Source organism: Pseudomonas sp. AC242, from assembly GCF_979258655.1.
Genome location: NZ_OZ409873.1, coordinates 2,701,767 through 2,757,862, shown reverse-complemented (window position 1 = coordinate 2,757,862; position 56,096 = coordinate 2,701,767). Strand labels below are relative to the sequence as shown.

Here is a 56,096-nt window from a genome sequence, read left to right as displayed (position 1 = left end):
GGCGTACTTGCCTGGCATTCGTACAGCGTTCCAGGAGTTGCGCTATTCGACGCAGACGTTATTGGAGTCGCGCCACAACAGCGTGTTGACCATCAATACCTTGGTGTCGGTCGCCTCCAAATGGTTGTTGCCGCGATTGCCGTCATTTCAGCAGGCGTTTCCCGCCATCGATGTGCGTATCAGCGCATCCACCGAGCTGGTCGATTTTCGTCGGGGCGGCATCGATGCCGCGATTCGTTACGGGCGTGGCGACTGGAAAGGCTTGCGCGCCGATTTCCTGATGTCCGATGAGATTTTTCCGGTGTGCAGTCCGGCGTTGCTCGACGCGTCGAAAAGCCTGAGCGCACCGGCCGATTTGCTCGAGCACACGTTGTTGCAAGTCAGTGGCATGACCGCCGGCGACTGGAACAACTGGCTCAGCGCCGCCGGTGAGTGTGCGCAACTCGCCGAGCGCCCGCGCCTGACCTTCGATCTGGCAATGATGGCCGTGCAAGCGGCGGTGCACGGGCAGGGTGTGTGCATCGGGCGTTCGACGTATGTCGACGATGACCTGCGTGCAGGCCGGCTGGTCGCGCCCTTTAATCTACGGTTGAAGGATGACTTGGGTTTCTATTTGGTAACACCCCATGAAACCGCCGATACCCGCAAGATTGCGGCGTTCAGGACTTGGCTGTTGGCGCAACGCCCCGGCGACGAGGCCTTTGTATAAGCGTGTATCAATCCCGTGCAAGGACACACGTAAACAACAAATCGAGGATTTGCGACACATCCTTTCTACATGCCGCGCCCACAGTAGAGGTCACCCAACACGACCTTTGAGAGGCACGCCATGCACCGTCCACTGTTTCTGACCACCGCAGTAATCTTCGCTTCGATGATCGGCTTCGCACACGCAGCCGACGCGCAACCCAAGAGCTGGCAGCAAGGGCTGAGCCGCACCGATCTGGTTCGCCAAGATCTCGGCGCGGCCGAGCGCGAAGTGATTCAGGCACGGGTTGATTTCGAACCGGGCGTGACCTCGCCCCGGCATGCCCATCCGGGCGTGGAAGTCGCTTATGTGATCAGCGGCACGTTCGAGTATCAACTGGAGGGCCGGGCGCCGGTCACGTTGAAGGCCGGTGATTCGCTGTTCATTCCGGAAGGCGTGGCGCATATCGCGCGCAATGTCGGTCAGGACAAAGGTTCCGAACTGGCGACTTACATCGTCAAGAAGGGTGAGCCGGTGCTGATTCTCAAACCATAAGGCACAGGTCGGGCCCTGCCGCGCTGGCAGGGCTGACGACTGATGCGGAATTTAATGCAGGGTGACCACCCGGCGGCTCTCGCCAATGCGGATTCTGTCGAGTGCGCGGTTCAAGGCATCAAGCGCATCGAGCAGCGCCTTGGCCTCGGCTTCACGTCCATCCCCCCACAGACGTTCGGCCATTTTGTTCAAGGCCTGAATAGAGCGCTCGATATCAGCTGCGGTGGCGGCCTCTTTATTGACCGGCAGTTTTTTCGGCATTCAGGGCTCCTCTGGTGACGGTTAACGGTTCAGGCCAGTTAACCCGTCAGGTGACTTTTTCGACGCCTATTGCAGCACATCTGCAAACGCTTTACTGCGACGGATGCGCGCCTCCATGACGCACGAATGATCAGTGACCGCTCGCACCTGGTCTAGAGTGGATCGATACAACGACTGAACGAGATCAGGACGATGTTTGGCAAGTATCCCGAGCAGAAGCAGAGCCGACAGGTGATGGGCGCGCTGGGGGCCGCATTCGCGACCTTGGGTGTATTTCTGCTCTTCATCGATGGTACCGGCGGCGTGCTTTTCACGGTGCTGGGCGGCGGTCTGGTGCTGTTGACTCTCTTCGCCAAGCAAAAAACCTATACCAAGGTCATGCGCGTACTGGGCTGGTTCGATGGACTGTCGTGAGTGACGGATCACTGGTTGAGTCAAGAATCGACTCGAGTCGGCGGTTTCGCTCAATCAATCGCCACAGAATCGATGGAGTGTTTGGCCTGGGCGATGCTGAGTTCACTCGGCAAGTTCGCGCCATTCTTGGCCGCAAGAATCTCGGCCATCACACTGACGGCGATTTCCGCAGGCGTCTTGCTGCCGATGTAGACGCCGATCGGTCCGTGCAGACGCTGAAGTGACGCCTCGGTTTCACCGAAATGCTCGATCAGGCGTTCACGGCGCAGTTGGCTGTTGCGCCGCGAGCCGATGGCGCCGATGTAAAACGCCGGGCTGTGGAGGGCTTCGAGCAGGGCCAGATCGTCGAGTTTGGGGTCATGGCTCAAGGCAACGATGCAGGTGCGCAGATCGACCGCGAAGTCGCGCACCACATCATCCGGCATGCCAATGATGCGCTCCACACCATCGACCGCCCAGGTTTCGATGTACTCGGGGCGCGGATCGCACACCGCCACTTTAAAACCGTTGAACAACGCCATGGTGGCCAGATACTCGGCCATTGCGCCGGCCCCGATCATCAGCATCCGATAGCCCGGTCCCAAGGTGTTGAGCATCTGCACGCCATCGAAGCTGAACTGTTCCGGCGTCGCAGTCGGTTCGAGCATGACCTGACCGGACTCCAACGCCAGGCGACGACGAACCAGTTGCCCGGCGTCCAGTTGCACCAGCAACGCGTCGAGTGACTGCCACGACGGATTGAACTCAAGGATCAGTTCCAGCGTGCCGCCACAGGGCAAGCCGAAGCGATGCGCCTCATCGGCACTGACGCCATAGCGCACCCCTTGCGGTGCGCTGTCGCTAAAAGCGCTGCCGCCATGGGCCGTGGTGTAGCGATGGATCAGATCGTCTTCGATGCAGCCGCCGGACACGCTGCCCACCACGCGACCATCGTCACGCAACGCCATCATCGACCCGGTCGGACGCGGTGAAGAACCCCAAGTGCGCGCCACCGTGGCGAGCAATACACGCTCGCCAGCGGCAAGCCAGTCCCGCGCCGTGCGCAGGACCAGCAAGTCGATGCTTTCCATCAGTATCTCCTCTTAGCGCATCTGCAGGATGATCGGGCTGCTGCTCGCCGGATCGGTGTGCTCACGCAGTTTGCCCACGGTCTGCGCATCGACAGCGCTGGCCTGATTGCCCCAGGTGCTGCGCATGAATGTCAGCACTTCGGCGATCTGCTGATCCGACAGCTGTTCACGGAAGGCCGGCATGCGATAGGCGTCCGGTACGCCAGCCGCGACCACACGCTGCGAACCATTCAGGGTGATGTTGATCGCCGAGGCGCTTTCCTTGGCCAGTGCCGAGGTGGCGCCCGCCAGCGGCGGCATCCATTCAGGTTGCCCCTTGCCGTCCAGGCCATGGCAGGAAGCACAGCGCGTCACGTAGGTATGCGCACCGGGCGAGTCCAGACGTTGCGCTGCCGAAACCGCTTGATACTGCCACGGCGCGCCGTCCCGTTCGCGATCCCCGGGAAGCGACTTCAGGTAGTGGGCAATCGCGCTCAGATCGTCATCGCTCATGAACTGCGTGGAGTTGTTGAACGCCTCGGTCATTGAGCCGTAGACCACTGCGTGTTGGTTGCGACCGGTCTTGAGGAACTGCGCGATCTCCACTTCGCTCCAGCGACCCAGTCCGGTGTTGTGATCATCGCGCAGGCTCGGCGCGTACCAGCCATCAAGCAAGGCACCAGCGAGGTACGGTTTACCGGCCTCATCCAATGCCTTCTCGTTGAACGCCAGGCCGCGCGGCGTGTGGCAACTGCCGCAATGCCCGGCGCCCTGAACGAGGTAAGCGCCACGGTTCCACTGTTCATCCTGCGAAGGTTTGGCCACGTACGGTTCGGCGTCGACAAACACACCGTTCCACAGTGCAATCGGCCAGCGCAGGTTCAGCGGAAACGGAATCGCACTCGGGATATTCGCCTGTTTGACCGGCGCCACGCCTTTCATGAAAAACGCATACAGCGCACGCACATCATCGTCATTGAGTTTGGCGTAGGACGGGTAGGGCATCGCCGGATACAGACGGCGACTGTCGGGCGCCACGCCGTGGCGCACCGCTCGGTCAAAATCCGCCAGGCTGTAGTGGCCGATGCCGGTTTCCGTGTCCGGGGTGATATTGGTCGCATGGATTGAGCCCAGCGGTGTGGCCATTTCCAGGCCGCCGGCGAACGGCGCACCGCCCGGCACGCTGTGGCAGGCCACGCAATCGCTGAGCCTGGCGACGTATTCGCCACGGGCGACCAGTGCCGGGTCGATATCGGCCACGGCGATCTGATGGGTTTCCAGGCGCGAGACAGGCTCGCGGGTGACATACCAGGCCAGCAGGCCTGCCGCGACCAGGCACGGCACCGCCAGCCAGCCAGCGGTTCTTGCGAATCGGCTGTTATTCATGGACGCTCCGGCGCTGATCAAGTGAAGGTGTGTCGGCTCATGGGCAGGCTGCGCACCCGCTGACCGGTTAGCCTTGCCACCGCGTTAGCGACGGCGGGCGCGACCGCTGGCAACGGCGGTTCACCGATGCCACCCATTTTTTCCCCGCTCTCGACCACACGCACATGGACCCGTGCCATCCGCGCAGGCGGCAGGATCGGGTACAAGTCGTAATTGCGCGCTCGGGGTTTGCCATCAATCCACACGGCTTCTTCCACCAGGGTTTGCGACAGCCCCAGCGCCACGGCGCCATTGACCTGAGCCTCGACAATCGCCGGGTTGACGATGCTGCCCGGATCAATTGCCTGCCAGATGTCGTGCACCTTGACCTGGCCGTTCTCGATGGACACCTCAGCGATCACCGCCGTCTCTGTACCGAACGGCGAAGCCATGGCCACGCCGCGCGCACGTTTGCTGCCGTCTTCGGCGGTAAACGGCCCGCGCTTCCAGCCACCTGACAGTTCACCCACCGCTTGCAGCAGCGTGGTCAAACGCTTGTTGTCACGCAGCAGATGCAGGCGCAGGTCGAACGGGTCTTTGCCGCCCTTGTCGGCCAGTTCATCGAGGAACGATTCATAGAAGAAGTCGTTCAGCGAGTTGCCTACCGAACGCCAGTAACCGAGCATCGCCGGGCCTTTGACGTAGATCTGCGCGATGCGCTTGTTGGGGATCGCATAGGACTTGCCCGACAAGCCTTCAAGCGCTGTGGGGTCAAGTTTTTCACCCTGCTTGCCGGCAAGGGCTTCGGTCGGGCCTTCTGTGGCACTGATCGCTTCGATTGCCAGCGGCCAGCCGTCGCTGTCCAGCGCCGCACGGAAATTCACTGCGGCAACCGGGCGCAGCACGTCACGCAGGAACTCTTCTTCGCGACTCCAGATCAGTTTGACCGGTCGGCCAACGGCCTTGGACAGCGCAATCGCCTGCGGATAGGGACTGGCCGAGTCGTAGAGGAAATGCCGACCGAAGAAGCCACCCAGCAGTGGCGAATGCAACGTAATGCGCGACGGATCCAGCCCGGTGCGTTTGGCGATGTCGGCGCGGAACATGTCCGGCGCCTGATTCGGCAACCAGACTTCCAGCGAACCGTCCGGATTGAATCGGGCCAGTGCCGAAGGCGGCTCCAACTGGCCGTGGTTCAGGTATTGGTTGTGGTAAGTGGCGTCGATCCGGGTCTTGGTCTCCTTGAGAATCGCAGCCACATCGCCTTGGTTTTCATCATCTTTGGCCGGGCCTTTATCTTCAGCGAGGCGCTTGAACCAGGCATCGCTGGAAAAGTCCGCGGGCATCGGCCGCACTTTGCTCTCGGCCGTTGGCTCTTGCCAGTCGACCTGAATTGCCTCGACCGCACGTTTGGCGTGCCACCAGCGCTCGGCGAGCACCGCCACGGCGCCCGGCAAACGATGCACGGAATGCACGCCTTTCATTGCCTTGACCTGCTCTTCGTTGCGCAGGCTGCCGACCGTCATGCCCAAGCGCGGGGCATGTTGAACGGCGGCATGCAGCATGTCGTCGACCTTTAGATCGATGCAGTACAGCGCCTTGCCCGTGGATTTGTCATAGGCATCGAGACGCTTCACCGGTTTGCCGATCCAGCGGAACTGGCTCGGATCACGCAGTTGCACGGAGGCCGGATCGGGAACCGGCAGATCCATTGCGCGCTCGGCCAGATCACCGTAGGCCAACGAGCGGCCCGACTTGGCATGCACGACTTTGCCAGGCTCGGTGGTCAATTCACTCACCGGCACGCCAAGTTGCTGCGCACCCGCCTGCAACAACATGGCGCGGGCGAGGGCGCCGAGGCGGCGCATGACCGGGTAACTCATGCGCACCGACATGCTGCCGCCGGTGATGCGCATGCCGTTTTCCAACACCACATAGGCTTCGCCGGGCGGTGCGGCTTCGACCAGGAAGGTTGTCGGGTCGGCATCCAGCTCTTCACCGACGATTTGCGCCATCGCCGTGAACGTACCTTGTCCGCCCTCCATGAACGGGCAGAGCAGACGCACGCGGTTGTCCGGACGGATTTCGAGAAACGCCGGCACTTGCGTGCCGCGCTCGGCCGTTGCCGCTGCAACGGCAGCTTGCACGCGCGTTGTACCGAGCGGCAGACCGAAACCGAGGACCAGTGCGCCGACGGCGGTACCGGTCAGAAAACGCCTGCGCGAAACATTGATCGGTTCGTGCAGATCCAGCACCGAGGCTTGCTGTGAAGGGTCGATACGTACGTTCATCACGCGTCTCCCTTGCCGGCCAGCTCATGCACGGCGGCATGAATGGCGTTGTAAGTGCCGCAGCGGCACAGGTTGACCATCGCCGCTTCGATCTGCGCATCACTTGGTTTGGGGTTTTGTTTGAGCAGCGCGGTGGCGGCCATCACCTGACCGGACTGGCAGTAGCCGCACTGGGCGACCTGCAGATCGACCCAGGTCGCGACCACCCGTTTGCCCACCTCATCGCTTTCGATCGCCTCAATGGTGGTGACCTCGCGGCCGACCACACCCGCCACCGGCGTGACGCACGAGCGCACGACGTTGCCGTCCACCAGCACCGAACAGGCGCCGCATTGCGCCAATCCGCAGCCGTATTTGGTGCCGGTCATGCCCAGATCATCGCGGATCACCCACAGCAAGGGCGTATCGGCTTCGGCATCGACCTGATAGGTCTTCTGGTTGATTCGTAGTTCCATGGTTCACCCGCTGATCATCGGTTGACGTGCATTGTTATGAGCGGTGACACGCGGCGAGGCGTATCAGCGTTTTTCGTTCAATTCGCTACTGTGCCGAGGGCTTCTGCTTCGAATGGCTGCCCACGCAAAAGGGCAATGTCACGACTCGGCGCGGTGCCGAACAGCCGGGCATATTCGCGGCTGAACTGCGACGGACTTTCATAGCCGACCGCAAACGCCGCCCGCGACACGTCGAGGCGTTCGACCAGCATCAGCCGCCGCGCTTCGTTGAGGCGCAGCCATTTCTGGTACTGCAGCGGACTCATGCCAGTGAGCTGTCGGAAATGGTGGTGAAAGGTCGGCGCACTCATCTGCACCCGCGCGGCCAGATCGTCGATGCGCAGAGCATCGGTGTAGTTGACCTTCAGCCAGTCAATCGCTTTGGCGATGCGATAACCCTGACCATCGACGGCCGTGATCTGCCGCAGCCGTGCGCCTTGGTCGGTGTGCAGCAGCCGATAGTGGATTTCGCGCAGAATCAGCGGCGCCAGCACCGGGATCGCCTCGGGTTCATCGAGCAATGCCAGCAGCCGATCGAGTGCGCCCTCCAGCGCAGACGACAAGCTGCCAATCGCGGCGCCCGTGCCCGTTGCTGGCTGCCGCTTGGCCGGCAAGCCGCTCTTGGTGATGACCTCGGCGAGCATGCTGACATCCAGTTTCAGCACGAGGCCGACACAAGGCTGTTCGGGGCTGGCGAGCATCACTTCGGAGTTGGCGGGCAAGTCCAGCGACGTCACCAGAAACCGTGACGGGTCATAGCTGTAGCCTTCACCGCCGACCCACAAGCGCTTTTCGCCGCGCCCCACCAGAATCAGGCTCGGTTCGATCATGCACACCACGGGCGGCGCCGGTTGGTCGCGACGAAACAACGACAAGCCGGGGATGGCCGTGGCGAAGTCACCCGGTGCGCTCACGCGCGGGTCAATGTGCAATGCCAAAGGCGATTCCTGGGGCAGAGGGGTAGGGATCATGTCGGGTCACTCCTGTTGACCGAACTCTAATCCGCGCGCGAGACGTTTCCTATCCATCACCCTGCATCGCCAGAGGATCAGGCAAGCATTCAAGAGGAATGCGCTAGGGAAGGGCCGGATTGACCGGGAGAATGTGTCTATCTGTTACGGGGGCAGTGTCCGGAAGGGACGACAAACTGCTTGCCCCTGCGCATCACATCCACAGGTTTTTCGCACCACAGGTAGTTCTCATGACGTTTCCATCTACAGATCCATCTAAAAGAACAGGCGGCTGGAGCGCTGTGCTGGCCATGTCGTTGGCCGCATTCGCCTTGGTCGCTTCAGAATTCATGCCGGTCAGCCTGCTGACGCCGATTGCGGCCGACCTGCACATCACCGAAGGCCAGGCCGGGCAGGGCATTTCCGTGTCCGGTGCCTTTGCCTTGATCACCAGTCTGTTGATTGCCTCGGTCGCCGCTCGCGTCGAGCGCAAGAAGCTGCTGCTGGGCCTGACCTTGCTGATGATCGTCTCTGGTACGGTCGTCGCGGTCGCGCCGGGTTACCCGTCATTCATGTTTGGACGTGCGCTGATCGGGATAGCGATTGGTGGTTTCTGGTCACTGTCGGCGGCGACTGCAATACGTCTGGTCAAGCCTGAACAGGTTTCGCGAGCGCTGGCCATCGTCAATGGCGGTAACGCCTTGGCCACGGTCATCGCCGCTCCGGCAGGGAGCTTTCTCGGCTCGCTGATCGGCTGGCGCGGCGCGTTCTTCTGTGTGGTTCCGGTCGCAGTGCTGGCCGCCGTCTGGCTGCTGATAAGCCTGCCGTCGTTCAAGGCCGAGCGCCAAGCCGGTAGCGGCAACGTTCTGCGCCTGATGAAGCAGCCGCCAGTGGCCTTGGGCATGGTCGCCGTCAGCGTATTTTTCATGGGCCAGTTCATGCTGTTCACCTACCTGCGTCCCTTTCTTGAGGGCGTGACCGGCGTAAGCGTCTCAACCTTGTCCTTGATGCTGTTGGGGTTGGGACTGGCAGGGTTTATCGGCACCTTTCTGATCGAACGGTTTATGGGCCGTGGCCTCTACCGCACGTTGACCGTCATTCCGCTGATCATGGCGGCCATCGCGCTGGCGTTAGTCAGCTTCGGCAAATCACCGGTGCTCACCGCCGTGTTGCTCGGCCTCTGGGGACTGGTGGCCACGGCCGCGCCGGTCGGCTGGTGGACATGGCTGGCGCAGACGCTTCCGGATGACGCGGAAGCCGGAGGCGGCTTGCTCGTGGCCATTGTGCAACTGGCGATCGCCGGAGGCGCAATCATTGGCGGTCTGGCTTTTGACCTGAGCGGATACAAAGCCACATTCGAGCTCAGTGCGGCGGTGCTGGTCGCCGCGTCTGTGCTGGCCTGGCTGGCGGGGCGCAATGCCACTGAAGTTCATCTTGTTGAGTCGGCCGCTGTTTCCGGCGATCCGGAGTCCCGATTTGTCTGATCGAGCAGGAGGCTGCTCAATGCACCAATGACGGTTGGGTCGCGACCGAGACCGTGAAGACCACGACAAACAGCACGACCAATCCCCAGAACATCACCATGATCGTCAGCAGAAAAACCTTAAGGCCTTGATAAAGCCTGCGCAGCCAATGGCCTTCGGGTTTTGCGTCTGCGCGGGTTTTGAGTACGCCTTTCAAATAAAAGCCGAGCAGCGCAAGCAGTGCGCCATCTATCGCCAGCGCAGGCAGGCCGGCCAGGGGGAAAATGCTTTCCCAGCGATAGAAAGAAGACCGGCTCAGAAAGACCACATAACAAGTCAGGCTGCCGTAGGGCAGGGCTCTCCACCATTTTCCGGCCAGCGCCCCGACCATCAGGCACATGATCACCATGAACGGGCTGAGGAGAATATGGAGCATCCACTCCAGTACGTTGGGCAAGTAGTCCGGGGAATGGATGTTGCGCCAGAGGTGTTCCAACATTGTTTGGGTTCCTTCCTTCTAGGGAGTCAGTGCTGCTGCGGTGCTTCCGTGCTGCTGGACGGTATCGGCGTGTTTTTGGGTTACATAAGGGGTGTTGGGTGAATTGGCGGCTTTAGGGAGCGCGGACTACGCCGGAGCATGCCCGGGCGGTGGAGGGTTTCCAGTTTTTGCGCTATTGCTATAGGACCGGCATGGAGCCGGGATCAAGGAGTGATCTGATGAACGATTATCGAAAGTTGACCCAGGCGGAACTGTCTGTTGCCCTAAAAATGCCTGAGAGCGAGGTTGCGCTTTATGTCGCCGACAATGAGCCCATGGCTGATGGTTCTGGCCACTGGGTGTTCTTTTCTCTCTCAGCGCCCAAAAGCCTTCTCTCTCGCCTAAGGGTTGACGATGGTCACCGGCTGGCACTTGGCAAGTCGTGGACAATTGCGCCCTGACAACACGGTTGCTTCACTTCGGAGCGATCCGAGCCAATACGTTCCGATCGCTTCTCCTTAGTCCAATCACGGGTCAACAGTTTGGTGACGGTTGGCGTGCGGCAGCTTTCGGCCAGAAGCGGACGTAATAGCGTTTGTGTAGTATCTGCCTCTCTTCCCTCCTATATGAGATGCCGATGTCTAGCCGACACTCCCCATCCCCTACAAGAGCTGTCCTAGACCTGCGAAACGCACGTTCGCTATTGGGAAAACGGCTGAGCGTGCTGCTGCACGACCAGTACTATTTCAACGACGAGAAAGATCTGGGAGACATAGGTTCTCTAGAGTGGCGTTTTGGCGAAGGAGAAGTTCTATCCATGTATCTCTTGAGTGATGGCGAGAGAGTAGGTGCGGACTTGTTTCCTTCTGATACGCCGACTCCCTTCGAGATAGAGCCAAACGTGACCTGCTCCTGGAAGAGGGAAAACCTGCTTGCGGATCTGTCAGCAACCCACCTTGAAAACACAAAAATTTGCGCAGTTGAGGGAATTCTTGACTCTTTCAACGGACAAGAGCCTTGGCTGGCCGGATTCAGAGTTACGTTCGAGACCGGTGACTCGTTGATCTACCTAAACCAGGGCGACGATGCCGTCGTATTGATTAATGCGCTACCGCCAGTAAGTGTAGGCCTCGAAACCCGCTTCGTTACCTCAATTTAATGACAGCTATGGGTCGACTGCGGACCTTCCCAAAGACAGCAATCGGCCAATTGCGGCCCATCAATTAAAGGCACTTTTGTCCGAAATACACTATTCAAAAATATCTGTAGCACGACGCGCAGTCACCGACCTCAAGGACGATGTAGCCCTGTCGCATCCCGCCAGTACATGGTTTGTTCGAACTGAAAGCTAACTAGAAAGAAGGCTGAACACGACTGAGATATTGATTGGGCGACTTTTTCCAAATCTTCCATAGCGGACTCTCCCTCTGGTTCGGGCCCTTTAATTCTGATGGTACAACGCACAGCGACAGGAAAGTCGATACCCATTGTATTCTCAGCATAAATCGTGGGGTCACCGAAAGCGTCATCGGTACTTAATTTAAGTCCTGAGCTAAATTCAGCGTATAGCCCATCTTCTGTTACCTCGACTTTTCGAGCACCAGCATTCTCAAGGGCATTGCTCAATGTCAAAATTGTGAGCGTACTATCAGCTTCCAAGCACAGATCAAGACTCATCAATCCTCTCTTTTTACCGATGAACACTTGCACCAAATTTGAATGCGATCGTCGCGACAGTGTATTTGACTAGCGGTACGAATGTCCGCTTTTGGCCGAAAGCGGTCATTCGGGAGCAGTCGCTATCGGCCAAAATCGCTCAACTACAGCAACCTCCTCACTCAAATCACCCATCCTGCAAAAGCTTCAAAGCCCGATCAAAATCGAACCTTTCCACCTGTACCGCGACCAGAGCCAGGCGTTCTTCTAACGCCCGATCAAGTCGCATATTGCGCAATCCAGCAAGCGCATCCAAAGCCGCCGTATCACCCTCGTCCAAAAGACCCGCGAGTCTGTTCAGTTGCTCGTTGATTGCCGAGTCGTTCTGCGGCTCATCACCTGCGCCGGCGGATTTGTCTGCCTTGAGGTCGGCCAGTGCGACCAGAATCGGCTGCAGGCAATACTCGACCTGTATCGCCAGCCCTTGCAGCACCGTAGCCGGCTCGCCGTCATGGCAGGCCTGTTCCAGCAAAGCGCAGGCTTGCGCCACGGCCTTGGCGCCGATGTTGCCGGCGGTGCCGCGCAAGCTGTGCGCCAGTCGTTCAGCGGCGCCAGCATCTGGATCGATCCGTGCGGTGTGGAACTGTTCGATAAAGCCTGTCTGGGTATCGCGAAATTTGCAGAGCAGGCGTAGGTAGAGATCCCGTCGTCCCATGCAGGTGGTGAGACCCGCCGCGAGGTCGATGCCCTCAAGCTGCTCGGGCAAGCCATCGGCGAATCCTGCGTTCAGCGATGCTTGAGCGGTACGTGGCTTGATCCATTTTGCCAGGGTGGCGAACATGGTTTCGACGTTGAGTGGCTTGGAGATATGGTCGTTCATGCCGCATTCGAGGGCGCGCTCGCGGTCACCGTCCATCGCGTTGGCGGTCATGGCGATCACCGGCAAAGTGCTGAAGCGCGGTTGCTGGCGGATTTGTCGGGTGGCCGTGTAGCCATCCATCACCGGCATCTGGCAATCCATCAACACGCCATCGAAGTCGCCATCCTCGGCGAGGATGTCCAGGGCCTCCTGACCGTGCGTGGCGAGTCGCAGGCGTATTCCGACGCTCTCCAGCAGCTCGCTGGCCAGTTCCTGATTGAGATCGTTGTCTTCGACCAGAAGCAGCCGCGCGCCATTGAGGCTGGCGACGGTGTGGGCATTTTGCTGGGAGCGTTCGCCCGTTCGCGTTTCACCCTGTGGTTCTCTGCCCAGCACCACGCCGATGGCTTCGAGCAGCGAGGACGGCGTGACGGGTTTGGTCAGTACCACCGGCAACTGGATGCCTTGGCGCTCGGCTTCTTCGCGGGCTTCTTCGCGTCCAAATGCGGTGATCATGATCACCGATGGCGTGCGCATCAGGCTGGCGGAATGCATTTTGCTCACGGCTTCCATGCCATCCATGCCGGGCATCCGCCAGTCCATCAAGACCAGATTGTAAGGCAGTGCCTTGTGCTCGGCGTCGGCCAACATGCGCAGCGCCAGATCACCGCTCTGCGCGACATCCACTTCCAGGCCAAAGCTGCGCGCCATGCCCGAGAGAATTTCACGCGCACTGGCATTGTCATCCACGACCAGTACCCGCATGCCCAATAGCTCGCCGGCCTTGAACATACGGCGCGGCTGCACGCCTTGCTGCACAGCGAGTTGCACCTGGAAATGGAATGTCGAGCCGACCCCCGGTTGGCTTTCCACCCAGATTCGGCCGGCCATCAGCTCCACCAGCTTCTTCGAAATGGACAAGCCGAGCCCGGTGCCGCCGTACTTGCGAGTGATCGAACTGTCTGCCTGACTGAACGACTGGAACAGGCGTGAACACTGCTCGACGGTCATGCCGATGCCCGTGTCGCGCACCCAGAAGTGCAGTTGCACGTGTTCGTTGTGTGTACCCACTTCTTCCACGCCGACCACGATGTCACCGTGCTCGGTGAACTTGGCCGCGTTGTTGCCCAGATTGATCAGCACTTGCCCCAGGCGCAGGGGATCGCCGATCAGGGCCGTGGGCAGATCGGGCGGGATCTGGAACAGCAACTCCAGACCCTTGTCTTCGGTCTTCAGGCCAATCATGGCGGCGAAGCTGTCGAGCACGTCCTCGAGGCGGAAAGGCGCCTGTTCGAGGCTCATCCTGCCGGCCTCGATCTTGGAAAAATCGAGGATGTCGTTGATGATTCCCAGCAGGTTCTCCGCCGAGCGGTGCACCTTTTCAATGTAGTTGCGCTGGCGATTATCCAGATGGGTACGCAGCGCCAGGTGGCTCATGCCGATGATGGCGTTCATCGGCGTGCGGATCTCATGGCTCATGTTGGCAAGGAACTCGCTCTTTGCCTGAGTGGCTTCTTCGGCTGCTGCTCTTGCTTCTGCCAGCGCCGTCACGTCGATGTTGATGCCGGTTGCGCGCAATGGCTGGCCCTCCGGCGTGCGTGAGAAACGGTTGAGCGAGCGGAAGGTGCGAATCTGCCCGTCATTTTTGCGCACGATGCGAAAGTCGAATTCGACGCGATCATCGCCACTCCGCACGGCGCTGTCGAAGGTGCTGCTGACCCGCGCCAGATCCTCGGGATGCACCAGCGCCTGCCAGTGCTGCAGCGTGCCACCGAAGGCACCCGGTTCAAGACCAAACAGGGTTTCAAGCTGCGGCGTCCAATAGTTTGTGCCGCTGACCAGATCAACATCGAACAGACCGATGTCGCCGGCCTCTTGCGCCAGGTTCAGGCGATCGCTGGCAGTGCGCAGCTTGGCTTCCATCGCTCTGCGCTCACTCACGTCGCGCACCGAGGCACAGACGCAGACGCCACGACCTTCCAGGCGGGGCAGGTGGGAAAGGCCAATTTCCACGGAGAACAGGCTGCCGTCTTTGCGCACGCCGCTCAGGTCCTCCAGATCGCCACCCATCTGCCGGGTGCCGCCGCTGGCAATGAAACCGTCGCGCAATTTGACATGACGCTCGCGGGCAGCCTGAGGCACCAGACGCTCGATGCTGGCGCCAATCAACTCGCCGGGGGCATAACCAAACAGGCTGTCCATTTGCGGGTTGGTCATCAGAATGCGACCGTCAGCCCCCAGCACCAGCATACCGTCCGGTGCTGCCTCGATGATGCCGCGATACCAGGCCTCGGTGGCTCGCAATGCTGCCTGCTGGGCCTCCAGTTCGCTGGCCTGGTGTTCCAGTTGCAAAGTCTGCGCGCCCATTTCGTCCGCCTGACGACGAGTCTCCAGCAGCAGCGCCTGGGCCGCCTCACTGCGCTCCATGATGGCCATGGCGCCGGCCAGCCTGGGCAACACTTCTTGCAAGAGCAGCGCTTCGTTCTCTTCCAGTTGGCGAAAACCGGCCATTTCCACCACCCCGAGCAGGCGTTCGCCACGCAGCACGGGTTGAACCATCAGGACGCTGGCGGGAGCGGCGCCCAACTGCGTGCGTACATGCCAAAACGGTTCGGGTAAATTCTGCAAGTGGCGGGGTTGGTGATCCAGTGCGCACTGGCCAAGCAACCCGTCACCGAGCTCAAGTTCAACGGGCAGCGGATGCTCACTGTCCACCGCGTAACCGCCCACCAATCGAAGGCGCGAGGCGCCTTCATAGAGAACGTAAAGTGCCCCTTGGCACATGCCCAATGGCGGCGCGATGTGGCTAAAAAAAGCCTGGGCCAACTGCTGCGGCGTTTCCGCCTGTTGCAGATCCACTTGCAGGAGCGACGTGTGGTTTTTAATCCAGCGCTGTCGCTCAAGCTGACAAGCCTCCACCTGCAACGTGGCGATGGCACGTGCCAGGTCACCGGTTTCGTTGCGAAGGTCGGTGTGGGGGATCTGCCCGTCGAGTTTGCCGGACGCCAATTCGTCTACTGCCACACGGACACGATTGAGCGGCACGCGAATGGAATAACTGACCAGCCAGGTCAACAGCAAGGCCAGTGTCGACCCGCCCAGCAGCAACACATAGGTGATCGTGGTACTGCGCTGCGCATATTCGGCCAGATTCTTCGCCGTATCGTGGATGTCGGCTTGCTTGTTGTTCTCGATCTGCGTGAGCAGCCCGTCGCTGCCCTGTTCCAGCGCGAGAAAATCCTGACTGTTAAGCAACATCCAGGCTTGACCGAGGGAGCCTTTGCCGGCGAATTCCAGCGCCGCATCGCCATCTTTTTGCAGACGCTGCAAGACCCTCTCGAACTCCAGCAGACTGCTCAGACTGCTCTGTCGCCGCAGTGTCGGGCGCACCTGTTCCAGGGCTTCGTGGAGTCGTTCCTGGGCGACACTCATCTGCGTTCTGGCGCTGATGCGAATGTCCGCGTTGTTGGTCGCGATCGCACGTTGCATGGCCAGCAAAAGATACGGCAACTGCACCCGGACTTCCTGCACATGCTGGATACCCACCAGATCCTGCTGGTACAACTGCTGCATTTCGTTCCTGAGCGAATACTGGGTGCGCAGGCTTTGCACGCCCAGTATCAGAACCAACATCAGCAGCGCCGCGAAGCCGATGATCAATTTGCTGCGCAGCGACAGGCGCTCGAGCGTCTCGAACAGTCTGTTCATAACGGGCCTCGTTCAGCAGTGGGGGGCAAAGAGCGGCACACGGCTCAGGGTTGGTCAGCGATCTGTTCAAGCAAGGCCAATTGTCTGGCCAAGTCCTGATCGCTGTCGGCGAACTGCACGGCAATGTTCTGGAACTGCCCGGCATTGGCCAGAAATGCATCGCAGATGTCCGGGTCGAAATGTTTGCCGCGGCCTTCGCGGATTATTTCCACTGCCTGCTCATGGGGCATGCCGGGCTTGTATACGCGGCGGCTGATCAGCGCATCGTAGACATCCGCCACAGCCATCAAACGCGCGCTGATCGGAATATCGTCGGTGGCCAACCCTTGCGGATAGCCGCTGCCATCCCATTTTTCTTGATGCCCGTAGGCGATTTCCTTGGCCAGACGAAGGAAGTCGACGCCGATCCCCAACTGGTCCTCGGCGTGCTGGATGGCGTCGCGTCCCAAGGTTGTGTGGGTCTTCATGATCTCGAACTCTTCCGGAGTGAGACGTCCGGGCTTGAGCAGGATGCGATCAGGAATGCCGATCTTGCCGATATCGTGCAGCGGTGCCGACTTGAATAGCAGCTGGATGGTTTCCTCGTCGAGAAAGTGACGAAAGCGCGGATGCTCGCGCATCAGTTCGGCCAGCAATTTTATGTAGTGCTGGGTGCGGCGAATGTGGTTGCCGGTTTCGTTGTCGCGGGTTTCGGCCAGCGAGGCCATGGCGTGGATGGTGACATCCTGGATGGCAATCACCTCGCGGGTACGGCGTTGCACTTCCTGTTCCAGAAAATCGTTTTGATTGCGCAGAAAGTCGGCGACGGCCTTGAGCTTGACCTGAGTCTCGACCCTGGCCATGAGCACCGGAGGAATGATCGGCTTGGTGATGTAGTCAGCAGCGCCGAGGCTCAAGCCGCGAATTTCGTCCTCCGTGGCGGTCATGGAGGTCAGGAAAATGATCGGTATATGACAGAGGCGGGCGTCATGCTGGAGCCGCTCGGCAACGTCATAACCGGACATGCCCGGCATCATGATGTCCAGCAGAATCAGGTCGGGGAGCGTGTCGGCCTGCAGAAGGCGCAAGGCTTTTTCACCGCTGTTGGCGGCCTTGACCCGGTATTTGTCCTTGAGTAACTCGGCGATCAGCATCAGGTTGTCTGGGGTATCGTCGACCACCAGAACGGTTGCTGATGGATAAACGCCCTGCATGCTATCCATGGATGTTGGCTCCCTTGACTGATAAGCAGTAGGCGTACTTACGCCAGACTCTTGTCGGCAAGCGTAGCTAGAAAAGCTGCAATCGGTAGGTCGAAGCAGGGAGGTTGGTTCGATGAGGTACTCGATTATTGGCCGCTCGCGCCACGGTCATCAATCCCACGCTCTACCACGCCCCGTTTATCTCTTTTGATCCCCCGATAAGAAAAACCGATACCTGCTTAAGGATTTCCCAGAGGCGGGCGGTATACCTGCGGCTTTACAGTCACCTTCATCGTTCAGCGTGGACGGTCTACTTACAGGCCTTGTCCGTCGGGACTTCTACAAAAATAAGAAGGTGAGAGCATGACGAGTGAAACGGTCGATATCAAAGCGTGGATCGACAACCGCAAAGTGGTGCCGTACCAGTGGCTGATTATGGGTTTATGTTTTTTCATCGTGCTTTTCGATGGCTTCGACGTCGCGGTGATGGGGTTTATTGCCCCCTCGCTGATTCAAGAGTGGGGATTGTCAAAAGCAGCGTTTGGCCCAGTGATGAGCGCGGGCATGGTTGGGCTGGCGATCGGCGCGCTGACCGCTGGCCCTTACGCCGACCGAATCGGCCGCAAAAAGGTACTCCTAACGGCGGTGACTGGCTTCAGCGTGCTGAGTCTGGCCTGCGCCTTTGCGCGTAATCCCTACGAACTGGCGGCCTTGCGTCTGCTGACCGGTGTGGCGCTGGGCGCAGCGTTGCCCAACACCACCACACTGCTTTCCGAGTATTTGCCGGAACGCAATCGGTCACTGTTCATCACGATCATGTTCACCGGGTTCAACATGGGGTCGGGGTTGGGCGGATTTCTCGCCGCGTGGTTGATTCCCCATCACGGTTGGCAGTCGGTGCTGCTCGCTGGCGGGATTCTGCCGATGTTGTTACTGCCCTTGATGTGGCTGTTGCTGCCTGAGTCGGCGCGTTTTCTTGCCGCGCGCAACGCGCCCGCCAGCCAGATTGCCAAGGTTCTGAGCAAGCTGGGGGGCACGTTTAGCGCGGCGACTAAATTCGTCATTGCCGAACCGCAGGCTCAGCAAAAAGCACCGCTGCGCTTGTTGTTCACCGAAAGCTATCGCTTCGGCACGCTCGCTTTGTGGGCGACTTACTTCATGGGGTTGCTGGTGATCTACCTGACCATGGGCTGGATGCCGACCCTGCTGCGTGAAGGTGGGCTGTCCATCGAACGCGCCGCGACCATCACCGGCCTGTTCCAGATTGGCGGTACCGTCGGCGCCATCGTAGTCGGCTGGGCGATGGACCGGCGTAATCCAAACGCGGTAATTGCCACGTCCTACGCACTGGGTGGCGCTTTCATTCTGCTGCTGGGCGCCTTCAGCCTCGAATCCAGTCTGCTGGCGTTCGGCGTAGTGGCGGCAGGTTTCTGCATGAGTGGGGCGCAAACCGGCCTCAATGCTTTCGCGCCGGGCTACTACCCGACAGATTGTCGCGCCACGGGCGTCAGCTGGATGCTGGGTATCGGCCGCTTCGGGGCTATCTTTGGTTCACTCATCGGTGGCGCGGTGCTCAGCCTCGGGCTGGGGTTGCCGCTGCTGTTTGCCCTGTTGAGCGTGCCTGCCTTTATCGCTGCACTGGCGATCATGGCCAACGGTCATGCACGGCGCCGAGTCAATCGGGCCTTGCTGACGCATTAATCTTTTTCGACAAAGGAACTCGTTATGGCACGCATCATTGGTGGCCTCGCTGTATCTCACACCCCGACTATCGGCTTTGCGGTCGATCACGACAAGCAGCATGAGGCCGCCTGGGCGCCGATTTTCCGTGGTTTTGAGCCGATCAAGGTGTGGCTGAAGGAGCAGCAACCGGATGTGCTGTTCTATATATTCAACGACCACGTGACTTCGTTTTTCTTTGATCACTATGGTGCCTTTTCCCTCGGTGTCGATGAGCGTTACGAAGTCGCTGATGAGGGCGGTAATCCACGCGAGTTACCGGGGATCGCTGGCCATGCGGCGCTGTCGCGGCACATCGGTGAGAGCCTGGTAGCGGATGAATTCGACATGAGTTTCTTCCGTGACAAGCCGCTCGATCATGGCTTCTTCTCGCCGATGTCGGCGCTGCTGCCGTGCGAGCCGGACTGGCCGGTGGAGATCGTGCCGCTGCAGGTTGGCGTGTTGCAGTTCCCGGTGCCGAGTGCGCGGCGCTGCTACAAGTTGGGCCAGGCGCTGCGCCGGGCGATCGAAAGCTACCCCGAGGACTTGAAAGTAGCCATCGTCGCGACCGGTGGCGTTTCCCACCAGGTGCACGGCGAACGCTGTGGGTTCAACAACCCGGAGTGGGACCAGCAGTTCATTGATCTGTTGGTCAATGATCCCGAGCGCCTGACCGAAATGACCCATGCCGAATACGCCGCGCTGGGGGGCATGGAAGGTTCGGAAGTGATCACCTGGCTGATCATGCGCGGCGCGCTGTCGGCCACGGTGAAAAACCTGCACCAGGATTACTACCTGCCGTCGATGACCGGCATTGCCACACTGTTGCTGGAAAATCAGGATCGGCCCGTTCCCGTTGACGTCATTGCGCGGCATTTGCAGCACATGCAGCATCAGTTGGCGGGTATCGAGAAGCTTGAAGGCACCTATCCGTTCACCCTGGAACGCAGCGCCAAGGGCTATCGGTTGAACAAGTTTTTGCATCGCATGATCGAGCCGCACTGGCGTCAGCGTTTCCTCGACCAACCCGAAGCGCTGTTCGATGAAGCAGGGCTGAGCGACGAAGAGCGGGATCTGCTGCGCCGCCGCGACTGGCGCGGATTGATTCACTACGGGGCGATTTTCTTCGTGCTGGAAAAACTCGCTGCCGTGGTTGGGGTGCCGAATCTGCAGATCTACGCAGCGATGCGCGGACAAAGCCTGGAGGCGTTCATGAAAACCCGTAATCAGCAGGTGCTCTATTCGGTAGCGGGCAAGGCCCCGCGCTAACGTCACGGCGTCATCGACGGCTCGCTCCGGGCCGCTTCGCAACACCCTTGAATGATTTCACTGCGCCCGGCTCATGCGGGCGTAGCGGACTGCTTCATCCCAAAAAAATGGATAACAATAACAATGAAAATCACCGCCAATACCCGCGTAGTCTTCACGCTGTCCGCTGTTTGTGTGCTGCCTGTCGAGGCGAGCGCCGCAGGCTTTGTGGAAGACGCCAGCGCCAATCTCAATCTGCGCAACTTCTACATCAATCGTAATTTCACCAACCCGGCCAATGCGCAGGGCAAAGCCGAGGAATGGACGCAGAATTTCATTCTCGATTTCCGCTCTGGATTCACCCAAGGTGCAGTCGGATTTGGTGTGGATGTGCTGGGCCTGTATTCGCTGAAGCTTGACGGCGGTCAAGGCACGGGAGGCACGCAATTGCTGCCGCTGGACAGTGATGGCCGACCTGCCGATCAATTTGGGCGCCTGGCTGTCGCCGGGAAAATGAAAATCGGCAAGACCGAAATCAAGCTCGGCGAGTGGATGCCAGTGTTGCCGATATTGCGTTCCGACGACGGTCGCTCGTTGCCACAAACCTTTCGTGGCGGTCAGGTCACTTCACAGGATATCGCCGGGTTGACCTTGTATGGCGGTCAGTTCCGGCAGAACAGTCCGCGCAACGATTCAAGCATGGAAGACATGTTCATGCAGGGCAAAACCGCGTTTACCTCTGACCGTTTCAACTTCGTCGGCGGCGAATACGCGTTCAACGAAAAGCGCACGATGATCGGCGTGTGGAATGCTCAGCTAAAGGACATCTATCAGCAACAGTATCTGCAACTGGTTCATAGCCAACCACTGGGTGACTGGACGCTGGGCGCCAATCTTGGCTACTTCTGGGGTCGCGAGGATGGCAGTGCCCGCGCAGGCGATCTGGACAACCGTACGTTCTCGGCATTGCTGTCGGCACGCTACGGCGGCAACACGTTTTACCTCGGTTTGCAAAAGCTCAGCGGCGACGATGCCTGGATGCGCGTCAACGGCACCAGCGGCGGAACCTTGGCCAACGACAGCTACAACAACAGCTACGACAATGCGCGGGAGAAATCCTGGCAGCTGCGCCATGACTACAACTTCGCCGTCCTCGGCGTGCCCGGTCTGACCCTGATGAACCGTTACATCAGCGGCGACAATGTGCACAGCGGAGCCGTCACCGACGGTAAAGAATGGGGCCGCGAATCCGAGTTGGGTTACACGCTGCAAAACGGCGCGTTCAAGAACCTCAACCTGCGCTGGCGCAACTCGAGCATTCGCCGCGATTACAGCAGCAATGAGTTCGACGAGAATCGCTTGATCATCAGCTATCCGTTGAACCTGCTTTAACCGCTTCATTGGCCTGAGTTCGGATTACCTGGCGGATCACCTCCATCAACGCCTGCGCGACCGGTGAGTGCAGGCAGCTGCTGCGGTACGTCAGGCCGATGGCCCTGGCGGTCTGTTTCAATTCCAGCGGCAAAATGCACAACTCGCCGCTAGCGATTTCCTGTTCCAGTTGATGCGCTGAAACGGCTGCGAGCATGTCCGAGCGTAACAACAGTCCGCGAATGATCGCCATGTCGGCGCTTTCCACCACCGGGGAAGGCGCCGGAATGCCGAAACCGGCGAAGCAGTCGTCGAGCATTTTGCGCGCCGGCGAACCGGCGCGCGGCAATACCCATTTCGCGTTAGCGAGATGATCTTGCAGGCCGGTTTTGCCGTAGAGCGGATGATCACGCCGCGCAAGCACGACCATTTCCTCTGTCAGCAGTGACTCACCGACCAGGTCGCTGGCATAGGTCGACGAACGCAGCGCTCCGAAAATGAAATCCACATCACCGGCGCGCAATTCAGTCGCCAGCAGGTCGAAGGGACTCTCATTGGTGATCACTTGAATACCCGGGTGCTCGGCCATCAGGCGCACGATGGCTTCGGGCAGGATGCGCGTGCGGCCGAGGGGCAGGGCACCGACGTGGACGACGCCGTGCAAGGCACCGCGAAGGGCGGTGATGTCGCTGTCGATATGGCGCAGTTCGTTCAGCGCACGGCGGATTGCAAACAGGATGTCATGACTCGCGCGGGTCGGTTGCAAGCCGCGCGGCGTGCGCTCGAACAGCGATTGGCCGCAGCCGTTTTCGAGGACTTTCAGCGTCGAACTGACCGCAGGCTGACTCAGCCCCAACAGGTTGGCCACTGTCTGCATGTGCTGGGTTTCACAGAGTTTGACGAACACTTGCAGGCGTCGCGCTTGGAACAGATAAAGCGGTTCAATCGCAGCTTTTTCACCTTGGCCGAGCAATGTCGGCACGCTCCCAAGCTCTGCCAGCACCCGTCGCGCTCGGGGCAGCAAACGCTCTCCGAAATTGGTCAGGCGCATACCGTTGGCGTGGCGCTCGAACAGCATTACGCCTAGCCGTTCTTCGAATTCGGAAATCGATCGGGTGACCACCGATTGCGCCCGGTACAGCGCGACTGACGCCTTGGAGACGCTGCCGTGATCAGCCACGCGGACGAAGGCGCGCACGTGCATCAGGCTCGGCAGTTCAAAGATTTCCATGGGCAAGGACTCTGCGGGTCGGCGAATCCGACGACTATGCCGCCGCTATTTTCGAGTGGCAATAAAAAAAACGCATACCTCGAACACTCGAACGCATTACTCCGTCGGCGGGGTGCGATGCGATGCTCTTTCGCAACGCAAAGGAGTATCCGCAATGATCGAATCAACCAAAAACGCGCTGGTTGTCAGCGCCCACTCAGCCGATTTTGTCTGGCGTGCCGGTGGTGCCATTGCCCTGCATGCGCAGCAGGGTTACAACGTCCATATCGTCTGCCTGTCGTTCGGTGAGCGCGGCGAATCCGCCAAGTTGTGGCGCAAGGGCGAGATGAGCGAAGACAAGGTCAAAGCCGCACGTCGCGAAGAGGCTCAGGCCGCCGCCGACATTCTCGGGGCCAGTGTCGAGTTCTTCGATATCGGCGATTACCCGATGCGCGCCGACAAGGAAACCTTGTTCCGTCTAGCCGATGTTTTTCGCCGGGTGCAACCGGAGTTCGTCCTCAGTCACTCGCTCAAAGACCCGTACAACTACGATCACCCGCTGGCCATGAACCTGACCCAGGAGGCGCGCATCATCGCCCAGGCCGAAGGCTATAAACCGGGTGAGAAAATCGTCGGTGCACCGCCGGTCTACAGTTTCGAGCCACACCAGCCCGAGCAATGCGAATGGCGCCCCGATGTATTGCTCGACATCACTGATGTCTGGGACAAGAAGTACGCGGCCATCCAGTGCATGGCCGGACAGGAGCATTTGTGGGAGTACTACACGCGCGTCGCCCTGCAACGCGGTGTGCAAGCCAAACGTAATGTCGGGATCACCTCAACCCGCAACATCGTTTATGGCGAGGGTTACCAGAGTATTTTCCCGCGTGTCACGGAGAATCTGGGATGAGCGAACATATCGGCAAGACAGGCGTTGTTGTGCGCAATATTCAGCGGGCCGAAGCGGCGCTAGTCGATGAGTTGAAACGCTTCGGGGTCGCGACCATACATGAAGCACAGGGCCGCAAAGGACTGTTCGCGAGTTCGATCAGGCCGATTCAACAAGGCACGGTGATCAGTGGTTCAGCCGTCACGGTGCTGGTTGCGCCGGGTGACAACTGGATGTTCCATGTGGCCGTCGAACAATGCCGGCCCGGCGATATTCTGGTGGTTGCGCCGAGTTCACCGTGTACCGACGGCTACTTCGGTGACCTCTTGGCCACCTCGCTCAAGGCTCACGGCGTCCGGGCGCTGGTAATTGAGGCCGGCGTGCGCGACACCCATACCCTGCGCGAAATGGGCTTCCCGGTCTGGTCCCGCGCCATCAGCGCGCAAGGCACAATTAAAGAAACCCTTGGCTCGGTCAACCTGCCGCTGGTGTGCGGCGGGCAACTGGTGCACCCGGGTGATGTGGTGGTTGCTGATGACGATGGGGTGGTGGTCGTACGACGCACCGAGCTGCAGCAAGTCGTCGAAGCCAGTCGCGCCCGGGCCGACCTGGAGGAACAGAAGGCCCTGCGCCTGGCCAAGGGCGAACTGGGTCTGGACATCTACAACATGCGCGCGCGCCTGGCGGAAAAGGGTTTGCGTTACGTCGACAGCCTTGAAGAACTGGGAGACTGAGCATGGCGCAGACCCGCATTCCCTGTCTGCTGATGCGCGGCGGTACGTCGAAAGGCACTTACTTTCTGGCCGACGATTTACCGCAAGAGCCTGCGCTGCGAGATCGCGTGTTGCTGGCGGTGATGGGCTCGCCGGATGCGCGGCAGATCGACGGCATTGGCGGCGCTGATTCGCTGACCAGCAAAGTGGCGATCATCAGACCGTCGAGCCGCGCGGGTGCTGATGTCGATTACCTTTTCGCCCAGGTGCTGGTGGATGAGCCGCGTGTCGATTACGGTCAGAACTGCGGGAACATCCTCGCGGGTGTCGGTCCGTTCGCCATCGAGCGCGGGTTGGTGGCGGCGACAGCCGATGTCACCCCTGTGCGGATCTATATGGAAAACACCGGACAGATCGCCATCGCCCATGTCCCAACGTCTGATGGTGAAGTGCGCTATGACGGCGACGCCCGTATTGACGGCGTGCCGGGGCAGGCCGCGCCGTTGATTGTCGAATTCGAGGATGTCGCGGGCTCCAGTTGCGGCGCCTTACTGCCGACCGGCAACGCCCGGGACGTGATCGACGGCGTTGAAGTGACCTGCATCGATAACGGCATGCCCGTGGTGCTGATCAACGCGCAAGAGCTTGATTGCAGTGGCTATGAGAGTCCCGCGCAACTCGACGTCAATGCTTCACTGAAACAGCGTCTGGAGTCCATCCGCCTGCAAGCGGGGCGGCGCATGAATCTGGATGATGTGAGCCAGCGCAACGTGCCGAAAATGTGCCTGATTGCACCGCCGCAGGTCGGTGGGGCCATCACCACACGCAGTTTCATTCCCCATCGCTGCCACACCAGCATTGGCGTGTTCGGCGCAGTCAGCGTGGCCGCCGCCTGCCTGATCAAAGGCAGTGTGGCAGCGGTCATGGCGGTGGTGGAGGAGGGCGAGGTGAAACGCCTGTCGATCGAACATCCGACGGGCGAGTTCACGGTGGAGGTGCGCTTGCAGGACGAGCGATTGGTTGGGTGCGGACTGATGCGCACGGCTCGGTTACTGTTTGATGGCTTCGTCTGCATTCCATCAGCGACCTGGCGTGGTAAAGCCGTTGGTCAATCAGGAGAGTGCCTCTCGCAAGTACGCGTAAAGAGCTGAAAACTCCATTTTTCACTTTGCTCCTGCCTATTCCGGTGGCAAGCCTTGGCTGACCTTTTTAGTGGGTGGCCGCCAACCAGCGAAGAAATCTGGAAATCTCAAACCCCAGAAACGACAAAGCCCTGAATAATCAGGGCTTTGTCGGTACAGAATATGGCGGAGGCGATGGGATTCGAACTCATGGACCTGTTACAGTCGACGGTTTTCAAGACCGTTGCCTTAAACCACTCGGCCACACCTCCGTTGCGTTGCGGGCGCCATAATACCTGAATGAAACACACTGTCAAACTCTCTGCATGGCTTGTTACAGAGCGTCTGTTATGATCTTTGCGACTGAACGTTTCAAACCAACAGGAGTGTCGCCATGCGCGAACAGGATTACGCAGTTAATAACAGCGTGCAGGCTGAGCAGCTAGAGGTTAGCCGCGTCCTGCGCAACACTTATGGCCTACTGGCTCTGACCCTCGCATTCAGCGGCGTCATGGCTTTCGTTGCCCAGCAGATGCGCGTTGGCTACCCGAACATTTTCGTGGTGCTGATCGGCTTCTACGGGCTGTTTTTCCTCACCAACAAGCTGCGTGATTCCGCGTGGGGCCTGGTGTCCGCTTTTGCGCTGACCGGTTTCATGGGTTTCCTGCTCGGCCCGATCCTCAACCGTTACCTGGGCATGCAGGGCGGCGCTGAAGTGGTCAGCTCGGCGTTCGCGATGACCGCACTGGTGTTCGGTGGTCTGTCGGCCTACGTGCTGATCACCCGTAAGGACATGAGCTTCCTCGGTGGCTTCATCACCGCTGGTTTCTTCGTGTTGCTGGGTGCAACGCTGGCAAGCTTCTTCTTCCAGGTCAGCGGCCTGCAACTGGCGATCAGCGCAGGTTTCGTGCTGTTCTCGTCCGTGTGCATTCTGTTCCAGACCAGCGCCATCATCCACGGCGGTGAGCGCAACTACATCATGGCGACCATCAGCCTGTATGTATCGATCTACAACCTGTTCATCAGCTTGTTGCAGATCTTCGGCATCATGAGCCGCGACGACTGATCGTTAGTCGTTTCAACAAAAAACCCGCTTCGGCGGGTTTTTTGTTGCTGGCTGAAAAGCGTAGTGGCCTTTTACCTACAAAATGATCTGAAAATAGTGGCGTATTTTTGGAACTCACCTAAACCTAATTACCAAGGAAGAGCAGTAGCCTGATCGACAGGAGTCGGTAACCAGCACCCCTCGTAGAATTCCTGCGTCCCTCGCATTCACTTCCCTTGCTGTTGATCGCCAGGCCTTTCGGTCGAGAGCGACTGTATTCGTTCGTCCAGTGAAAACCGGGAGGTGAACCACGCCAAACTCCATGCACCGTGACCGTATCCCGGCGAATGACCGGGACCCTGATACCAGAAAAATAATGGAGGCCCTGCCATTGCAGGCGTTGTCCCAATCAAGGAGATCATCGATGAACCAGCCCCAAGGAAAACTGGCTGTACTGGCCGTCACCACCGCGCTGTTCAGCGCGTCAACCCTCGCCGGCGTCTATCCTGACTTCGGCTATCAACCACCTTCCAGCCAATACTCTGGCCCACTGTTTGAGTTGAGCCAGAATTACCCGGCCACAGCGCCGAAAGTACCGCTACCCGGTTTTTTCAAGAATCTACCGACCAAGCCAGATAACAATTTTGAGACTTGGCGTGCGTACATGGAGGAAGTCAAAACCTATTGCCTCGAAGGCAACGTCGAGGCTGATTGGTACGTGCAGAACAATAAAAAACGTCAGTGGTATCACATGCCGTGGCAGCACTACGGCCCGCTGGGACGCGAAGGGATTCACGGCCTGACCAAAGAGGCGCAGATCCAGGTCAAGCAACTCGCCCCCACGCAGACCGCCACCGGCCAGACTTACGCGGTGGGCATCTATAACGACATCGGTGCCTATACCATCGGAGAGGTCTGGAAAGACCCGAACAACCCTGATCCGAAATACACATCGGCACCCAACAGCTTCCCCGACGGCACCGTAGTCTGCAAAGCCCTGTTCGCCGATATCGATCGCAGCACCGTGCCGTTCCTGGTGAACCCGGTGTTGTGGAAGGGCTACGTCACCGAAACGTTCACGTCGGCCAATCGCAAGGTCAAGGATGTCGCATTGATCCAGATGGACATCGCCGTGCGCGATCAGCGCATGAGCGCCACTGGCTGGATCTTCGGCACCTTTCAGTACAACGGCGCGAAAACCGGCAAGCCGGGCTGGGACAACCTTGTCCCGGTAGGGATCATGTGGGGTAACGATCCGAAAGAAATCGGCAACGACTTCACCAACCCGCAACCGACGCAAACCAAGATCAACCCCGCGTTGCAACAGACTGCGATCAACGCCAAGACCCAAGAGTTGCCGCCCACCCATCTGGGCTGGAACGGTCGCCTCAATGGTCCGGTGGACAACCCCAACAGTTCCTGCCTGAGCTGCCATGCGACCGCGGAAACGCCGCAAGTGGCGATCATGAATCCAACGTTCCAGGCCAATGCGCCGCAGCCGGGTTCGCCTGAATGGATGAAGTGGTTCCAGAACATTCCGGCCGGCCATGCTTTCACGCCGGGCACTCAAAGCACTGACTACAGCCTGCAGTTGTCCGGCGGTCTGGTGAATTACTTCGAGTGGAAATGCGACATGAGCGGCATCTATGCTGACGGCAAGAATGCGTGCAGCAAAGCGTCGGACATGAAACTGAAAATGCTCAAGTCCACCAACAACGCCACGCCGCAGCCATTGCAGAAAGTCATTCGTGACCCGAGCCTGCAGCAACTGCTGGAGTAAGAAGCGAAAAGCCTGCGCACGTTTCGGCGTGCGCAGGCTTTTTTCAGTTGATCACGATGCTGCCATCAGTCTGCTGTTTGTAGACGGTGTAGGGCAGCAACAGCGTGTCGAGTGCCCCGGACACCACGGCATCGATCAACACCACGGGAATCGCGGCGTTTTTGTAATCGTCGGCATCAACGCCCTTGCCCAGAGGCGCATGCAGGCTGCAAAAGTCGTAGGCGAGGCCGCTGTAAATCCTTGGCACCGCCCCGCAATAACTTTTCTGCTCCTTGAGGCTGTCCACCGCAGCCTGATCACTGCGCACCACGGTCTGTACGGTCCCGCAACCGGCAAGCGTCAACGCTGCCAACACCATTGCCTGAAATCTCATTACCGCCAATCCTTCGCCGGAAAAACCTCAATCTACGCCGAACATGCGGAAAAAGCACTCAGGCCATCGGTGGCAAACGGCGCTTCACCGGTGTCTTCTTGACGATGGCGGTATTGGTTTCGGCCAAGGTATTGAGGCGGTCGAGCAGGGTATCCAGTTGTTCCATCGAGCGCACATGCAGGCGCGCGATAAAGCAGTCCTCGCCCGTCACCTTGTCGCACTCGGTGAATTCGGGAATCGACAGAATCTGCCGTTCAACTTCCTGTAACTGTCCCGGCAATGGCCGCACCCGGACGATGGCCTGCAATTGGTAACCAAAGCATTTCGGGTCGATCTCGACGGTATAGCCCTTGAGCACACCGCGTTCCTCCAGGCGCCGCAAGCGTTCAGCCACGCTTGGCGACGATAATCCACTGATCTGCGCCAGCGCTTTGAGTGAGCGCCGTGAATCTTCCATCAAGGCGCTGATGAGGATCTGGTCAATGTCGTCGGTCATGGAAAACTCCAGCATTAGGCAATTGACGGAAACCACCCTCGATAAAAAAGGCAGATTGCGAGTTTAGCCTGCTTTTTGCTCTGGAGCGTTTGCGTGTTCGCTTGGCATACTTTTGCCACAAAGACAGGAGATCAATGATGGACAAGACACTGCGTCACGGCTCATTTGAAATGACCGCCGCCATGCTGATATCCGGGACGATCGGCTGGTTTGTGCTGGTCTCCGGGCAACCGGTACTCGATGTAGTGTTCTGGCGCTGCGTGTTCGGCGCCGGCACCTTGCTGTTGATCTGTGCCGCTTTCGGCTTTCTGCGCCCGGGCATTCTGACCCGCACGACGTTCTTGCTCGCGGTGCTGAGCGGGGCGGCGATTGTCGGTAACTGGGTGCTGTTGTTTGCCTCGTATTCTCGCGCTTCGATTGCGATCGGCACGGCGGTGTACAACGTGCAGCCGTTTATGCTGGTCGGGTTGGCGGCACTGTTTCTCGGCGAAAAAATCACTCTGCAGAAGTTGTTCTGGCTGGCGATTTCGTTCATGGGCATGTTGGCGATCGTCAGTGCCCATGGCACTCAGGGCGAGAGCGGCAATGACTATCTGATGGGCATCGCGTTTGCGTTGGGTGCGGCGTTTCTGTATGCGATTGCAGCGCTGATCATCAAGCGCCTGACCGGCACGCCGCCACATCTGATCGCGCTGATTCAGGTCTGCACCGGGATCTTGCTGTTGGCGCCGTTCGCGCATTTCAGTGCGCTGCCGCAAGCGCCGAGCGCCTGGGCCAGTCTGGTGACGCTGGGCATCGTCCACACCGGTCTGATGTATGTGCTGCTGTACGGCGCGATCCAGAAATTGCCGACCGCATTGACCGGCGCACTGTCGTTCATCTACCCGATTGCGGCGATCTTCGTCGACTGGTTCGCGTTCGGCCATCGTCTGGAAGTTCTGCAATGGCTCGGCGTGGCGGCGATCCTCTTGGCCGCTGCCGGCATGCAACAGGGTTGGGGCTTGAAGTCCCGGCGACTGGCCGCGCAGTAACCCTCAGATGTTCCAGCGCGGTGCGGTTTTTGCCAGGCGCTGGCGCATCTCGGCGATGTTCGTCGCCAGTTGCCGGGTCAACAGTCGGTAGCCATCCAGCGTGCTGTAAACCGGCGCATCGAGGTTGGCTTCCGGCAACTCGAGCGACTTGTCCAGGCGTTGCGAGGCGCCGGTTTTCAGCGCCCGGGCCATGCCGATCAGTTGCACGCGAATCTGCCGGTGCTCGGCCTTCAGCGCTGATTGCAGATGGGCCATGGCTTCTGGATCGTTGGCATCTGGTCGCGTGTTGCCGAGGATTTCCAGTGTGCTGATGCACATGCGCAGATTGCGCTGGATGGCATCGAGTTCGGTCATGGAAATCTTCACTTCCTTGGACACTGACGGCATCAGTGAACGCAACTGCACCATCACCGCGCCGAGACGGCCCATCAATTTCAAATGCTCATCGGCGCTGACCGGTTGGCCGCTGATGATGCGTCCGTACACCGTGGCGCAATCTCGCAAAGCATCGGCGAGGTTGTAGCGCCACGAATACACCGCGTAGAGCGGCAGGGCAAAAGAGAAGGCCAGAGCGAGGGCGATGCCGATCAGAATATCGACCCCGCGCCACAAACCATCGGTGATCGGATTGTCGCCATGCCCGGCGACGATGAACACGGTGATCGCCGAAAGCAGGGCGGTGTAACCCCCCTTGCCGATGGCGTGATAGGAGAAGAAACCGCAGACCACCGCCATTGCAAAATACGTCAGCCACGGCATGCCGAGCCATGCCTGCTGCGCCACCAGCAGCAACCCGACGCCGGCACCGATCAAGGTGCCGGTGGCGCGCTCGGCGGCTTTCTTGCCGATGTTGCCGTGGTGCTGCAAACCACCGATCACCACCAGCATGGTCACTGACGCCCATTCGCCGTGGGGCAGGTTGATGCCGGTGGTCAGCAGGATCGTCGCCAGCAAGCCGAGGGCCACGCGCACCGCATGAATCAGCCGCGCGTGCCGGTAGCGTCGATAAGGATCAAGCAACGGTCGCAAGACACGGCGCAGCAAGGGCGGAAGTCGATGGGTGCTGTAAGTACTCAGTGCGGGCCTCTCGTGATGGCGGTTCAGATCAATGGAACGGGAAAATGTAATTCATCCATGCTGCCATACGCAGGAGGATTTTGCGCATCGTGCCAATGTGGTGGAAGTGCTGACTGTAAAACGCGGCCTGCCCGTAAGCACCGCCCGGCATCAGCTTGCTGTACTGGGCGAACTCGGGATCGGTGATTTCGATGATCACCGGCACACGCCCGGCCGGCGGCGAACCGGTGTAGCCGATCAGGGTGCCGGAAGGTTGCACCTGACCTTCGGCAATCACCCCGATGACATTTTTCACCCGACCGGCGAACACCTTGCCGGGAATGCCGTCGAACGCGACTTCCGCCTCATCGCCGACGGTCAGGCGCAGCAGGCTGTTCTGGCGCATCCACGCAGCAAAATATTGGCCTTCCTCGGGAATGAACACCATCGAGGGACGCAACGGCAACTTGCTCGCCATCATCCCCGGCCGCAACGAAACATGGGTGACGAAGCCTTTGCTCGGCGCGCGGACGGTGGTGTTGTCCAGCTCGAACTGGGCGTTGTCGAGTTGCGCTTGCAAATCGTCGGTGCGGGCAATCGCGGCATCCAGTTCACGCTGGGTGCCGAAGTTGCGCCGGATCAATTCGGTGATCCGGTAGCGATCACCCTTGGCGGCGATCAGTTGCGCCTTGAGCGACTTCACCCGGTTTTGAAACGGCGTAGGGTCGATGCGAAACAGCACGTCGCCTTTTTCCAGCGGCTCGTTCCCTTTCACCGGCACGTCGATCACTTGGCCGCTGATGATGGGAATCACCGGCACAGAAACGAAGTAAGTGCGCGCCACCTCGGAGTAGGGATGGTTGTAGTTCATGGTGAAAATCAAGGCGCCGATCATCAGGATGCCGCCCAGTACGGCGGTGGGCACCGTCCATTTGTTCAGCGGGATACGGAAGATCTTGAACACTGCGACGCAGATCGCGGCGTAAGTCAGGATGAGCAGTAGATCCATGGCGTTCAGCCCTCCCGGTTGTGGGGAGCAGTGGCATTCGCCGCTTCGAGTCGCTCGAGGCGTCCTTGCAGTTCGATCACCTGTTGCTCCAGGCGAGCGACATGGTTTTGCACGGATTTGCCGTCACCGAACCCCCAGCCGCGATCTTCTCGATAGGCCATCGCCCAGATCCACAGGAACGGCCAGAGCGCATGCAGCGTGAACAGACTGACCCAGCCAGTGGCATGGATTGCATCCTGATGCGGATGGTTACGGTGCACAGCAATTTCGTAGGGAATGTCATGCAGCACGATGATCCCGTAAAACAGCACGAGCCCGGCAAACACCAACACGCCTAACGCGAAGTAATCCAGCATGATCAAGCTCCCGGCATCCAGCACAGTGCTGGCATCAGTGTAGACACTGATTTGCCGGGCGCTTGGCGACTTTGGATCAGAACCGCATGTGGTCGCCTTCTTGCTTATTCATGATGCGGGTGACAGTGATCAGAAGATGTAATCGGTGGTCAGGAAGCTCGAGTCACGCCCGCGAATGATCTCGCTGATCAGGTCCTTGTTACTGTCCTGGAACTTGGTCGCCACCAGCGTACGGATCGAGAACACCCGCAATGCATCGTGTACCGACAGCGTACCTTCCGCCGAATTCTTGCGGCCGTTGAACGGGTAAGTGTCCGGCCCGCGCTGGCATTGCGCGTTGAGGTTGATCCGCCCGACCTGGTTGGCAAAGGTGTCGACCAGACGACCGACCGCCACCGGGTTGGTGCCGAAGATGCTCAACTGCTGGCCGAAGTCCGACTCCAGCACATAGTCGATCACGGTATCGAGATGACGGTACGGCACGATCGGCACAACCGGGCCGAATTGCTCTTCCTGGTAGACACGCATCTGCGGATTCACCGGGTACAGCACTGCCGGGTAAAAGAACGAGGCGCGCGATTCGCCGCCATTGGGGTTGACCACTTCGGCACCCTTGCTGCGCGCATCCGCCACCAGACCGTGTAGATAATCGACCTTGCCCGACTCCGGCAGCGGCGTCAGCGACACGCCGCTGTCCCATGGCATGCCCGGTTTCAGCGTGGCCAGTTTGGCGTTGAATTTCTCGATGAAGCTGTCGACCACGTCTTCGTGGACGAAGAGGATTTTCAGCGCGGTGCAGCGCTGACCGTTGAACGAAAGTGAACCGGTGACCGCTTCGCTGACGGCGTTGTCGAGATCGACTTCCGGCAGAACGATGCCCGGGTTTTTCGCATCCAGCCCTAGTGCGGCGCGCAAACGGTGCGGTTTCGGGTGCAGTTTCTTCAGATCGCTGGCGGCTTTGTTGGTGCCGATGAAGGCGAAGATGTCGATCTTGCCGCTGGCCATCAGCGCACTGACGGTTTCGCGGCCACTGCCGTAGATCACGTTGATCACGCCGGTGGGGAAGCTGTCGCGGAAGGCTTCGAGCAACGGACGGATCAACAGCACGCCGAGCTTGGCCGGTTTGAAGACCACGGTGTTGCCCATGATCAGCGCCGGAATCAGCGTGGTGAAGGTTTCGTTCAGCGGGTAGTTGTAAGGGCCCATGCACAGGGCGACGCCGAGCGGCACGCGGCGGATCTGCCCGAGGGTGTCCTGTTCCAGCTCGAAACGGCTGGAGCGGCGATCGAGCTCCTTGAGCGCATTGATGGTGTCGACGATGTAGTCGCAGGTGCGGTCGAACTCTTTTTCCGAGTCCTTGAGGTTCTTGCCGATCTCCCACATCAGCAACTTCACCACGGCATCGCGCTGCTGACGCATGCGGCCGAGGAAAGCTTCGACGTGCTGGATACGTTCGGCCACGCGCATGGTCGGCCACAGGCCCTGGCCACGGTCGTAGGCACGTACGGCGGCGTCGAGGGCGGTGAGCGCGGTGTCGGCATCGAGCAGCGGGGTGCTGCCGAGGATGACTTGTTCGTCGCCGTTGTCACCTTTCAGATAGACCGGGCTGCGCACAGTGGCGAGCGGGCCGTCCCAGCGGCGCAACTGGCCGTCGACCAGATATTCGCGTTGCTCGACCTGAGCGTCGAGGCGGTATTTTTCCGGGATGTCGCTGACAGAAGGGAACAGGTTGCCAAGGATGTTTGCTGTGGTCATGTCGCTACCCCGTGTTGATGTCCGTATGCAGATCAAAAAGCCTTCACAGGTTATACGCCTGAATGCGCCGAAATTTAAACCCGCAAATGTCACCCGAATGTCACGCAAAGGCGCAGAGCAGAGGGGGCTGGCAACACCGCGAACTCTGTGGGAGCTGGCTTGCCAGCGATGTGGCCGGTACTTTCAACATCTTCATTGCCTGACACACCGCTATCGCTGGCAAGCCAGCTCCCACAGGGTTTTGTGTCTATAGCCGATCCCGAGGCGAGTCCTGGCTGGCCCCGTTTGCCCCCCTCGCTGTCCCGCAATGCCCTCAACCCGTTGCACCCGCTGCCTTACTGTGTGAACACAACAATAAGCGAGGCCGTTATGCGGGCAATCCGACTGACTCTACTGCTGGCGTTGGCCATGGCGCTGCCTGGCTGCGGCGACGACCCCAAACCCCCAGCCAGCGCCAACAGCAACGCCGTGCCCAACGACCCGGCACTGGCGCAGATCTATACCAACAGCTGCCAGCTCTGCCACGCCAATCCCGCCGCCAACGCACCCCTCACTGGTGATCGCAAAGCCTGGGAGCCGCGCCTCCAGCAGGGCGCTGACACGCTGCTCGATCACGCCATCAACGGCTACAACGGCATGCCGCCGATGGGCCAGTGCGTCGAGTGTTCGGAAGAGCAATTCCTGCAATTGATCGGCTTCATGGCCGACCAGCCCCTCCCTCAATAAGGTGCCCGGCATGACCATGGATCTGACACGGCGTCAGTTGTTGCAACGGGCAAGCATTGTCGGCGCGTTCAGCGCGTTGGCGAGCCACCCGGCACTGGGCCAGTTGATGCGTGCGCCGCGTTTGATTCCGTGGCGCAACTGGTCGGGCGGGCAAAGTTGCCTGCCGGCCGCTCGGTTGGCGCCGAAGAATCTCGATGAACTGACGACGGTCATCAAGCAGGCACAAGGCAAGATTCGCCCGGTCGGCTCGGCGCATTCCTTCAGCGCGCTGGTGCCCACTGACGGCACGCTGTTGTCGCTGAGCTACTTCACCGGTCTGCTCGATCACGACGCGAAAACCTTGCAAGCCGAATTCGCCGCCGGCACACCGATGTCGCGCATGGGCCAGCCGCTGAAAGACATCGGTCAGGCTCTGCAAAACATGGCTGACATCGATTACCAGACACTCGCCGGGGCCATTTCCACCTCAACCCACGGCACCGGCAAAAACTTCCAGTCGTACTCGGCGCATGTCTGCGGCATGCAACTGGTGACGGCCAGCGGTGAAGTGCTCGACTGCGACAGCCAACGCCATGCCGAAGTATTCAACGCTGCCCGCGTCTCCCTTGGTGCCCTCGGTGTGGCAACAAAAATCCGCCTGCAAAACCGCCCGGCCTATCGCCTGCGCGAACGCCAGTGGATCGCCAAGACTGAAGAACTGCTGGAGGACATCGACAACAACACCCGTGAAAACCAGCACTGGGAAATGCTCGTCGTTACCCATTCCGACTACGCCTTGTCGATCGCCCTCAATGAAACCGACGACCCGGCCACGCCGCCGATCAGCCCGGAAGAAGAGGGCGGTAACGAGTTCGTCACCCTGATCGAGAAGATTGACAAGTACGGCAGCGACTTCCCCGACCTGCGCCGCACGCTGCTCAACAACTTGCGTCATCTGGCCAGTTTCGATGATCGCGTCGGCGACTCGTTCGACATCTACGCCAACGTACGCACCGTGCGGTTCAATGAAATGGAATACTCGGTGCCGGCTGAGCACGGCCCGGCTTGCCTGCGGGAAATCCTCAAGCTGATTCAGGATAAGGATCTGCGCACCTGGTTTCCAATCGAATATCGCTACGTCAAGGCTGACGACATTCCGCTGAGCATGTTCGAGGGCCGCGACAGTTGTTCGATCTCGGTCCACCAGCATTATCAGATGGATCATCACAACTTCTTCGCGGCGGTTGAACCGATCTTCTGGAAATACAACGGCCGACCGCACTGGGGCAAGTTGCACACGCTCAACGCGAAGAACCTGCAAGCGCTATACCCGCGCTGGCGCGAATTTGTCGACGTGCGCCAGGCACTGGATCCGAGCGGGCGCTTTCTCAATGCGCATCTGGCGTCGATATTGGGGGTGAGCTGATGGCGGTCAATCGACGCAATTTTCTGCTTGGCACGTTGGGGTTTGGCGCATTGTTGGTGGGCGTAGGCGCGTGGTTGCGGCCGGGAGACCACGGCGCGCCGTACAGCGATTATTTCCGCGCACTGAACAAAGAGTTAAAGGAAAAAGGCCCGATGCGCCCGGTGCTGCTGATCGACCTGGATCGGCTCGATCACAACATCGATGTGGTGATGCAATCGGTCAGGCGCGGCGGCAAACAATTGCGCCTGGTGGAGAAGTCGCTGCCGTCACCGGGACTGTTGAGCTACATCGCACAACGTGCCGGGACGCAAAAATTGATGTCATTCCATCAGCCGTTTCTCAATCATGATGCGCAGGTATTTCCACAGTCCGACATCCTGCTCGGCAAGCCATTGCCGGTGCGTTCGGCAGAGCTGTTCTACCAAACCCACAAAGGTCCGTTCGATCCCGCAAAGCAACTGCAATGGCTGCTCGACGGCCCCGAACGTTTGCAGCAATACCTTGCGTTGGCGAAGGGTTTGGGCACGCGGATGCGTATCAACATCGAGCTGGACGTCGGTCTGCATCGTGGCGGGGTCAGTGATGAGCAGGTGCTGGGGCAGATGCTCAAACTGATCAGCGCCAACCCGCAGCACCTGGAATTCGCCGGGTTCATGGGTTACGACCCGTTCGTAGGCATGGGCGTGCCGGGGATTCTCGGCTCGCCCGAGGAACTGTTCGCCAAGGTCATGGTGATTTATCAGCGTTGTGTTGATTTCACCCGGCAGCATTTTCCAGCGTTGTGGCATGACGGTTTGTGCCTGAACACCGCTGGCAGCCCGAGTTATCGCATTCATGAAAAAGAGAAGCTCAGCACTGAAGTTTCGGTGGGCACGGCGATGCTCAAACCGACGCACTACGATTTGCCATCGCTCACCGAACACGTCCCCGCGACCTACATCGCCACGCCCGTATTGAAAAACACTGGTGCGGTGAATATTCCGGCGCTGGATGGCAAGTCGAAGTTGTTTTCGTGGTGGGACCAGAATCAGCGCCAGACTTTCTTCATCTACGGCGGCAACTGGATGGCCGAGTTCGAATCGCCAGCCGGTTTGCAGAGTAACGGGGTGTACGGCCGCAGCTCGAATCAGGAAATGGTCAATGGCTCGAATGCCGTGGGATTGGTTGTGGAAGATCAAGTCTTCCTGCGTCCGACGCAGACTGAAGCAGTGCTGTTGCAGTTTGGGGATTTACTGGCGGTGCGGGGTGGCAGGATCGTTGAGGTGTGGCCGGTTTACGCCTGACTCCAAATTTTTGAGTTTGTCTACTGTCAAGTCTTACAGTAGATCTCGTGTCCGCGATGGCTGTACTAATGGTAGTGACACAGTCTATGCAGCATGCATTGAAAGTTCAGACTGTGCCGCTCTTTCAATAGACAAATAGCCTATCAGGATGACAAAAATGAAGACGGACACTGAAGTGGTAGTAGCCAATGCAACAGGCCTGTTTGAGGTGGAAACCGACCAGCTCGGAAGCATGCGCGCAGATATTGTTACCCTTGACGACACAACCTACGGTTTCAGCGTTTTTGGACGTCAGGGTGTGGGCGGAAATATGGAGCCAAAAAAACAATTGCTATTAACGTTTCCCAAAAGAGAGTCGTTTCTAATATATGACGCGAAGGATTTGCTGGATGTGAAATACATCGACTACAGCGAATCTCACTATTTCGAATATGTTGTTGAGTCTGGTTCATTTGCTGTCTCGTATACAGAGTCACCCAGGAAAGCCACCGGGTTGTTCAGTATGGATATGAAGTTGAAAGGCTCTCCGGTTCCACCAGGACCGGAGAGGCTGAAAGTAAAAGGATTCTTTCACTTGAAGAACGACTAGACATACTTGAATGGGGGACTGAATTACCGTGTGGCGCCTGCGTGATATTTCGTTAAGTCATCTATTCGACAGGTGCTGGCCCCTGACTCGAGTCCAACCCGAGCCGACTTAAGCCAAATACAAATAAAACGGTAAACCTGTGGGAGCTAGCCTGCTAGCGATGGTGTCCCGTCAGCCGACATCAACTCGACAGACACACCGCCATCGCTAGCAGGCTAGCTCCCACAGTATTTTGTTGTGTCTGTGATTTCTCGACCAATTCTGTAATGAAGCTTTTATGACAAAAGTTCGGTAGCACATCGCCAGTCCGGTCATGCCTATGTAACGCGCTTGAGGGGCCCAACGGGGCGCTTTTCACAAGCCGAGGCGGGACGCCGGGAGTGAGGCAATGGGGACTATGGAACGCTACTCGAAAGTGGGCATGCAGGAACTCGATCAACGCCTGTCGAAGATCGTCGAAGCCGCGCGCAAGAAGCCGGTTTCGGTGTATCGCTACGGCGCGCCATGGGTCTGGATTGTCTCGCAGGATGACTGGCAGGGCGCCTTGAAAGAGGTCTCCAGCTACATTCCGCCGGGCCATTCGCTGGTGTTGCTGCGCCCGCAGATCGACGACTTGCTCGACGCCCACCGCGAGCTCCTGCACGACCTCAATGCCGAGCCGGGCATGCTGATTCCCGCGCACACGGTCATGCACATCTTGCTCCTGCAACTGCTGTATTCGGTGCCCAGCGAGCAGCAACTGTATGAACAGCTCAATTACAACCTGTTGTTCCGCTGGTTCGTCGGTCTTGGCCTGAACCAGAAAGTCTGGAGCTTCAACGCCCTCAGTCGCGACATCGCCACGCTGCTCAACGAGCCCCGGGCGGTGCTGCTCATTCAAAAAATCATCGGCGAAGTGTTCTGCGGCGCGTTGCTGCAAATGCCCGAGTTCTCCTTGAACTTCGCGCTTTTGCACACGTGGCTGGGCAAACACGCCTGCGCCTCGACAGCCAGCAATTGACGCCATACACGCGGCGTTCGAAACGCCAACAGGTCATCGCGAATTCAGGGGGTAGTGTGGAACCGATTTTCAAGTCACGGCTGGCGCTGTGGGGCTGGCTGCTGGTGACGGCGGGCGCGCAGCCGGCATTGGCCGAAGAGGCCGCCAACAACGCAGCGGCGCAGCGTCTGGTCGACGTCAACGAGTACTTCGTGCGCGGCAACACTGTGCTCGATGCGCGGGCGATTGAAGAAGCGGTGTACCCGTTCCTCGGTCCGCAAAAAGCTCTCAGTGACATCGAAGGTGCGCGCGACGCATTGCAGAAGGCCTATCAGCAACGCGGCTATCAATCAGTGTTCGTCGAGCTGCCCGAGCAAGCCGTTGCCGATGGCATCGTCTACCTGCAAGTCAGCGAAACCAAGGTCGGCCGGGTACGTGTGGTCGGCGCCAAACACTATTCGCCGCTGGACATCCGCGACGACGTCCCGGCGCTGAAGGAAGGCGAGGTGCCGGACTTTGCCAAGGTTCAGGGCGAACTCGCGCAGCTCAACAAAACCCCGGGGCGGCAAGTCATGCCACTGGTGCGCGAAGGTCAGCGCCCCGGCACCATGGACGTCGATTTGCAGGTCGAAGATCAAAACCCGTGGACTGCGAGTGTCGGCCTCAACAACGATTACAGCGCCGACACGGAAAAACTGCGCACGGTCACTAGCCTTGGCTACAACAACCTCTGGCAACTCGGCCATAGCGTCAACCTGACGTTCTTCACTGCGCCGCAGGAAACCGATAACGCCAAGGTCTGGTCCGGCTCCTACACCGCGCCGCTGACCGATCGCTGGAGCGTGCAGTTCTCCGGTTACCAGTCCGACAGCAACGTCGCCACCATCGGCGGCAGCAACGTGCTCGGCAAGGGCCACTCCTATGGCGTCTCGGCGATTTACACGCTGCCCTCCAGCGGTAACTGGTCGAATTCGCTGTCCGCCGGCATCGACTTCAAGGACTTCGACGAACGCCTGACCTTGTCCGGTGAGAGCGACAAAGTCCCGCTGCAATACGCACCCTTTACCTTCGCTTACAACGGCTATCGCTACACCGAGAAGAGCCAGCTCGGCCTCGGTCTGAGCCTGGTCGCGGCCACTCGCAGCATCTTCGGCTACGGCAGTTCCGACGAAGACTTCGACTACAAACGCTACCGCGCCAAACCGAGCTTCGCCGTGCTCAAGGGCGACACCAACTACACCTGGACCTTCGACAGCGACTGGCAGAGCGCAAGCAAAGCCGCTTTCCAGTTGGCCTCGGGGCCACTGGTTTCCAACGAACAGTTCTCTGCCGGTGGCGCGACCTCGGTGCGTGGCTATCTGGCCGCCGAGCGTACCGGCGATGACGGCTTGCTGCTCAGCCAGGAAGTGCGCACGCCATCGCTGGCCAAGTACGCCGGCACGTGGATGCAGGACTGGCGTTTCTATGCCTTCGCCGAAGGCGCACAGCTTTATCTGCGCGACGAACTGCCGGACCAAGACGCCAATTACGCCCTGGCCAGCGTCGGCCTCGGCACCCGCGCCAGCCTGAGCAAATGGCTGTCCGGCAGCCTCGACTGGGGCTATCCGCTACTCGAAGGGCCGAACACCTCGAAACAGGAATCGCGCCTGCACTTCAACCTTCAAGCCACTTTCTGACAAGGAGCACGTTCATGCAGCGCCTCTTTCTTTCGTTGTTGATCTGCCTGGGCTTCGTGCTCCCGGCCACGGCTCAGGCCTGGTGGCAGGACGACTGGCATTACCGCAAACAGATCGCTGTCGACACCACGCCACAAGGCGCGGCGATCAATCAGGCCCTCGGCCGCACCGCGCTGCTGGTGCGCCTGCACACTGGCAATTTCACCTTCGACGGCGTGAAAGAGGACGGCTCGGACCTGCGCTTCGTCGCCGCCGATGACAAGACCGTGCTCAACCACCAGATCGAAAGCTTCGATGCGCTGATGGGCATGGCGCTGATCTGGGTCGATGTGCCGAATGTCGAGGGCGGTCAGCGCCAGGACATCTGGATGTATTACGGCAATCAGAAGGCGCCGGCGACCGGCAACGGCCAACTGACGTTTGATCCGAATTACACCGCGCTGTATCACTTCGACGGCGCCACCGGCACCCCGCCGAAAGACACCACCGCCTACGGCAACACCGCACAAAGCGCGACCGGCGCGGCGATTGACGGCGTGGTTGGGCGCGCCTTGCAGTTTAGTGGCCAGCCGTTGTTGCTGCCGGCCAGTCCTTCGTTGCAACACAACACCGGCAGTGCGTTCACTTTCAGTGCCTGGCTGCGTCTGGATCAGGCCAGTGGCGAGCAACTGATTCTCGCTCGCCGTGAAGGCGCCAACAGTCTGCTGGTCGGTGCCAATCAAGGTGTGCCATTCGTTGAGATCGATGGCCAACGTGCCGTCGCCACACAAGCGCTGAATCCGGGCCAATGGCAGCACGTTGCGCTGACCGCTGAAGGCTCGAAAGTGACCCTGTTCATCAACGGTCGCGAAGCGGCCACGCTCGCTCAAGCGGTGCCGGCCTTCAACTCGGTCATGGCCATCGGTGCTGACGTGCACGAAGGTCCGTTCCAGCCGTTTGTGGGCGCTATCGATGAATTGCGCCTGTCGAAGGTTTCACGTCCGGCAGCGCTGTTGCTGGCCGACGCTACCTCGCAAGGTGCCGAGTCGAAACTGGTGGCTTACGGCGTCGATGAAGAGCAATCCGGGTTCGGTTTCGGCAGTCTCGGCTTCCTGCTCAACGCGGTGCCGATCGACGCTTGGGTGATCATCGCCGTGCTGGTGCTGATGATGTTCCAGTCGTGGATCATCATGCTGCGCAAGAACCGCAGCCTCAGCCGCGTCACTGCCGCCAACGAAGACTTCCGTGTGCAGTTCGCCAAAGTCGGTACGCGTCTGGAAATGTTCGCCGACGACGCGCAACTCGCCCAGCGCTTGCAGCATTCATCGCTGTGGCGCCTGTACCTGGTGGCGGTCAAAGAGATCCGCACTCGCCGCGAACAGGGCGCCGATACCTCCTCGGTTTCGGCTGCGACCATCGAAGCGATCCGTTGCTCGATGGACGGCGTGCGTACCCGCGAAAATCAGCAGCTCAGCTCGAAGCTCTCGACCCTGTCCAACGCCATCGCCGGCGGCCCGTACATCGGCCTGCTCGGCACGGTGCTGGGGATCATGGTGGTGTTCCTCGGCACGGCGATGGCCGGTGACGTCAACATCAACGCCATCGCACCGGGCATGGCTGCCGCATTGCTCGCCACCGCGATGGGCCTGTTCGTCGCGATCCCGGCGCTGTTTGGCTACAACCGCCTGATCACCCGAAACAAGGAAGTCAGCGCCGACATGCGTGTGTTTGTCGACGAGTTCATCACGCGGCTGGCGGAGATGCACGGCGAGAGTCAGTTCAATGAGTCGGCGCATCGCGGCCATCACGCCAACCACTCCGTACCGGCCTGAGGAGCACTGACATGGCGTCTGTAAATGCCTCCCACGACGATGACGAAGATGCCGCGGTAGACAGCATCAACATCACCCCGCTGGTCGACGTGCTGATGGTGGTGCTGGTGATGTTCATCCTCACCGCCACCGCGCAGGTCTCCGGGATCCAGATCAACCTGCCCAAGGCCAGCGCCTCCGTGTCGCTGTCCGAGGCCAAGACCAAAGCGATTTCGGTCAACGACGGCGGCCAGGTGTTCCTCGATGCCTATCCGGTGACGTTGGCCGAGCTGGAAGAACGCCTGCGCATCGAAAAGGCACAGAGTCCGGATTTCCCGGTGATCGTGCGCGGCGACGCGACGGTGCAATACCAAAAAGTCATTGAAGTGCTGGATCTGTTGCGCCGGCTCGAACTGTCCCAAGTCGGTCTTGTGACCGGCAAACCGAGTCAGGGCTGAGTCATGACCGCACAACTCCCGATCGAGCCGCTGCCGGTGAAAAAGCCAGCGCTGCGTTACGCGAAGTGGGGCGCCGGATTGCTCATCGGTGCGCTCGCCGCATGGTTTCTGTGGCAGTGGGCCAATGACATGAGCGGCATTCGCCGCGAAGCGCCGAAGGTGCCGACGATCATTCCGCTGCCACCACCGCCACCTCCGCCGCCGGAAAAACCGCCGGAACCGGAAACCCCGGTGGAAGAAAAAGTCGTCGAGCCTGAGCCAACGCCGGAGCCGGAAGAGGTCAAGCCCGAGGAAGAAGCACCGCCATCCCCGGCGGACGATCTGGCCAACCCGATGCAAATGGACGGCGATGCGCAGTCCGGCAACGACGCTTTCAACATCGGCGCGGGCAAGGGTGGCGGCATGGCTGGCACTGGTGGCGGGCGTCTGGGCACGGGCACGTACAGCCAGTTTCTGGCGTTCACCTTCCAGCGTTTGCTGCGTGAGAACCCTGAGCTGCGCAACCTCGCGTTTTCGTTGCAGGCCGATGTCTGGCTGAGCAGCGTCGGCGAGATCACCCGCGTCGAGCTGATCAAGTCGAGCGGTAACCCCGAGATTGATACGCAAGTGCTGGCCGCGTTGCGCGGTGCTCCGGCCCTCAGCGAACGGCCACCGGCCTCCATCACTTTGCCTGTGCGCCTGTCCCTGCAAGGGCGGCGTCCGGGTTAATTCATTTATTTACGCTTTGGCAAAAGGAGTTGTGTGCAGATGATTTCCAACGTGAATCGATTGTCCCTGGCGGTCGGCATGGTCATTGCGACCCTGGTCGGTCAGGCCGTGGCAGCGCCTGCGCCCTCGGAGAACGCCACGATCAATCTGATCCGCTTGCTGGTCGAGCAGGGCATTCTGAAGCAGGACAAGGCCGACGCGCTGATCGCTCAGGCGCAGAACGAAGCGGCCCAGGCCAAACAAGCTGCGGCATCCACCGCCGTAGCCGCCGGGCCAGTGGCGGCGCCGGGCGACGTCCGTGTGCAATATGTGCCGGCAGCGGTGCGTGACCAGATTCGCGATCAGGTCAAAGCCGAAGTCATGGCCACCGCCAAACAGGAAAACTGGGCCGCGCCCAACAGCTTCCCGGAATGGGCTGCGCGCATCAGTTTCGACGGCGACATTCGCTTGCGCAACGAATCGCGCTACTACTCGGACAGCAACAGCAACGAGATCGTCGACTTCGCCAAGCTCAACAACAACGGCCCGTACGACGTGAATCCGAACAGCAGCACCAATCTGCCGCCGCTGCTCAACACCCGCGAAGATCGCACCAACCAGTTCCGCATCCGTGCACGGCTGGGCATGAAAGCAGAGATTTCGCCGCAATGGACCGCCGGCATTCGTATCGGCACCGGCTCGGACAACAACCCGGTATCGACCACGCAAAACCTCGGCGGCGGTTTCGCCAAAAAGGACATCTGGCTCGATCAGGGCTACCTGAACTGGAAGCCTACGGATGAATTGACCCTGACCGGCGGGCGCTTCGCCAACCCGTTCATGTCCACCGACATGCTTTATTCCAACGACCTGAACTTCGACGGCGTCGCGGCGATTTTCGACCACAAGCTCAATCGCGATTGGGGCGTGTTCGGCACCGTCGGTGCGTTCCCGGTGGACTACACCAACGACACCGCCAGCAGCAACGGTTTCGACAAGGAAGAGAGCGACAACAAGTGGTTGTACGGCGCGCAGATTGGCGCCAAATGGGCAATCAACAGCAACAACCGTTTGAAAGGTGCACTGGCCTACTACCGCTTCGACGACATTCAAGGCCAGCGTTCCAGCCCTTGCGAACCGTGGGCCGGCGCGCCGGGCTGTGACAGCGACGGCAGCCGCGCGGCGTTCATGCAGAAGGGCAACAGCGTGTTCCTGCTGCGCGACATCACGCCGAACCCGCTCAACCCGACCACCACGCCGCAGCCGCAATTCGTTGGTCTCGCCTCCGAATTCAATCTGCTTGATCTGAACATGGTCTGGGATGCCGACCTGCCAGAAGACTTCAAGCTGCGCAGCCAGGGCAACTACATCCACAACCTCGCGTACGACGAGGGCGACATGCGCAAGCGCTCGGCCGGGCAGATCGTCAACAACCTCGACAGCAACGGCGACATCGAAAGCGGCGCCAATGCGTGGATGGTGCAGTTCACCCTCGGCAGCGCGCTGGACCTGAAAAAGCAGGGCGATTGGAACATGTTCGCCGGCTACAAGTATATCCAGCCGGATGCCTTGCCGGACGGCTTCAACGACTCGTCATTCCACCTTGGCGGCACCAACGCCAAGGGCTATTTCATCGGCGGCAACTACGGTCTGGCGAAGAACGTATACGCGACCGGTCGCTGGATGAGCACCGAAGCGGTGTACGGCGCGCCGTTCGACATCGACGTCTTGCAGCTTGAGATCAACACGCGCTTCTAAGGCGCCGGGAGAGGGTTATGAAAACGCGATTTGTGTGGCTCGGGCTCGGGCTTTTGATCGCCACTGGAGCGCATGCCGAAGGCATGGAAGAACGCCTGCGCACGCAATTGCGCAGCACCACGCAACAGTTGCAGGCCCTGCAAAGTCAGCAGGCCCAGGCCAGCGCCGCGCAACTGGTGGCGCAAAACGAAGCCAAGGCTGCGCAGGCGCAAATCAAGCAATTGAGCGCTGAGCTGGCCAAGGCCAAAGGCGTCGCCGAGCAACTCGCCGGGCAGCAACAGAGCCTGCACAGCCAGGCGCAAGCACAAGTGGCGGCCAGCGCCGAGCAGACCGGCAAGTTCAAAAAGGCCTATGACGAGTTGCTGGTCATGGCCCGTGCCAAAGAGGCAGAACGGTCTAAGCTTCAAGCGCAATTGGCTGAACGTGACACACAAGTGCAGCAATGTTCAGTCAAGAATCAGCAGATGTACGGTGTCGCCAAACAGATCCTCACTGCCTACGAAAACATCGACGTGGCCGAGGTGATGAAGATCCGCCAGCCCTTCGCGGGCAGCGCCCGGGTCAAGTTCGATGAACTGGCGCAGGGGTTCGGTGACGAGCTCTACAAGACTCAATTCGACGCGCCGCAAGCCGCGCTCTCGCACTGATAAACAAGGAAGAAGTAATGACTCAATTGATCAGCCATGTTTCCCCACAATCCCTGACCGACGTCCTGCAAGCCGCCGGTTATCGCGTCAACCAGACTGAACAGAACGGCATCGTCCAGTTGCTCAGCGCCAGTCAGGGCATTGGCTACGCCGTGCGTTTCGGCAACCCTGCGGTGGAGCAGGGCAGTTACGTCGACTTCACGTTCAGCTGTGCGCTGCGCGTGCAGGGTGAGTTGCCACAGGGTGTGGCCGAGCAGTGGAACGCCAGCCGCCGGTTTGCGCGGTTGTCGTTGCAGGGCGAGTTTTTGGTGATGGAAATGGACGTGGTGGTGGCGGCGGGCGTGAGCAACGAGCACCTGCGCGGCAACCTGGAATTGTGGGATCGCCTGCTGCAAGAGTTTATTGTTTATCTGCGTGACTTCACCCAGAACGGCAGCGCGCAGACCGCCAAAGTCGCCGTCGCTGAGCAAGAGGAAGTCGCGCTGTGAAAAAGCCTGCCATGGTGATCAGCGCTGCGGCAGTGGCGCTATTGGTGGTGACCGTGGCGCTGGTGGTGCGGCCGGGCAGTGACCCGGTCGCCGCCCAGCAATCGTCGCCGCTGGCGGCGGTTGCAACGGGGCCGGCGGTGGCGCGGTTGGGTAATCAGCAGGTAACCCCTGCGGAACTTCAAACGTTGCTGGCGACGGTGCCAGCGGAAACCCGCGAGCAACTGCGCGGCAATCGTGAGGCACTGGAACGCTGGATTCGCACGCGGCTGGCCGAGAAAGCGGTGCTGGAACAGGCTGATGCGCAGGGTTGGGCGCAGCGTCCGGAGGTTGCGCGGCAGACTCGTGCGGCGACTGAGCAGACTGTGTTCCGTGATTACTTGCGTTCGGTCAGCCAGGTGCCGGCGGATTATCCGAGTGCGGCCGAATTGCAGCAGGCTTATGACGCCGGCAAAACCAATTGGCAGACGCCGGCGTTGTATCGGGTCAGTCAGATTTTTCTCGGCGTCAATGATCCGCATAATCTTGAAGCGGTGCGCAAGCAGGCGCTTGAAGTGAGCAAGAAAGCTCAGGCAGCACCGGCGGAATTTGCCGCACTGGCGACTCAATATTCGCAGGATCGCGTCACCGCTGAACGCGGCGGCGATAGTGGCCTGCAACCGTTGCAGCAATTGGTGCCGGAAGTGCGAGGCGCCGTGGCGCGGCTCAAGGTTGGCGCCATCTCTGATCCCGTCCAAAGTGCCGCCGGGTTCCATGTGATCAAGCTCACCGAGCAACAACCGGCGCGGCTGGCGACCCTCGACGAACTGCGCGATCAATTGACCCAGGCCTTGCGTGCGCAGCGGCAGGAGCAAATCGCCCAAGCGTACCTCGACGGCATGCTCAATACCGCGACGCTCAGCATCGACGGTGCCGAGCTCAACAAAGTCCTAGAGGAAAAAAACTGATTTCACCTTCACTGAGTGACCTGTGGGAGCTGGCTTGCCAGCGATGGCGGCTTACCAGTCACCCATGATGTTGGATCTGCCGGCCTCATCGCTGGCAAGCCAGCTCCCACAGGATCTCCACTGGGTTCAGAAATAGTTTAAAAGTGCTGAAAGCCACCAAAATACAAAGATCGACAGGGAGTCATCGATGTCATTCACCGAACCCGCAGGACGACAGGGCAACTCCGATTACCATTGGCCACACAACAAAAGCGAACCTTGGCTTTCGCACGCCGCGACGATTGACGCCGACGTCGCCCAATACTTCCTGGTCAGCGCCCGCTGCGGTTGCTTCATGCAAGCCGCGCGCAGCCTCAACGTGCGCTCGACCTTGCTGCGCAAACAACTGGCACAACTCGAACAAGAACTGCAACACACGCTGTTCAGCTTCCAGGGCAGCGCACTGAGCCTCACCCGTGAAGGCCAGCAACTGCAGGCCAAACTGATAGCGCTGGCCAACGAACGCAAACTGCCGGTGATCGAACAGCCACTGATCCGCCTCGCCGTCGCCGAATCGATCCTCCACGACATCCTCGGCCGCGACCTGATCGCACTGCTGCGCCGCAACGCCAGCGTACGCTTGGAAATCATCGCGCTGGACAGCGAATTGTCGCTGCGCGCCGTCAGCGCCGACGTCGTCCTCTGGCTCTCCCACGGCGAAACCCCACACCCGGGCCCGACCTTCGCCACCAGCGAACCGCAAGCGCTGGCACGCCTCGACTACCTGCCACACATCGCCAAACGCTACTCCCGCGTCACCGCCCGCCCGGACACACCCGACGACCTAGCCGACTTCATGCTGGTGCAATGGCAACACGACCGCCAGATCGACAGCTTTCGCCCATGGAATGAACTGGTCGAACAGCGTCTGGCCGGGGTGGTGCAGATGCAGTCCTATGAATTGATGTTGGAGATGATTCGTTGCAGCGCGTGCATTGGTTTGTTGCCGGCGTATATGAGCCGCTTTGACCGGGGCCTGATCGCACTGCCGGGGTTGTTCGAAGAGCCCATGCGATTGCAGGCATGGCTGGCGGTCAACGCCGAGTCACAGAATGTGGCCGAAGTGCAAACCCTCACCGACCTCATTCATCACACTTTCTCCGAGCGCCACGAATGGTTTCAGTCCTGATTCACATCTATTGTGGGAGCGAGCCTGCTCGCGAAAGCGGCCTGACATCTGTCACAGTTCGCTTTCGGGCAGACTCATGTTACTGGATGACATTATTCACGCTATGATTGGGCAGTAAATTTGATGTTGTCTACGCTGACAGTCAATAGGTTGCCGGTCTCGGCAGAGGCTCCATCAAGACTGAACTCCACTCTTTTAATACCGGGTTGCTCAACGGCCACCACCTCATATTCAGTATGGTCCACTGCACTGATTTTTTTAGTCTCCAGTAGGGTTGCTTTGTCGTCGTAAAAGGTAGCAGTAAATACGCCGTCAGGAGTGCCGCCCGAATACACCTTGTACTTAAATTCAATGCTTGAACAAGGCACTTTTATGTCCATTGTCACGAGTAAAGATCCTTCCACTCGGCGCACAAAATACAGGTAATGCTCACCGGCGCTATTGATGATTTTTAGATAACTTTTTGGCTCCGCTGCTGAAGTGATTGTCATGTAGTAGGTTTCGAGAGTCGTGAAAGGCCCTTCAGGGTAATCTACGAATTCTTCGATAAAAAATTGCTGGAGTAGGGTAAATGTTCTTGCGGGAGAACTCGACAAACCCTCCGGAGTTTTGGCGGTAAAGCTGTACGTGGACGGGGTCAGGCCTCCTATCGATAAACGCCATTCGCCGGTTGATGTATCTGAGGTAGCCTCGCCTTTGGACACCTCTCCGTCGAACACCTCAATGTTCTGACCTGGGGCGGCTGTGCCGCTTATCTTAAATGAAGTTTCTACCGTAATTCCTTCATTGAGAATCTCGATACCGCTGCCCAAGCCTTTGATTGACGTTAGCGTTGGTAAAACATGGGTCGAGTACTTCTTCATGTTGAAACTCCTGCATTAAGTGTGGAAGGAGCCATCAAAGCGCAAGCTGAAGAATCGCGCACCTGTCAGATCTGACAGGTGCGAGCTAAAATCCGACGGGCGGCTGAGTTGCAGGTTTGTGTCAAATAACGCAAACGGTGAATGAAAGATCGCTTTCGCGAGCAGGCTCGCTCCTACCGTATTTACTCTCGCCAGACAGACAACTGGCAGTTTAGAGTGGTCGGCCACACATCGATCCAGGAAGGATCCGCCATGCCCGATCACAACGCCGCCATTCATATTGAACGCTTCAGCGAGTCGCACCTCGAGGCTGTCACGGCGCTTTACAACGAGCGGGCCGTCACCCGGCAGGTGTTGCAGATGCCGTTTCAGTCAATCGACGTCTGGCGCCAACGGTTGCTGGCGGAAAATGAACGGGTGTTGAAGCTGGTCGCGCTGCATCAGGGCCAGGTCATTGGCCATCTGGGGCTGGAAAACTATTCGCGGATTCGTCGCAGCCATGCCGGCAGTGTCGGTATGGCAGTCGCTGTGGCGTGGCAGGGCAAAGGCGTGGGGTCGAAGCTGTTGGCGGCGGCGCTGGACGTCGCCGACAACTGGATGAATCTGCACCGCGTCGAACTCTCGGTTTACGCCGACAACGAGGCCGCCATCGCGCTCTACCGCAAATTCGGGTTCGAGACCGAAGGCCTGTTTCGCGATTACGCGGTGCGCGACGGGCAATGGGTCGACACCCTGAGCATGGCCCGCCTGCGCAATCGCCCGAAAACCTGACTCAGTCGCCCAGCGCGAACGCCACCGCCGACTGTGCATGCAGTTCGGTGGTGTCGAGCAGGGGCAGGGCGCTGTGTTCGGGTTTGATCAACAGGCCGATTTCCGTGCAACCGAGGATGATTGCCTGCGCGCCACGCGCGGAGAGGGATTCGATCACTCGTTGATAGATTTGCCGAGACTGATCGCTGATCACGCCGACGCAGAGTTCGTCGTAGATGATCCGGTGCACGTCCTTGCGCTCGGCTTCGACCGGCACCAATACCGTCAAACCCTGAGCAATCAAACGTTGCTTGAGAAAATCCTGCTCCATGGTAAATGCCGTACCGAGCAATCCGACCGTGCGCGCATCGATGTCCAGAGCCGCCTGTGCGGCCGGTTCGGCAATGTGCAAAAACGGAATGCTGATCGCCGCCTGAATCTGCTCGGCAACCTTGTGCATGGTGTTGGTACACAGCACCACGCATTCGGCGCCGCCGGCTTCGAGCCTGCGCGCAGCATCGACCAGAATCGCTGCCGCATCGTCCCAGCGCCCGGCGTGCTGGGCCTGTTCGACAGGGCCGAAATCGACGCTGTGCATCAGCAATTGCGCCGAGCGCAACGGGCCGAGACGATCCCGGACTTGCTGATTGATGAGTCGATAGTATTCGGCGCTGGATTCCCAGCTCATGCCGCCGATCAGGCCGATGGTGCGCATTGGATGTCCTCAGGCAAATGACAGTGTCGAGCGTTCAGGTCTGCGCCGAGTTTCCTTTTCTTCATGCTTCGATGCCAGCAGCAAGTGACTGTACCGCTGATCTTTCACGCAAGTGTCATGGTGCTTCATCGGGCCTGGTGCAGGTTAAACGTACGCCGGGGCTGGTATCTGCCACTATCGACCTTTGCAGCTCCTTTCCGAGGAACACCGCTATGGACGACGTACAACAACTGGGCGAGATGCTTCGTCATTACGCCGAGAGCGAAGCGCACAAGAAGCAACTGTTCGAGACGCAATCGGCTGCTTGGGCTACACGGATTACTGCGCTGTTCAGCGAAATTCAGCAATGGCTGGAGCCGGTGCAGGCGCCGAATCTACTGGAGGTGAGTCGCGAGGCCTATGTCGCGTTCGGGCCGAGTAACCCGGTAGAGACGTCCACTTTCAAGACGGAGAAGCTGAGCATTGTGATTGCCGGCAAACCGGTGGAGTTCGTGCCGGATGTAATGGGCAGCGCGGGTCAGATCTCGCTCGCGGTGATGGGGCTGACGGCGGCGCGGTATGGCAGCATTTCGCTGGTCGGATTGCCGGACGGCACGTGGCAATGGCGCAAGACCAATGGTTTGAAGGATCCGGATACGTTTGCCTTCGACGCCAATTTCCTTGCCCAGCAGTTGCAGAGTCTGATTCCTCGCGATCGCGGTTAAGATCAAGAGCTACCCCCTCACCCCAGCCCTCTCCCCCAGGGGGGCGAGGGGGAAAGGGAGCCGATCTTCATTGGTTTTGAGATTGCATTCACCTTGGATATTTCAGGTCGGTGTAACCCGAATAATCAGCTCGGTCAGTTCCCGCGCCCTCTGGGGGGAAAGGGGGCAGACCGAGTGCTGTTCAGAACCTGAGTTCAACTTGATATTTCAGGTCGGCGTAACCCGAACAAACAACGCGGTCAGTTCCCTCTCCCTCTGGGAGAGGGCTAGGGTGAGGGCAGCCCACCTGACACCCTCACATATCGAGATTGACCCACCCCGGTTTAGCCACCTCCGGCGCCACCGCTTTCACGGTTTTTCCGGTAGCCAGCTCAACCCGCCGAGCCACCTCCGGATCATCGGCAAACGGCACCATGCTCGCCTCATCCAGACTGTCCGCTGTCTCCCGCCGCAAGCAGTACTCCACCGCCAGCCACAGAAACACCACGCCCAACGCATCAAAGAAAATCTCCATCACGAGCGGCTCCCTGCCTCAGGCGATCTGCGCTTCACTGCGCGCCAGTGTAACGTCGGCAACCCGCACCGTGCGCCACACGTTGTAAGCCATCAGCAACATCCCGGTGAGGAAGAACACCCCACCGGCGAAACGCACGATGAACCCCGGATGACTGGCCTGCAGCGCCTCGACGAACGAATAGGTCAGCGTGCCGTCCTCGTTGATCGCCCGCCACATCAAGCCCTGAGTGATGCCGTTGACCCACATCGAGGCGATGTACAACACCGTGCCGATGGTCGCCAGCCAGAAGTGCAGGTTGATCAGCGGCGTGCTGTACATCTGCTCGCGGCCAAACACTTTCGGCACCATGTGATAGGTCGCGCCGAAGGTGATCATCGCCACCCAGCCCAAGGCGCCGGCGTGCACGTGGCCGATGGTCCAGTCGGTGTAGTGGGAGAGGGCGTTGACGGTTTTGATCGCCATCATTGGCCCCTCAAATGTCGACATGCCGTAGAACGCCAGCGACAGCACGAGAAAGCGCAGGATCGGGTCGGTGCGCAACTTATGCCAGGCGCCGGACAAGGTCATCATGCCGTTGATCATCCCGCCCCAGCTCGGCGCGAGCAGGATCAGCGACATGGCCATGCCCAGCGACTGCGCCCAGTCCGGCAGCGCTGTGTAGTGCAGATGGTGCGGGCCGGCCCAGATGTACAGGGTGATCAGCGCCCAGAAATGCACGATCGACAAACGATACGAATACACCGGCCGATTGACCTGTTTCGGCACAAAGTAATACATCATCCCGAGGAACCCGGTGGTCAGGAAGAAGCCCACCGCGTTGTGCCCGTACCACCACTGCACCATGGCGTCGGTGGCGCCGGAGTACACCGGATAGGACTTGAACCAGTCCACCGGAATCGACAGGTGATTGACCACATGGAGCATGGCGATCACCAGGATGAACGCGCCGAAAAACCAGTTACCGACGTAGATGTGTTTGGTCTTGCGCTGTACCACGGTGGTGAAGAAAACGATGGCGTAGGCGACCCAGACCACGGCCATCCACACCGCGCCGGAGAATTCGATCTCGGCGTATTCCTTGGTGGTGGTGTAGCCCATTGGCAGGGTGATCAGCATGATCACAATCACCGATTGCCAGCCCCAGAAAGTGAACGCGGCAAGGGTGTCCGAATACAGCCGCACCTGGCAGGTACGTTGCACTGCGTAGTAACTGGCGGCAAATTGCGCGCTGCCGGCGAAACCGAAAATCACCAGGCTGGTGTGCAGCGGTCTTAGACGGCCGAAGGTGGTCCACGGCAGATCCAGATTCATCTCTGGCCACACCAGTTGCGAGGCGATCAAAACCCCCATCGCCATGCCCACCACGCCCCAGAAAATTGTGGCAATGACGAATTGGCGGACGACCTTGTAGTTATAAGCCTGTCCGATTGTTGCTGTGCTCATGGTCAGTTCATCCACGGTTGCAAAGTCTTGCCAGGCCACCCGGTCTGGCATGAGCTGCACTGTAGAAACCCCGCCAGAAACAAAACAGGCTCAGGAATCTTTGATTTGTGCGGATCAGATTGAAGGGCTTACTGCGGCGTTCTGCCGCGCCCTGATATGGTTTTTATGACTTCAGGTGAATCTGTAACGCGCTGCGCTGCTTCGTCATAGTGCTCTGAAGAAAACTGTGGGAGCGAGCCTGCTCGCGAATGCGGTGTGTCAGCCAACAATGCAGTTGCCTGACACACCGCATTCGCGAGCAGGCTCGCTCCCACAGGAATAACTGATGAGGTGGCAGTGGCATGTATCAATACGATGATTACGACCGGGCGCTGGTGTTCGAGCGTGTTGCGCAGTTTCGCGATCAGGTCGAGCGCTTCATGGCCGGGGAATTGAGTGAAGAGGAGTTCCTGCCGCTGCGCCTGCAAAACGGCCTGTACCTGCAGAAGCACGCCTACATGCTGCGCGTGGCGATTCCCTACGGCACGTTGAGCGCCGAGCAGATGCGCACGCTGGCCAGCATCGCCAGCGATTACGATCGTGGTTACGGTCACTTCACCACGCGGCAGAACATGCAGTTCAACTGGATCGAACTCGCCGAGGTGCCGGACATTCTCGAGCGTCTGGCGCAGGTCAACATGCATGCGATCCAGACGTCCGGCAACTGCGTGCGCAACATCACCACCGAGGCCTTCGCCGGGGTCGCGGCTGACGAATTGATCGACCCGCGCCCGCTGGCCGAGATCCTGCGGCAGTGGTCGACGATCAACCCGGAATTCCTGTTTCTGCCGCGCAAATTCAAGATCGCCATCTGCTCGGCCAAACAGGATCGCGCCGCAATCATGATGCACGACATCGGTCTGTACCTTTACCCCGGTCGCGACGGGCAGATGCTCCTGCGAGTGATCGTCGGCGGTGGCCTGGGTCGCACACCGATTCTCGGTTTGCAGATCCGCGAAGGCTTGCCGTGGCAGCATTTGCTGTCCTACGTCGAAGCTGTGCTGCGGGTGTACAACCGCCACGGCCGGCGCGACAACAAGTACAAGGCGCGGATCAAGATTCTGGTCAAGGCGCTGGGCATCGAGGCGTTCGCCAAGGAAGTCGAAGAGGAATGGCAACACCTCAAGGACGGCCCGGCGCAACTGACCGAGGCCGAATACCAACGGGTCGCCAGCGCCTTCGTGCCGCCGGTTTATCACACCTTGGCCGACACCGATCTGGACTTCGGCACGCGCCTGGCCGAAAGCCCGGCGTTCGCTCGTTGGGTCGCGCGCAATGTGCAGCCGCACAAAGTGCCGGGTTACACCAGCGTGGTGCTGTCGACCAAACCGGGCATGGCCTCGCCGCCGGGGGATGTCACCGGCGTGCAGATGCTCGCAGTCGCTGACTGGTCGCAGCGTTTCGGTTTCGGCGAGATTCGTATTGCCCACGAGCAGAACATCGTCCTGCCCGATGTACCGAAAACCGATCTCTATGCGCTTTGGCAACTGGCGTGCAAACACGATCTGGGCAGCGCCAACGTCGGCCTGCTGACCGACATTATTGCCTGCCCCGGCGGCGATTTCTGTGCCTTGGCCAACGCCAAATCGATCCCGATTGCCCAGGCGATTCAAGCACGCTTCGACAACCTCGATTACCTGCACGATTTGGGCGATATCAGCTTGAACATCTCCGGCTGCATGAACGCCTGCGGCCATCACCACATCGGCAATATCGGCATCCTCGGCGTCGATAAGAACGGCAGCGAGTGGTATCAGATCACCCTCGGCGGCGCGCAAGGCAAAAACAGCGCATTGGGCAAAGTCATCGGCCCGTCGTTCAGCGCCGCTGAAGTGCCGCAGGTGATCGAGCGGATCATTGGCACCTTTGTGCGCTATCGCGAG

At 59.5% G+C, this 56,096-nt stretch carries 53 protein-coding genes and 1 tRNA gene (2 of these 54 cut by a window edge); 32 read left to right on the top strand and 22 right to left on the bottom strand.

The genetic code is table 11. The features are described from left to right. On the top strand, nucleotides 1-709 hold the 3' portion of the coding sequence (locus ACZZ0A_RS12335) for a transcriptional regulator GcvA (RefSeq protein ID WP_177321047.1). Its footprint begins 200 nt before the window's first position; the window shows 709 of its 909 coding nt (coding positions 201-909); the start codon falls outside the window, past its left edge; its stop codon occupies nucleotides 707-709. A 120-nt stretch (nucleotides 710-829) separates the two neighbouring features. Next, nucleotides 830-1,243 (top strand): cupin domain-containing protein, encoded by a 414-nt coding sequence (locus ACZZ0A_RS12330; protein WP_007915386.1) that lies wholly within the window; start codon nucleotides 830-832, stop codon nucleotides 1,241-1,243. A gap of 51 nt (nucleotides 1,244-1,294) precedes the next feature. On the opposite strand, the gene ACZZ0A_RS12325 is transcribed toward ACZZ0A_RS12330, so the two are convergent. Next, nucleotides 1,295-1,504, bottom strand: coding sequence for a hypothetical protein (locus tag ACZZ0A_RS12325; RefSeq protein ID WP_007915388.1), 210 nt, complete (start codon nucleotides 1,502-1,504; stop codon nucleotides 1,295-1,297). A gap of 192 nt (nucleotides 1,505-1,696) precedes the next feature. Between ACZZ0A_RS12325 and ACZZ0A_RS12320 the strand changes: the two genes are divergently transcribed. Further along, nucleotides 1,697-1,918 carry a hypothetical protein gene (locus ACZZ0A_RS12320; RefSeq protein WP_007915390.1) on the top strand — a complete coding sequence of 74 codons (222 nt, stop codon included), beginning with the start codon at nucleotides 1,697-1,699 and terminating at the stop codon, nucleotides 1,916-1,918. Between the two features lie 50 nt (nucleotides 1,919-1,968). Here the strand turns inward: ACZZ0A_RS12320 and ACZZ0A_RS12315 are convergent, their stop codons facing one another. The 5 genes from ACZZ0A_RS12315 to ACZZ0A_RS12295 form a co-directional block, all read right to left on the bottom strand. After that, complete coding sequence (locus tag ACZZ0A_RS12315) at nucleotides 1,969-2,988, bottom strand: XdhC family protein (protein ID WP_463543171.1); 1,020 nt, start codon at nucleotides 2,986-2,988, stop codon at nucleotides 1,969-1,971. 12 nt (nucleotides 2,989-3,000) lie between these two features. Further along, nucleotides 3,001-4,353 carry a c-type cytochrome gene (locus ACZZ0A_RS12310; protein WP_463543170.1) on the bottom strand — a complete coding sequence of 451 codons (1,353 nt, stop codon included), beginning with the start codon at nucleotides 4,351-4,353 and terminating at the stop codon, nucleotides 3,001-3,003. Between the two features lie 17 nt (nucleotides 4,354-4,370). Next, complete coding sequence (locus ACZZ0A_RS12305; protein ID WP_463543169.1) at nucleotides 4,371-6,623, bottom strand: xanthine dehydrogenase family protein molybdopterin-binding subunit; 2,253 nt, start codon at nucleotides 6,621-6,623, stop codon at nucleotides 4,371-4,373. After that, entirely contained in the window at nucleotides 6,623-7,078 is a 456-nt protein-coding gene (locus ACZZ0A_RS12300) for a (2Fe-2S)-binding protein (protein ID WP_463543168.1), read from the bottom strand. The genes ACZZ0A_RS12305 and ACZZ0A_RS12300 overlap by 1 nt, the downstream gene beginning before the upstream one ends. Nucleotides 7,079-7,155: 77 nt before the next feature. Next, nucleotides 7,156-8,088, bottom strand: coding sequence for an AraC family transcriptional regulator (locus ACZZ0A_RS12295; RefSeq protein WP_007915400.1), 933 nt, complete (start codon nucleotides 8,086-8,088; stop codon nucleotides 7,156-7,158). Between the two features lie 230 nt (nucleotides 8,089-8,318). Between ACZZ0A_RS12295 and ACZZ0A_RS12290 the strand changes: the two genes are divergently transcribed. Next, nucleotides 8,319-9,551: an MFS transporter gene (locus ACZZ0A_RS12290; protein WP_123375426.1), complete on the top strand. Its 1,233-nt coding sequence runs from the start codon at nucleotides 8,319-8,321 to the stop codon at nucleotides 9,549-9,551. A 16-nt stretch (nucleotides 9,552-9,567) separates the two neighbouring features. Here the strand turns inward: ACZZ0A_RS12290 and ACZZ0A_RS12285 are convergent, their stop codons facing one another. Then, nucleotides 9,568-10,029 carry a hypothetical protein gene (locus ACZZ0A_RS12285; protein WP_463543167.1) on the bottom strand — a complete coding sequence of 154 codons (462 nt, stop codon included), beginning with the start codon at nucleotides 10,027-10,029 and terminating at the stop codon, nucleotides 9,568-9,570. A 218-nt stretch (nucleotides 10,030-10,247) separates the two neighbouring features. Here ACZZ0A_RS12285 and ACZZ0A_RS12280 point away from each other — a divergent pair, with 218 nt between their 5' ends. Beyond that, nucleotides 10,248-10,469, top strand: a complete 222-nt coding sequence (locus ACZZ0A_RS12280) for a hypothetical protein (RefSeq protein ID WP_095112016.1) — start codon at nucleotides 10,248-10,250, stop codon at nucleotides 10,467-10,469. 260 nt (nucleotides 10,470-10,729) lie between these two features. Next, nucleotides 10,730-11,167, top strand: a complete 438-nt coding sequence (locus ACZZ0A_RS12275) for a hypothetical protein (RefSeq protein WP_463543166.1) — start codon at nucleotides 10,730-10,732, stop codon at nucleotides 11,165-11,167. A gap of 131 nt (nucleotides 11,168-11,298) precedes the next feature. Here ACZZ0A_RS12275 and ACZZ0A_RS12270 read toward each other — a convergent pair whose 3' ends face one another. The 3 genes from ACZZ0A_RS12270 to ACZZ0A_RS12260 form a co-directional block, all read right to left on the bottom strand. After that, nucleotides 11,299-11,685, bottom strand: coding sequence for a hypothetical protein (locus tag ACZZ0A_RS12270; protein ID WP_095112018.1), 387 nt, complete (start codon nucleotides 11,683-11,685; stop codon nucleotides 11,299-11,301). Nucleotides 11,686-11,851: 166 nt separating this feature from the next. Next, nucleotides 11,852-16,231 carry a response regulator gene (locus ACZZ0A_RS12265; protein WP_463543165.1) on the bottom strand — a complete coding sequence of 1,460 codons (4,380 nt, stop codon included), beginning with the start codon at nucleotides 16,229-16,231 and terminating at the stop codon, nucleotides 11,852-11,854. A gap of 44 nt (nucleotides 16,232-16,275) precedes the next feature. Further along, nucleotides 16,276-17,433 carry an HD-GYP domain-containing protein gene (locus ACZZ0A_RS12260; protein ID WP_414894421.1) on the bottom strand — a complete coding sequence of 386 codons (1,158 nt, stop codon included), beginning with the start codon at nucleotides 17,431-17,433 and terminating at the stop codon, nucleotides 16,276-16,278. Between the two features lie 342 nt (nucleotides 17,434-17,775). Here ACZZ0A_RS12260 and ACZZ0A_RS12255 point away from each other — a divergent pair, with 342 nt between their 5' ends. The 3 genes from ACZZ0A_RS12255 to ACZZ0A_RS12245 all read left to right on the top strand — a co-directional run bounded on the left by ACZZ0A_RS12255 (nucleotide 17,776) and on the right by ACZZ0A_RS12245 (nucleotide 21,771). Continuing rightward, nucleotides 17,776-19,113 carry an MFS transporter gene (locus ACZZ0A_RS12255; protein WP_007915426.1) on the top strand — a complete coding sequence of 446 codons (1,338 nt, stop codon included), beginning with the start codon at nucleotides 17,776-17,778 and terminating at the stop codon, nucleotides 19,111-19,113. A gap of 24 nt (nucleotides 19,114-19,137) precedes the next feature. Beyond that, entirely contained in the window at nucleotides 19,138-20,400 is a 1,263-nt protein-coding gene (locus ACZZ0A_RS12250) for a gallate dioxygenase (protein ID WP_007915428.1), read from the top strand. 123 nt (nucleotides 20,401-20,523) lie between these two features. Continuing rightward, a complete protein-coding gene (locus ACZZ0A_RS12245) occupies nucleotides 20,524-21,771 on the top strand; it encodes an OprD family porin (protein ID WP_463543164.1) in 1,248 nt (415 codons plus the stop codon). Here ACZZ0A_RS12245 and ACZZ0A_RS12240 read toward each other — a convergent pair. After that, complete coding sequence (locus ACZZ0A_RS12240) at nucleotides 21,746-22,981, bottom strand: LysR family transcriptional regulator (RefSeq protein WP_414916055.1); 1,236 nt, start codon at nucleotides 22,979-22,981, stop codon at nucleotides 21,746-21,748. The two genes, ACZZ0A_RS12245 and ACZZ0A_RS12240, sit on opposite strands and share 26 nt — an antisense overlap. A 154-nt stretch (nucleotides 22,982-23,135) precedes the next feature. Between ACZZ0A_RS12240 and galB the strand changes: the two genes are divergently transcribed. Genes galB through ACZZ0A_RS12225 form a run of 3 tightly spaced genes read left to right on the top strand, consistent with a single transcriptional unit; the run spans nucleotide 23,136 to nucleotide 25,713 of the window. Next, nucleotides 23,136-23,870, top strand: a complete 735-nt coding sequence (gene galB / locus ACZZ0A_RS12235; RefSeq protein WP_007915437.1) for a 4-oxalmesaconate hydratase — start codon at nucleotides 23,136-23,138, stop codon at nucleotides 23,868-23,870. Continuing rightward, complete coding sequence (locus ACZZ0A_RS12230) at nucleotides 23,867-24,583, top strand: 4-carboxy-4-hydroxy-2-oxoadipate aldolase/oxaloacetate decarboxylase (RefSeq protein WP_095112026.1); 717 nt, start codon at nucleotides 23,867-23,869, stop codon at nucleotides 24,581-24,583. The genes galB and ACZZ0A_RS12230 overlap by 4 nt, the downstream gene beginning before the upstream one ends. A 2-nt stretch (nucleotides 24,584-24,585) precedes the next feature. Beyond that, nucleotides 24,586-25,713, top strand: coding sequence for a 4-oxalomesaconate tautomerase (locus tag ACZZ0A_RS12225; RefSeq protein WP_123375418.1), 1,128 nt, complete (start codon nucleotides 24,586-24,588; stop codon nucleotides 25,711-25,713). A gap of 154 nt (nucleotides 25,714-25,867) precedes the next feature. Here ACZZ0A_RS12225 and ACZZ0A_RS12220 read toward each other — a convergent pair. Then, nucleotides 25,868-25,955, bottom strand: a tRNA-Ser gene (locus tag ACZZ0A_RS12220). 122 nt (nucleotides 25,956-26,077) lie between these two features. On the opposite strand from ACZZ0A_RS12220, the gene ACZZ0A_RS12215 reads away from it, so the two are divergent. Further along, nucleotides 26,078-26,749 (top strand): Bax inhibitor-1/YccA family protein, encoded by a 672-nt coding sequence (locus tag ACZZ0A_RS12215; RefSeq protein WP_007915443.1) that lies wholly within the window; start codon nucleotides 26,078-26,080, stop codon nucleotides 26,747-26,749. Between the two features lie 403 nt (nucleotides 26,750-27,152). Then, on the top strand, nucleotides 27,153-28,508 hold the full coding sequence (locus ACZZ0A_RS12210; RefSeq protein ID WP_463543163.1) for a hypothetical protein: 1,356 nt from the start codon (nucleotides 27,153-27,155) through the stop codon (nucleotides 28,506-28,508). Nucleotides 28,509-28,551: 43 nt separating this feature from the next. On the opposite strand, the gene ACZZ0A_RS12205 is transcribed toward ACZZ0A_RS12210, so the two are convergent. Further along, nucleotides 28,552-28,881: a YceK/YidQ family lipoprotein gene (locus ACZZ0A_RS12205; protein ID WP_007915447.1), complete on the bottom strand. Its 330-nt coding sequence runs from the start codon at nucleotides 28,879-28,881 to the stop codon at nucleotides 28,552-28,554. 58 nt (nucleotides 28,882-28,939) lie between these two features. Further along, nucleotides 28,940-29,377, bottom strand: a complete 438-nt coding sequence (locus ACZZ0A_RS12200; protein WP_007915449.1) for an Lrp/AsnC family transcriptional regulator — start codon at nucleotides 29,375-29,377, stop codon at nucleotides 28,940-28,942. 137 nt (nucleotides 29,378-29,514) lie between these two features. Here ACZZ0A_RS12200 and ACZZ0A_RS12195 point away from each other — a divergent pair, with 137 nt between their 5' ends. Next, the gene (locus tag ACZZ0A_RS12195; RefSeq protein ID WP_463543162.1) at nucleotides 29,515-30,408 is read left to right on the top strand and encodes a DMT family transporter; all 894 of its coding nucleotides are present in this window, start codon (nucleotides 29,515-29,517) and stop codon (nucleotides 30,406-30,408) included. Between the two features lie 3 nt (nucleotides 30,409-30,411). Here ACZZ0A_RS12195 and ACZZ0A_RS12190 read toward each other — a convergent pair whose 3' ends face one another. From ACZZ0A_RS12190 to ACZZ0A_RS12175, 4 genes are all read right to left on the bottom strand, one after another. Beyond that, entirely contained in the window at nucleotides 30,412-31,452 is a 1,041-nt protein-coding gene (locus tag ACZZ0A_RS12190) for an FUSC family protein (protein ID WP_463543161.1), read from the bottom strand. A 61-nt stretch (nucleotides 31,453-31,513) separates the two neighbouring features. Then, nucleotides 31,514-32,473: an HlyD family secretion protein gene (locus ACZZ0A_RS12185; RefSeq protein WP_463543160.1), complete on the bottom strand. Its 960-nt coding sequence runs from the start codon at nucleotides 32,471-32,473 to the stop codon at nucleotides 31,514-31,516. Between the two features lie 5 nt (nucleotides 32,474-32,478). Then, on the bottom strand, nucleotides 32,479-32,829 hold the full coding sequence (locus tag ACZZ0A_RS12180; protein ID WP_095112030.1) for a DUF3302 domain-containing protein: 351 nt from the start codon (nucleotides 32,827-32,829) through the stop codon (nucleotides 32,479-32,481). A 129-nt stretch (nucleotides 32,830-32,958) separates the two neighbouring features. After that, nucleotides 32,959-34,584, bottom strand: a complete 1,626-nt coding sequence (locus tag ACZZ0A_RS12175; RefSeq protein ID WP_123375415.1) for an NADP-dependent glyceraldehyde-3-phosphate dehydrogenase — start codon at nucleotides 34,582-34,584, stop codon at nucleotides 32,959-32,961. Nucleotides 34,585-34,953: 369 nt separating this feature from the next. On the opposite strand from ACZZ0A_RS12175, the gene ACZZ0A_RS12170 reads away from it, so the two are divergent. The 14 genes from ACZZ0A_RS12170 (at nucleotide 34,954) to ACZZ0A_RS12105 (ending at nucleotide 49,182) form a co-directional block, all read left to right on the top strand. Further along, nucleotides 34,954-35,310 (top strand): c-type cytochrome, encoded by a 357-nt coding sequence (locus ACZZ0A_RS12170; protein ID WP_463543159.1) that lies wholly within the window; start codon nucleotides 34,954-34,956, stop codon nucleotides 35,308-35,310. A gap of 76 nt (nucleotides 35,311-35,386) precedes the next feature. Further along, nucleotides 35,387-36,715: a D-arabinono-1,4-lactone oxidase gene (locus tag ACZZ0A_RS12165; RefSeq protein WP_463544093.1), complete on the top strand. Its 1,329-nt coding sequence runs from the start codon at nucleotides 35,387-35,389 to the stop codon at nucleotides 36,713-36,715. A 74-nt stretch (nucleotides 36,716-36,789) separates the two neighbouring features. After that, nucleotides 36,790-37,998, top strand: a complete 1,209-nt coding sequence (locus ACZZ0A_RS12160; RefSeq protein ID WP_463544092.1) for a DSD1 family PLP-dependent enzyme — start codon at nucleotides 36,790-36,792, stop codon at nucleotides 37,996-37,998. A 157-nt stretch (nucleotides 37,999-38,155) separates the two neighbouring features. Further along, complete coding sequence (locus tag ACZZ0A_RS12155; RefSeq protein ID WP_447785674.1) at nucleotides 38,156-38,587, top strand: hypothetical protein; 432 nt, start codon at nucleotides 38,156-38,158, stop codon at nucleotides 38,585-38,587. A gap of 388 nt (nucleotides 38,588-38,975) precedes the next feature. Beyond that, the gene (locus ACZZ0A_RS12150) at nucleotides 38,976-39,587 is read left to right on the top strand and encodes a transposase (RefSeq protein ID WP_463543158.1); all 612 of its coding nucleotides are present in this window, start codon (nucleotides 38,976-38,978) and stop codon (nucleotides 39,585-39,587) included. A 56-nt stretch (nucleotides 39,588-39,643) separates the two neighbouring features. After that, nucleotides 39,644-41,242, top strand: a complete 1,599-nt coding sequence (locus ACZZ0A_RS12145; protein WP_463543157.1) for a ShlB/FhaC/HecB family hemolysin secretion/activation protein — start codon at nucleotides 39,644-39,646, stop codon at nucleotides 41,240-41,242. A gap of 14 nt (nucleotides 41,243-41,256) precedes the next feature. Next, nucleotides 41,257-43,053, top strand: coding sequence for a DUF2341 domain-containing protein (locus ACZZ0A_RS12140; RefSeq protein WP_463543156.1), 1,797 nt, complete (start codon nucleotides 41,257-41,259; stop codon nucleotides 43,051-43,053). 11 nt (nucleotides 43,054-43,064) lie between these two features. Next, nucleotides 43,065-43,490, top strand: a complete 426-nt coding sequence (locus ACZZ0A_RS12135) for an ExbD/TolR family protein (RefSeq protein WP_007915482.1) — start codon at nucleotides 43,065-43,067, stop codon at nucleotides 43,488-43,490. 3 nt (nucleotides 43,491-43,493) lie between these two features. After that, entirely contained in the window at nucleotides 43,494-44,198 is a 705-nt protein-coding gene (locus ACZZ0A_RS12130; RefSeq protein WP_007915486.1) for an energy transducer TonB family protein, read from the top strand. Between the two features lie 39 nt (nucleotides 44,199-44,237). Further along, nucleotides 44,238-45,935 (top strand): putative porin, encoded by a 1,698-nt coding sequence (locus tag ACZZ0A_RS12125; protein WP_220558807.1) that lies wholly within the window; start codon nucleotides 44,238-44,240, stop codon nucleotides 45,933-45,935. Nucleotides 45,936-45,952: 17 nt separating this feature from the next. Next, entirely contained in the window at nucleotides 45,953-46,582 is a 630-nt protein-coding gene (locus tag ACZZ0A_RS12120; RefSeq protein ID WP_463543155.1) for a DNA repair protein, read from the top strand. A 17-nt stretch (nucleotides 46,583-46,599) separates the two neighbouring features. Then, nucleotides 46,600-47,070 (top strand): YbjN domain-containing protein, encoded by a 471-nt coding sequence (locus ACZZ0A_RS12115; protein ID WP_123375406.1) that lies wholly within the window; start codon nucleotides 46,600-46,602, stop codon nucleotides 47,068-47,070. Then, nucleotides 47,067-48,014: a peptidylprolyl isomerase gene (locus ACZZ0A_RS12110; protein WP_463543154.1), complete on the top strand. Its 948-nt coding sequence runs from the start codon at nucleotides 47,067-47,069 to the stop codon at nucleotides 48,012-48,014. The genes ACZZ0A_RS12115 and ACZZ0A_RS12110 overlap by 4 nt, the downstream gene beginning before the upstream one ends. Nucleotides 48,015-48,201: 187 nt before the next feature. Beyond that, nucleotides 48,202-49,182: a LysR family transcriptional regulator gene (locus tag ACZZ0A_RS12105; RefSeq protein WP_463543153.1), complete on the top strand. Its 981-nt coding sequence runs from the start codon at nucleotides 48,202-48,204 to the stop codon at nucleotides 49,180-49,182. A gap of 101 nt (nucleotides 49,183-49,283) precedes the next feature. Here the strand turns inward: ACZZ0A_RS12105 and ACZZ0A_RS12100 are convergent, their stop codons facing one another. Continuing rightward, entirely contained in the window at nucleotides 49,284-50,045 is a 762-nt protein-coding gene (locus tag ACZZ0A_RS12100) for a hypothetical protein (protein ID WP_007915492.1), read from the bottom strand. Nucleotides 50,046-50,297: 252 nt separating this feature from the next. Here ACZZ0A_RS12100 and ACZZ0A_RS12095 point away from each other — a divergent pair, with 252 nt between their 5' ends. Beyond that, nucleotides 50,298-50,816 carry a GNAT family N-acetyltransferase gene (locus ACZZ0A_RS12095; protein WP_007915494.1) on the top strand — a complete coding sequence of 173 codons (519 nt, stop codon included), beginning with the start codon at nucleotides 50,298-50,300 and terminating at the stop codon, nucleotides 50,814-50,816. A 1-nt stretch (nucleotide 50,817) separates the two neighbouring features. Here ACZZ0A_RS12095 and ACZZ0A_RS12090 read toward each other — a convergent pair whose 3' ends face one another. After that, nucleotides 50,818-51,510 carry an aspartate/glutamate racemase family protein gene (locus ACZZ0A_RS12090; RefSeq protein WP_463543152.1) on the bottom strand — a complete coding sequence of 231 codons (693 nt, stop codon included), beginning with the start codon at nucleotides 51,508-51,510 and terminating at the stop codon, nucleotides 50,818-50,820. Nucleotides 51,511-51,722: 212 nt separating this feature from the next. Between ACZZ0A_RS12090 and ACZZ0A_RS12085 the strand changes: the two genes are divergently transcribed. Continuing rightward, nucleotides 51,723-52,214 carry a hypothetical protein gene (locus ACZZ0A_RS12085; RefSeq protein ID WP_007915498.1) on the top strand — a complete coding sequence of 164 codons (492 nt, stop codon included), beginning with the start codon at nucleotides 51,723-51,725 and terminating at the stop codon, nucleotides 52,212-52,214. A 295-nt stretch (nucleotides 52,215-52,509) separates the two neighbouring features. Here ACZZ0A_RS12085 and ACZZ0A_RS12080 read toward each other — a convergent pair whose 3' ends face one another. Next, nucleotides 52,510-52,728: a hypothetical protein gene (locus ACZZ0A_RS12080; protein WP_007918995.1), complete on the bottom strand. Its 219-nt coding sequence runs from the start codon at nucleotides 52,726-52,728 to the stop codon at nucleotides 52,510-52,512. Between the two features lie 18 nt (nucleotides 52,729-52,746). Next, the gene (ccoN, locus tag ACZZ0A_RS12075) at nucleotides 52,747-54,174 is read right to left on the bottom strand and encodes a cytochrome-c oxidase, cbb3-type subunit I (protein WP_463543151.1); all 1,428 of its coding nucleotides are present in this window, start codon (nucleotides 54,172-54,174) and stop codon (nucleotides 52,747-52,749) included. Between the two features lie 341 nt (nucleotides 54,175-54,515). On the opposite strand from ccoN, the gene ACZZ0A_RS12070 reads away from it, so the two are divergent. After that, nucleotides 54,516-56,096: the 5' portion of a nitrite/sulfite reductase gene (locus ACZZ0A_RS12070; protein ID WP_007919004.1), read on the top strand. Its footprint extends 93 nt past the window's final position; the window shows 1,581 of its 1,674 coding nt (coding positions 1-1,581); its start codon is at nucleotides 54,516-54,518; its stop codon lies off the right edge, out of view.

Excerpts from the sequence above, each read along its gene's own strand:
- ACZZ0A_RS12105 (WP_463543153.1), top strand. The coding sequence starts at position 48,202 with ATGTCATTCACCGAACCCGCAGGACGACAGGGCAACTCCGATTACCAT.
- ACZZ0A_RS12320 (WP_007915390.1), top strand. The coding sequence starts at position 1,697 with ATGTTTGGCAAGTATCCCGAGCAGAAGCAGAGCCGACAGGTGATGGGC.
- ACZZ0A_RS12245 (WP_463543164.1), top strand. The coding sequence starts at position 20,524 with ATGAAAATCACCGCCAATACCCGCGTAGTCTTCACGCTGTCCGCTGTT.
- ACZZ0A_RS12080 (WP_007918995.1), bottom strand. The coding sequence starts at position 52,728 with ATGGAGATTTTCTTTGATGCGTTGGGCGTGGTGTTTCTGTGGCTGGCG.
- ACZZ0A_RS12310 (WP_463543170.1), bottom strand. The coding sequence starts at position 4,353 with ATGAATAACAGCCGATTCGCAAGAACCGCTGGCTGGCTGGCGGTGCCG.
- ACZZ0A_RS12150 (WP_463543158.1), top strand. The coding sequence starts at position 38,976 with ATGGGGACTATGGAACGCTACTCGAAAGTGGGCATGCAGGAACTCGAT.
- ACZZ0A_RS12325 (WP_007915388.1), bottom strand. The coding sequence starts at position 1,504 with ATGCCGAAAAAACTGCCGGTCAATAAAGAGGCCGCCACCGCAGCTGAT.
- ACZZ0A_RS12125 (WP_220558807.1), top strand. The coding sequence starts at position 44,238 with ATGATTTCCAACGTGAATCGATTGTCCCTGGCGGTCGGCATGGTCATT.
- ACZZ0A_RS12090 (WP_463543152.1), bottom strand. The coding sequence starts at position 51,510 with ATGCGCACCATCGGCCTGATCGGCGGCATGAGCTGGGAATCCAGCGCC.
- ACZZ0A_RS12215 (WP_007915443.1), top strand. The coding sequence starts at position 26,078 with ATGCGCGAACAGGATTACGCAGTTAATAACAGCGTGCAGGCTGAGCAG.
- ACZZ0A_RS12085 (WP_007915498.1), top strand. The coding sequence starts at position 51,723 with ATGGACGACGTACAACAACTGGGCGAGATGCTTCGTCATTACGCCGAG.
- ACZZ0A_RS12315 (WP_463543171.1), bottom strand. The coding sequence starts at position 2,988 with ATGGAAAGCATCGACTTGCTGGTCCTGCGCACGGCGCGGGACTGGCTT.
- ACZZ0A_RS12295 (WP_007915400.1), bottom strand. The coding sequence starts at position 8,088 with ATGATCCCTACCCCTCTGCCCCAGGAATCGCCTTTGGCATTGCACATT.
- ACZZ0A_RS12290 (WP_123375426.1), top strand. The coding sequence starts at position 8,319 with ATGACGTTTCCATCTACAGATCCATCTAAAAGAACAGGCGGCTGGAGC.
- ACZZ0A_RS12185 (WP_463543160.1), bottom strand. The coding sequence starts at position 32,473 with ATGGATCTACTGCTCATCCTGACTTACGCCGCGATCTGCGTCGCAGTG.
- ACZZ0A_RS12155 (WP_447785674.1), top strand. The coding sequence starts at position 38,156 with ATGAAGACGGACACTGAAGTGGTAGTAGCCAATGCAACAGGCCTGTTT.
- ACZZ0A_RS12230 (WP_095112026.1), top strand. The coding sequence starts at position 23,867 with ATGAGCGAACATATCGGCAAGACAGGCGTTGTTGTGCGCAATATTCAG.
- ACZZ0A_RS12205 (WP_007915447.1), bottom strand. The coding sequence starts at position 28,881 with ATGAGATTTCAGGCAATGGTGTTGGCAGCGTTGACGCTTGCCGGTTGC.
- ACZZ0A_RS12210 (WP_463543163.1), top strand. The coding sequence starts at position 27,153 with ATGAACCAGCCCCAAGGAAAACTGGCTGTACTGGCCGTCACCACCGCG.
- ACZZ0A_RS12120 (WP_463543155.1), top strand. The coding sequence starts at position 45,953 with ATGAAAACGCGATTTGTGTGGCTCGGGCTCGGGCTTTTGATCGCCACT.
- ACZZ0A_RS12260 (WP_414894421.1), bottom strand. The coding sequence starts at position 17,433 with ATGGATAGCATGCAGGGCGTTTATCCATCAGCAACCGTTCTGGTGGTC.
- ACZZ0A_RS12300 (WP_463543168.1), bottom strand. The coding sequence starts at position 7,078 with ATGGAACTACGAATCAACCAGAAGACCTATCAGGTCGATGCCGAAGCC.
- ACZZ0A_RS12305 (WP_463543169.1), bottom strand. The coding sequence starts at position 6,623 with ATGAACGTACGTATCGACCCTTCACAGCAAGCCTCGGTGCTGGATCTG.
- ACZZ0A_RS12100 (WP_007915492.1), bottom strand. The coding sequence starts at position 50,045 with ATGAAGAAGTACTCGACCCATGTTTTACCAACGCTAACGTCAATCAAA.
- ACZZ0A_RS12175 (WP_123375415.1), bottom strand. The coding sequence starts at position 34,584 with ATGACCACAGCAAACATCCTTGGCAACCTGTTCCCTTCTGTCAGCGAC.
- galB (WP_007915437.1), top strand. The coding sequence starts at position 23,136 with ATGATCGAATCAACCAAAAACGCGCTGGTTGTCAGCGCCCACTCAGCC.
- ACZZ0A_RS12135 (WP_007915482.1), top strand. The coding sequence starts at position 43,065 with ATGGCGTCTGTAAATGCCTCCCACGACGATGACGAAGATGCCGCGGTA.
- ACZZ0A_RS12130 (WP_007915486.1), top strand. The coding sequence starts at position 43,494 with ATGACCGCACAACTCCCGATCGAGCCGCTGCCGGTGAAAAAGCCAGCG.
- ACZZ0A_RS12225 (WP_123375418.1), top strand. The coding sequence starts at position 24,586 with ATGGCGCAGACCCGCATTCCCTGTCTGCTGATGCGCGGCGGTACGTCG.
- ACZZ0A_RS12330 (WP_007915386.1), top strand. The coding sequence starts at position 830 with ATGCACCGTCCACTGTTTCTGACCACCGCAGTAATCTTCGCTTCGATG.
- ACZZ0A_RS12115 (WP_123375406.1), top strand. The coding sequence starts at position 46,600 with ATGACTCAATTGATCAGCCATGTTTCCCCACAATCCCTGACCGACGTC.
- ACZZ0A_RS12200 (WP_007915449.1), bottom strand. The coding sequence starts at position 29,377 with ATGACCGACGACATTGACCAGATCCTCATCAGCGCCTTGATGGAAGAT.
- ACZZ0A_RS12280 (WP_095112016.1), top strand. The coding sequence starts at position 10,248 with ATGAACGATTATCGAAAGTTGACCCAGGCGGAACTGTCTGTTGCCCTA.
- ACZZ0A_RS12140 (WP_463543156.1), top strand. The coding sequence starts at position 41,257 with ATGCAGCGCCTCTTTCTTTCGTTGTTGATCTGCCTGGGCTTCGTGCTC.
- ACZZ0A_RS12285 (WP_463543167.1), bottom strand. The coding sequence starts at position 10,029 with ATGTTGGAACACCTCTGGCGCAACATCCATTCCCCGGACTACTTGCCC.
- ACZZ0A_RS12195 (WP_463543162.1), top strand. The coding sequence starts at position 29,515 with ATGGACAAGACACTGCGTCACGGCTCATTTGAAATGACCGCCGCCATG.
- ACZZ0A_RS12255 (WP_007915426.1), top strand. The coding sequence starts at position 17,776 with ATGACGAGTGAAACGGTCGATATCAAAGCGTGGATCGACAACCGCAAA.
- ACZZ0A_RS12250 (WP_007915428.1), top strand. The coding sequence starts at position 19,138 with ATGGCACGCATCATTGGTGGCCTCGCTGTATCTCACACCCCGACTATC.
- ACZZ0A_RS12265 (WP_463543165.1), bottom strand. The coding sequence starts at position 16,231 with ATGAACAGACTGTTCGAGACGCTCGAGCGCCTGTCGCTGCGCAGCAAA.
- ACZZ0A_RS12240 (WP_414916055.1), bottom strand. The coding sequence starts at position 22,981 with ATGGAAATCTTTGAACTGCCGAGCCTGATGCACGTGCGCGCCTTCGTC.
- ACZZ0A_RS12180 (WP_095112030.1), bottom strand. The coding sequence starts at position 32,829 with ATGCTGGATTACTTCGCGTTAGGCGTGTTGGTGTTTGCCGGGCTCGTG.
- ACZZ0A_RS12270 (WP_095112018.1), bottom strand. The coding sequence starts at position 11,685 with ATGAGTCTTGATCTGTGCTTGGAAGCTGATAGTACGCTCACAATTTTG.
- ACZZ0A_RS12170 (WP_463543159.1), top strand. The coding sequence starts at position 34,954 with ATGCGGGCAATCCGACTGACTCTACTGCTGGCGTTGGCCATGGCGCTG.
- ccoN (WP_463543151.1), bottom strand. The coding sequence starts at position 54,174 with ATGAGCACAGCAACAATCGGACAGGCTTATAACTACAAGGTCGTCCGC.
- ACZZ0A_RS12095 (WP_007915494.1), top strand. The coding sequence starts at position 50,298 with ATGCCCGATCACAACGCCGCCATTCATATTGAACGCTTCAGCGAGTCG.